The sequence below is a fragment of the Bradyrhizobium sp. Pha-3 genome (assembly GCF_042258615.1).
Lineage (GTDB): Bacteria > Pseudomonadota > Alphaproteobacteria > Rhizobiales > Xanthobacteraceae > Bradyrhizobium.
In genome coordinates, this window is sequence record NZ_CP170152.1 from 8,472,946 (window position 1) to 8,530,616 (window position 57,671).

The window sequence follows — 57,671 nt, forward strand, 5'->3', positions numbered from 1 at the left end:
CGCAACATCCTGGTCAGCCGCGAACCGCTCTATGCGCGCGCATCGGCGGTGGTCGACACCGCTGGACTTTCAGTCGACGCCGCCGCCGCGCGGCTGATCGATTCCGTGCGGCCAGTACTGCAGAACGAGGCGCGCTCGTTCGGCCTGCGCAGCGTGGCGCTGTAAGCGCGCTAGAGCGACGGCTCGCCGTATCGATTGCTTCGCAAGCACCTTTCAGCGAATAATCGCGCATGAAGTTGCTATTCCTCCATGGTTCGCCCGCCACGGGTAAACTCACGATCGCCAAAGCGCTGCTCGGGATGGTGCCGGGACGGCTGATGGACAATCACGCGGCGATCGATTTCGCACGGACGATTTTCGACTTCGATGCGCCCGGATTCTGGGAGCTTGTCCACCACATCAGGTATTCGGCCATCGACGCTGCGGCTGAGCACGGCGTCCCGCTCCTGGTGACAACCTTTTGTTATGCCGAGCCCGAAGATCGTGAGCAATTCCTCAAGTTCGAGGAGATCGTACGACGTCGAGGCGGCGAGTTGCTCCCAATATTCCTGCATTGCTCAAGGGAAGAAGCGCTACGCAGGGTCGGCAATCCCGATCGGATTGAGCGGCGAAAGATGACGTCAGGTGAAAGCCTGAGCAAATTTCTCGACAGCTACGACTTCGCGGCCGTACCGCGACCCGATTGCCTCAAGCTCGACACGGGGAAGGCCCCGGCCGAAGTCACCGCCCAGAGCATCATCAGCCATTTCGCCCTCACAGCAGCATCGATTTGACTGAGGTTGCCGCCTCCCGCAGCAACGGCAGGAAACGATCGATCAATTCCTTGGCCGGCACGCGATCGACATGCGCGCCCATGTTGATGGCGGCGACGATGGTGCCGTCGTAGCGGCGCACCGGCACCGAGATGGAACGGAAATGCGGCTCGGCCTCGCGGTCGACCAGCGAGTAGCCCTGCGCGCGATCGGCAATGATGGTGGCGAGCAGTTTCTTCGGATCGGTCGTGGTCTGCGGCGTCACCGGATCGCGGCGCATCGCCTTGAGGCGTGTCGCAAGCTCGGCATCGCCGAGCCGGCCGAGCATGGCGCGACCCACTGACGTACAGAACGCCGGCAGCCGGTAGCCGATATCGAGACCTGCGGAGAACACCCGCGTCGGACTCGAGCGCGCGACGAACACGACGTCGTCGCCGTCGAGCAGCGCGAGCGAGGCGATCTCCTGCGCTGCGGTCGCGATGCGGTCGAGCACCGGTTGCAACACCGTCACCACCTGGTTGGATTGCAGGAACGAGCCCGCCAGCGTCAGCACATGCGGCGTCAGCGTGAACAGCTTGCCGTCGGTTGCGACGAAGCCGCCATGCGCGAGCGTGAACAGGATGCGGCGCGCGGTGGCGCGCGGCAGATCGGCGGCGCGGGCGAGGTCGCTCAAGGTTGCCGGCCCCGAGACGGTGCCGAACACCTGCAACAGGCGCAGGCCGCGATCGAGGGCCTCGACGAAGTCGGTGGCGCGCGCGTCCTGGTCGGTCCGCTTCAGCTTGGGCATGGGTTGCGGCTTTGAACGGTTCAAAAATTGCGCTTGCTGTCCAAAACAGACATGGCATAATTCGCACATTCGTTCAATAGGCGAACAAATCCAAATTCAGGAGACGCCGCCATGATGAGCCGGGAAGCGAACGATCTGATCACCCGCACCGGGCGCAAAGACCCCTGCGGAAAGCTGATGCGGATGTACTGGCAGCCGGCGGCGCTGGTCGATGAACTGGAAGGGCCGCGCCCGGTTCGGCCGGTGCGGCTGCTCGGTGAAAACCTGGTGCTGTTCCGCGGCGAGGACGGCAGCTACGGCCTGATCGATCGCCACTGCGCGCATCGCGGCGCCGACCTTGCCTTCGGCCGGCTCGAGAATGGCGGGCTGCGCTGTGCCTTCCACGGCTGGCTGTTCGACACCAGTGGCCAGTGCATCGAGACGCCGGCCGAGCCTGCCAACTCGCAGCTCTGCAAGGGCATCAAGCAGCGCTCGTATCCGGTGGTCGAGAAGAGCGGCATCCTGTGGACTTATCTCGGCGAAGGCGCCCCGCCGGCATTCCCGGAGCTCGACTGCTTCGTCGCACCCGGAAGCCACACCTTCGCGTTCAAGGGCCACATGAACTGCAACTGGCTGCAGGCGCTCGAGGTCGGCATCGACCCGGCACACGCCTCCTTCCTGCATCGCTTCTTCGAGGACGAGGACACCTCGGCCGCATACGGCAAGCAATTCCGCGGCGCGTCCGCCGGCAGCGACATGCCGATGACCAAGATCCTGCGCGAATATGACCGCCCGATCATCAATGTCGAGCACACCGAATACGGCCTGCGCCTGATCGCACTGCGCGAGCTCGACGAGGAGCGCACCCATGTGCGCGTCACCAACCAGCTGTTCCCGCACGGCTTCGTCATCCCGATGTCGACCGAGATGACGATCACGCAATGGCACGTGCCGGTCGATGACGAGAACTGCTACTGGTACGCGATCTTCACCAGCTACGCGGCGCCGGTCGACAAGCAGAAGATGCGCGAGCAGCGGCTCGAGCTCTATACGCTGCCCGACTACAAATCGCGCAAGAACCGCAGCAACGATTACGGTTTCGATCCGCACGAGCAGGCCACCGCGACCTATACCGGCATGGGCACCGACATCAACGTCCACGACCAGTGGGCGGTGGAATCGATGGGGCCGATCCAGGATCGCACCAACGAGCATCTCGGCCAGAGCGACAAGGCGATCGTGCAGTACCGCCGCCTGCTGCGGCAGGAGATCGAAAAGGTTTCCGGCGGCGAAAAACCGATGCTGTTCCTCGACGAAGCCTCGGCGCGCAGCATCCAGGGCCCCGCCACGATGGACGGCATCGGACCGACGCTGGGCTGGGAGCTCTACTGGATGGAGGTCGACGTCAAGCGCCGCCGCGGCGCGCCGTGGGCGGCTCCCGTGCCGCGCGAGATCGCCGGCAAGGTGCATCACCTGACGGCGGCGGAGTGACAATGGCCTCGGTCGCGCAGCACAGCATCCTTCACCTCGCCCCGCTTGCGGGGAGAGGCATAGGCCGCCTATGGCGGCCGTCCTCAAGAACGCCGAAGCAGAGCTTCGGCTATGTCGCATCGCAAGATGCGATCCGGGTGAGGGGGTACAGGTCTATCGATACATCTCACTCGCGGATGGAGCCCCTCACCCCAACCCTCTCCCCGCAAGAGCGGGGCGAGGGAGAAGAAGGAGTGACGCGGTGAGCTTCGTCGAGCGTCACGGCCTGTGGTCGGATGAGCAGAAGGAGGCCGCACAACGCCTCCGCCGCATCGTCGAGGAGAAGAACCTCGAAGTCATCCGCCTCTCGTTCCCCGACCAGCACGGCATCCTGCGCGGCAAGACCTTGATCGCAAGCGAAGCGGTGCGCTCGCTGGAAGGCGGCTGTTCCATCACCACGACGATGCTCGCCAAGGACACCTCGCACAAGACGGTGTTTCCGGTGTTCACATCAGGCGGCGGCTTCGGCATGAAGGAGATGGAGGGCGCGGCCGACGTGCTGATGGTCGCCGATCCCACCACGTTCCGCGTGCTGCCTTGGGCTTCGAACACCGGCTGGCTGCTCTGCGACCTCTATTTCAGCGACGGACGGCCGGTGCCGTTCGCAACCCGCAACCTCTATCGCAAGGTGCTCGATCAGCTCGGAAGCCGCGGCTACGATTTCGTCGCCGGCCTCGAGGTCGAATTCCATCTGTTCAAGCTCGACGACGCCCACATGGCGCCGGAGGACGCGGGGCAGCCCGGACGGCCACCGTCGGTCAGCCTGCTGTCGCACGGCTATCAGTATCTCACCGAGCAGCGCTACGATCAGATGGAGCCGGCGCTCGAGATCATCCGCCGCGACATCATCGCGCTCGACCTGCCCTTGCGCACGGTCGAGGTCGAGTTCGGCCCGAGCCAGTGCGAGTTCACTTTCGCGCCGACCGTGGGGCTTGCGCCCGCCGACATCATGGTGCTGTTCCGCTCCGCGGTGAAGCAGATCGCGCGCCGCCACGGCTATCACGCGACCTTCATGTGCCGGCCGAAGCTGCCGAACGCGTTCGCCTCCGGCTGGCACCTGCACCAGTCGCTGGTGTCACGCGCGGGCGGCGAGAACGTCTTCATGGCCAAGGAGACCGGCGAGCCGCTGAGCCCGCTCGGCCGCGCCTGGCTGGCCGGCCTGATCGAGCACGCCCGCGCCTCGACCGTGTTCACGACGCCGACCATCAACGGCTACAAGCGCTACCGCTCCTATTCGCTGGCGCCGGACCGCGCGATCTGGGGTCGCGACAACCGCGGCGTCATGATCCGCGTGCTCGGCGGCCCGAATGATCCGGCAACGCGGCTGGAGAACCGGATCGGCGAGCCGGCGGCGAATCCCTATCTCTACATGGCTTCGCAAATTCTCTCCGGCCTCGACGGCGTCGATCGCAAGCTCAATCCCGGCCCGTCCGCCGACACGCCCTATGAGACCAAGGCCGCGCTCTTGCCGAAATCGCTGCGCGAAGCCGTGTTCGCGCTTCAAGACGATCCGTTCTTCCGCCAGGCGCTCGGGCCCGAGTTCGTCGACTATTACGTCTTCATCAAAAACGCGGAGATCGAGCGCTTCCAGGCCGAGGTCTCGGACTGGGAGCAGCGCGAATATTTCGAGATGTTTTGAACGCGACGCGGCACAACCACCTGGCCCGTCACCCTGAGGAGCGCGAAGCGCGTCTCGAAGGGTCGGCGGCCACAAGCCGGGCCGTGCATCCTTCGAGACGCGCGAAGACGCGCTCCTCAGGATGACGGGACCGGCATTGGTCGAGACGACCCGTTCTTCCGCCAGACGCTGGGGCCGGCGTTCGCCGACTATTACAGTTTCATCAAGAACGCGGAGATCGAGCGCTTCCAGGCCGAGGTGTCGGACTGGGAGCAGCGCGAGTATTTCGAGATGTTTTAACCTCACCGCGGCACAACCACCTGACCCGTCACCCTGAGGAGCGCGAAGCGCGTCTCGAAGGGTCGACGGCCACAAGCCGGGCCGTGCATCCTTCGAGACGCGCGAAGACGCGCTCCTCAGGATGACGGGACCGGCATTGGTCGAGACGACCCGTTCTTCCGCCAGACGCTGGGGCCGGCGTTCGCCGACTATTACAGTTTCATCAAGAACGCGGAGATCGAACGCTTCCAGGCCGAGGTGTCGGACTGGGAGCCGCGCGAGTATTTCGAGATGTTTTAACCTCACCGCGGCACAACCACCTGACCCGTCACCCTGAGGAGCGCGAAGCGCGTCTCGAAGGGTCGACGGCCACAAGCCGGGCCGTGCATCCTTCGAGACGCGCGAAGACGCGCTCCTCAGGATGACGGGACCGGCATTGGTCGAGACGACCCGTTCTTCCGCCAGACGCTGGGGCCGGCGTTCGCCGACTATTACAGTTTCATCAAGAACGCGGAGATCGAGCGCTTCCAGGCCGAGGTGTCGGACTGGGGGCAGCGCGAGTATTTCGAGATATTTTGAACGCGACGCGGCACAACCACCTGGCCCGTCACCCTGAGGAGCGCGAAGCGCGTCTCGAAGGGTCGACGGCCACCAGCCGGGCCGTGCATCCTTCGAGACGCGCGAAGACGCGCTCCTCAGGATGACGGGACCGGCATTGGTCGAGACGACCCGTTCTTCCGCCAGACGCTGGGGCCGGCGTTCGCCGACTATTACAGTTTCATCAAGAACGCGGAGATCGAGCGCTTCCAGGCCGAGGTGTCGGACTGGGAGCGGCGCGAGTATTTCGAGATGTTTGAACCTCACCGCGGCACAACCACCTGACCCGTCACCCTGAGGAGCGCGAAGCGCGTCTCGAAGGGTCGACGGCCACAAGCCGGGCCGTGCATCCTTCGAGACGCGCGAAGACGCGCTCCTCAGGATGACGGGGATGGAGTGAGTGCACCTGCTCCGTCTCAAATCCCCAGATACTTGTGTTGCAGATCCGGCTCCGCAATGAGCTGCTCGCTCGTCCCGCTCCACACCGTCTTGCCGCGCTCGATGATGTAGTGACGGTCGGCGATGCGGGTGAGGTTGCCGACGTTCTTGTCGATCACCAGCACCGACTGCCCGCGTCCCTTCAGCATCGACAGGCAGCTCCAGATCTCATCGCGGATCAAAGGCGCCAGGCCTTCGGTGGCCTCGTCGAGGATCAGGAGCTTCGGGTTGGTCATCAGCGCGCGGCCGATCGCGAGCATCTGCTGCTCGCCGCCGGACAGCGTGACGCCCATATTGCTGGTGCGTTCGGCAAGCCGCGGGAATAGCGCATGGATCTTGCCGATCGTCCAGGGATCGGAGGCGCCGAGCCGATTGCCCGATGCCGCGACGAGATTTTCACGCACCGTCAGGTTCGGAAAGATCTGGCGGCCTTCCGGCACGAGGCCGATGCCGAGCTTGGCGATCTTGTACGACGGCAGGCCGCGCACCGCCTCGCCGGCGAAGCGGATGGCGCCAGCACGCGCCGGCGTCAGTCCCATGATCGAGCGGATGGTCGTGGTCTTGCCCATGCCGTTGCGGCCCATCAGCGCGACCATCTCGCCCGACTTGATCTTGAGCGACAGGCCGAACAGCACCTGGCTCAGCCCGTAGCAGGTCTCGATCCCATCGACTTCGAGCAACGTATCAGCAGTCTTTGTTTCAGCCATGGCGCGTCACCGCATGCTGGTCACCGAGATAGGCGCGTTTGACCTCTTCGTCCTTGCGAATCGCATCCGGCACGTCGCAGGCGATGACGCGGCCATAGACCAGGACGGTGATGCGATCGGCGAGCGCGAACACCGCTTCCATGTCGTGCTCGACCAGCACGATGGTGACTTCCTTGCGCAGCTCTTTCAGCAAAGCGACCATCCGCGCGGATTCGGTGACGCCGAGGCCAGCCATCGGCTCGTCGAGCAGCAGAAGCTGCGGCTTGGTGGCGAGCGCGACCGCGAGCTCGAGCTCGCGCTGCTCGCCATGGCTCAATTGCGAGACCACGATATCGGCGCGCTTGCCGAGGCCGACGCGCTCCAGCGCTGCGCGGGCGGTGTCGCGCAGGTGCCGCTCCTTGCGCGCATTGCCCCAGAAGCGGAACGAGTGGCCGTCATGCGCTTGCGCGGCGAGCGCGACATTGTCGATCGCGGAAAAATCCTTCAGCAGCGAGGTGATCTGAAACGAGCGCGCGAGCCCAAGCCTAGAGCGCTTGTAAGACGGCAGGCTCGTGACGTCGCGGCCGGCAAAACGGATGGTGCCGGAATTCGGCATCACCTGCCCGGTGAGCTGGCTGATCAGCGTGGTCTTGCCGGCGCCGTTGGGGCCGATGATGGCATGCAGTTCGCCCGGCACCACCTCCATCGAGAGGTTGTCGGTCGCGGTGATGCCGCCATAGCGGCGCACCAGATTGTCGACGCGGAGCAAGGGATTTGGCAAGGGATCAACCACGGCTCATCCTCCCGAGCAGGCCCATGATGCCGCCGCGCGCGAACAGCACGATCAACAGCAGCACCGGACCCAGGATCAGTCCCGAATATTCGGTGAACTGCGACAGCAGTTCCTCGAGCAGGAGATAGACGATCGCGCCGACGACAGGGCCGAACAGCGAGCCCATGCCGCCGAGGATCACCATCACCATGAGGTCGCCGGAGCGGGTCCAGTACATCACAGCGGGGCTGACGAAGTCGGTGTTGTTGGCAAGCAGCGCACCGGCGAGGCCGCAGATCGTGCCGGCGATGACGAAACAGACCAGGCGGTAGCGGTTGGCATGGAAGCCGATCGCCTGCATGCGCTGCTCGTTGGAGCGGACGCCCTGCACCACGAGGCCGAAGCGCGAATTGACGATGCGCCAGATCAGATAGAGGCCGCCGAACAGACAGGCGAGGCAGAGGTAGTAGAACTGGTTGCGGTCGGACAGATTGATCAGGCCGGCGAAATCGCTGCGCTTGTAGACGGTGAGCCCGTCATCCCCACCGTAGCGCGACAAAGCGGAGGCGACGTAATAGGCCATCTGCGCAAAGGCCAGCGTGATCATGATGAAATAGACGCCGCGGGTGCGTAGGCTGAGCGCGCCGATCAACAGCGCAAACAGCGCCGAGACCGCGAGCGCCACCGGCCACTGGATGAAGCCGGAACCGATGCCCTCGGCGGCAAGGATGCCGACGGCATAGCCGCCGATGCCGAGATAGGCAGCATGGCCGAAGCTCATCATGCCGCCATAGCCCATGATCAGGTTGAGGCTCGCAGCCGCCAGCGCATAGATCGCGATGCGGGTGAACAGCGTGAGGATGAAGATGTTGCCTGTCACAGCCGAATAGACCGGCAGCAGGACCAAGGCGGCGCACAGCAGCGCTGCGACGGCATTGGAGACGTTGAGCTTGGGCATCATCGTTTGGCCGCCGGGAACAGCCCTTCGGGCCGCAGCACAAGGATGATCGCCATCAGGAGATAGATCAGCATCGAGGACAGCGCCGGTGCCGCGGTCGAGGCCGCCGCCCCGCTCAGCACCTTGCGCAGCAGGTCCGGCAGGAAGGCGCGGCCCATCGTGTCGATGATGCCGACGAAGATCGCGGCCATGAAGGCGCCGCGGATCGAGCCGATGCCGCCGATCACGATGATGACGAAAGCCAAGATCAGGATGTTCTCGCCCATGCCGATCTGCACGGTGAGGATCGGCGCCTGCATCAGCCCGGCGAGACCGGCGAGCGCCGCCCCCAGGCCGAACACCAGCGTGAACAGCAGCTTGATGTTGATGCCGAGCGCCCCGATCATCTCGCGGTTGGAGGCGCCGGCGCGGATCAGCATGCCGACGCGGGTACGCATCACGACGAGATAGAGCATCGCGGCAACCGCCAGCGCGACCACGATGATCATCAGCCGGTAGGCGGGATAGTACACCCCGGGAACGATCTGCACCGGCACGGTGAGCCAGGCCGGCAGCGGCAGCGCAAGGCCGGCCGGGCCCCAGATCAGCCGGACGGCATCGTTGAAGAACAGGATCAGGCCGAACGTCGCCAGCACCTGGTCGAGATGGTCGCGGCCGTAGAGATGCCGGAGCGCGACATACTCCAGCACGATACCGAGCAGGAGCGTCGCCCCCAGCGCCAGCAGCGCGCCGAGCACGAAGCTGCCGGTCCAGGCCACGAAGGTCGCCGCGAAATAGGCGCCCATCATGTAGAGCGAGCCGTGCGCCAGATTGACGAAATCCATGATGCCGAACACCAGCGTCAGTCCGGCCGCCAGCAGGAACAGCAGCAGGCCGAATTGCAGACCGTTCAGCAGTTGTTCGACGACGAGATACATCGTGATGCTACATCATCCCTAAAAAAACAGCGGCAGTGCATGCCCACCGCCGCATTACTCGCTGCGTGTTCTCCCTCGCCCCGCTCTTGCGGGGCCGGGACGAGCAAAGCTCGCCCTGAGAGGGTTGGGGTGAGGGGCTGCCTCCACGAGTCGAACTCGCGGGAAAAGCCCCTCACCCGGCGCTACGCGCCGACCTCTCCCCGCAAGAGCGGGGCGAGGTAAGGCGAAAGCAAGCCGCAGGCCAAGATTGGCCGCTCACTTCATCGAACACTTGTCGTGAAACTTATCCTGGTCGTCCTTGACGATGGTCGCGACCGTCTTCAGCGAGAGCTGGCCGTCGGCGTCCTTGACCACGTCCTGAAGGTAGAAGTTCTGGATCGGGATGTGGTTGTTGCCATACTTGAACGGGCCGCGCAGCGACTTGAAGTTGGCCTTCTCCATCTCCGCCTTCATGGCGTCCTTCTTGGTGAGGTCACCCTTCACCGCGACGACGGCGCTGTTGATCAGCTGGGCGGCGTCATAGGCCTGGGCGCCGTAATAGGTCGGGCGCAGGCCGGGATACTTCTTGCGATAGTCCTCGACGAACTTCTTGTTCTCGGCGTTCGGCAGGTCGTTGACCCATTCCTGCGCGCCGGGAATGCCGATCGCGTTGTCCTTCTGCAGCGGCAGCGACAATTCGTCGACGGTGAAGGCGGTATAGAGCGGGATCTGCGCCTTGATGCCAGCCTGGGCGTACTGGTTCAGGAACTGGACGCCGGCGGCGCCGGGATAGAACACGAAGATCGACTCGGCCTTGGAATTGCGCGCCTTGGTCAATTCGGCGGAGAAGTCGAGCTGGCTCGGCCACACCGTGTATTCCTCGCCGACCACCTCGCCCTTGAAGGTGCTCTTCACGCCCGCCAGCATGTCCTTGCCGGCGGCATAGTTCGGGCCGATCAGGAACACCGACTTGACGCCCTTCTGGTTCATGTAGAGGCCCATCGCGGCGGGCGTCTGGTCGTTCTGCCAGGAGGTCGAGAACACGTAAGGCGAGCACAATTCGCCGGCGAGCTGCGACGGACCGGCATTGGCCGAGATCAGGAAGGTTTTCGAATCGACCGCGGTCTTCAACGACGCCAGCAGCACGTTCGACCAGATGTAGCCGACGATGAAGTCGACCTTGTCGGACTGCACCAGCTTCTCGGTCTTCTGCTTGCCCACATCAGGCTTCTGCTGGTCGTCCTCGTAGATCACCTCGACCGGCTTGCCGTCGATCTTGCGGCCAAGGTGGTCGAGCGCGAGCTCGAACGAATTGCGCATGTCATTGCCGATCACGGCGGTCGGACCGCTGAAGGTCGAGACAAAGCCGATCTTGACGCTGTCAGCCGCCGTCGCGGGCTGCGCGAGCGCCAGAGCCATGGCGCCTGCCAGCCAGAATGCCTTCTTCATATTCACTCCCCTCCTCAACCAAAGATCCCGCCAGGCTTGATCACGAGGGCCCGGGGGTCACGCTTTCCGCGCGTCGTTCTGTGACGTGTTTTGTGCGCGATATCGCAAGTGTGCAGCAAGCACGAACCGACGGCCCACATTAGAACCTTCGGCGCATACCCCAGCACCGTGCATCATAATTCGTCCAAATCGACCATGGCAAGAAATATAATGCCGGTTGCGTAGGCAACGATTGTCGCAGGGCCCTGCGCACGTCCAGCGACCGCGCCCACCCACAGCAGCAGGCTTTAACGATCCGGTAAAGCACCCGGAAACCACGGGCAAGCAAGGCGCAGCCGGCTTCATGGTCCGGAAAGCATCGCCGCGCAACGCTGCCGCCAAAGGGACGCATCACATGTTAGGATTTCTGTTCGGCTTAAACGCCCGCATCGGCCGGCTGCATTATTTCCTCGCCTCGGTTGCCCTTGGCATCGCGGTGACGGTGATGTGCATGGGGATTGCGAGCCAAGCCTATCAACAGGTCCGTTACGGCGCGCCGCTGACAATGGAGCAACTGGGCTGGCCCGTGCTCGCAGTCGCCGGCATCTTCATTGTGGCCTCGTTCACGCTCCACTGCATGCGCATCCGCGACATCGGATGGGATCCGGTCGTGGTGGTCGTGGGCTGGATTGCATTCACGATCGTCGACGGCTTGATCGCCCAGAAGTTTCCGGCATGGGCGATCGGCACCAGGCATCAGGCAACTGCCGTCGGCGCCTTCGTCAATCTCGGGCTGACGCTCGCCCTCCTATTCTGGCCGAGCGGCTATGCCGACGATGAACCGCCGGCGCAACCGCGCGATACCGGCGGCGGATCGGATGGCTTCTGGAGCAGGAGCAGTGCACCGGCCACACCCGCCAACCGCATCGCGCGCGTTGCCAATGGCGAGTTCGGCGGCAAGACGCGGTAGCGTGCCTTCTCTCCGCTGTCGTCCCTGCGAAAGCAGGGACCCATAACCACAGGCTTGAGTTGTCAAGCAGGCTGTGGCCCCAGCATCGCACACGAATTGCTATTCGTGGTTGGGTCCCGGATCGCGCTTCGCTTGTCCGGGACGACACCGAGTGTGTGGCACGGTCGCGGAGCCCAGGCTCAGCCGCGACCACTACCCTAGATCCACCGCCCATTCGGCGCCGTCGATCGCATAGGGTGCGTGGCGGAAATCCCTGATCGTCGCAACCTTGTCGGCCGACCAGTCGAGCAGCATGAACGATCGCGGCGGCCCATCCTGAGCGTTCGGATCGAACACCAGGATCGCGGGACGTCCCTCGACCTGCCCGGTCACCAGGTGCCAGTCGTCGATCTTCGCATAATTGCCGAAGTAGCGTGACACCTCGGCCTTGCCGTTCAGCCGTGTCCGGTTGACGAGCTCGAGCCTGATGTCATCGGCGATCATGGCGCGGATGGCGTCGAAGTCGCGGGCATTGAAGCGGCCGACATAGGCGTTCAGCCTGTTGCGATCGGCCGGCGACAGGCCGGGCCGCGGCGCATCGTCCGGCTCGCGGGCGAACGCGCGCAGTTGCGTACGTCCGCGGTACAGCGCGGCCTTCACCGCGGGCAGGCTGAAATCCATGATGCCGCAGACCTCCTGCAACGAGCAGCCGAGCACGTCCATCAGGATCACGCTGGAGCGCTGCGCCACCGGCAGCCGCATGAAGGTGCGCAGGCTGCTTGCAGCGATCTCGCGGCGGCTGACGTCGTCAAGCTCTCCGGCCATCATGTCCACCTCCTCCGGCGCGTGCAGCGCGTCCTGTCGGTTGCGCCGCCTGAGGAAATCGAGCGCAGTGTTGTGCGCGATCCGGAACAACCAGGCTTCCGGATGCTGGATCGGGGCTGCGGACGCGAAGGCTTCCATCGCCTTGATCAGCGCGTCCTGCAGCACATCCTCGCCGTCGATGACCGATCCGACCATGCGGGCGCAGTAGCGATGCAGCCTTGGCCGCATCGCTGCCAGCAGCGCATCGACTTCGGCCGGCGCCTGGGGTGGTGACGTCATGATGGCTCCGCCAGATCCCTTCAAGGCAAGTCGGTTCACTCGGTTCACGGCGTATCCAGCATACGATAGTTTCCGACAATCACAGCACTGCGAACCAGCGGCGGCTCGGCGCAACGATCGCGGATGCCGTCCTGGAAGGTCTGGAACGCCGCCAGCTTCGGGATCGGGCTCGAACCGTCGTCGGCTGCTGTCTCGACCATATGGATGAAGGTGTCGTCCTCCAGCCGCAGGGTCAAATAGCGCACGCCATCCGGGTTGGCCGCCTTCAGCTCGGCGAACACCGCCGCAACCAGCGCGGCATTCTTCTCCGCCATGTCCGGCTTGGTCTTGTACCTGATCAGGGTCCGTCTCATCGCAACCTCCTTGGCCTGGTTTTACGGCCTGAACCGGCCGCGTCAGCCCTAAGGACGTTTGCGGGCGGCAAAAGGATGCGGTCCGGCAAAAATAATTCAAAAATATTCCTTTGCCGCATCCTTTGCCCATCCCGGTTCGTCCTGGCCTGCGAAGCGCGCCGCAACCCTGCGGCGGGCCAACGGAGAACGACCATGCAAACCTCACAGCAGCGCACCGAGCAGCGCTGGGTGCTCGGCCTCACCGCGCTGGCATCCTTCATGATGGCGCTGGACGCCATGATCATGACCACGGCCTTCGCCACCATCCGCGCCGATTTCGGCAGCGCCGTGGAGACGCTGCAATGGACCGTCAACGCCTTCAACCTGACCTTCGCGGTGCTGCTTCTGACCGGCGCAGCGCTCGGCGATCGCTTTGGGCGGCGCAGGATGTTTGCGGCAGGGATCGGCCTGTTCGTCGTGGCCTCTGCGGCCTGCGCGCTGGCCGGCGATGCCGCGGCATTGATCGCCGCGCGGGCCCTGCAGGGCGCAGGTGCGGCGCTGGTGATGCCGCTGGCGATGGCGATCCTGAGCGGTGCCTTCGGCCGCGAGGAGCGCGCCCGCGCGCTCGGCATTTTCAGCGGCATCACCGGATGCGCGCTGATCATCGGCCCCGCGATCGGCGGCTTCATCACCGAGCATCTCGGCTGGCGCTGGATCTTCTGGATCAACCTGCCGATCGGCCTCGTCGCGATCCCCCTCGTGCTGGCGCGCCTGCGCGAAAGTTTTGGGCCGACGGCGCCGCTCGACATCACCGGTCTGTCGCTGGTCGCGCTCGCGGCGCTGGCACTGGTCTGGGGCCTGTTGCGCGGCAACAGCGCCGGATGGGCCAGCGCGGAAGTGACGGGCGCGCTGATCGCCGGCCTCGCGCTGGCAGCGATGTTCGTGCTGTGGGAGCTGCGTGCGACCAGCCCGATGGTGCCGATGCGGCTGTTCGCGGCCAGACCGTTCGCGGCCGGCATCGCCGCGAGCGTGCTGTTCTATGCCGCGATGTACGGTGTGCTGTTCCTGCTGCCGCAGTTCCTGCAGATCGCGCTCGGCTTCGACGCCTTCGGTGCCGGGCTGCGCCTGTTGCCGTGGACGGCGACACTGTTCGTCACGGCGCCGATCGCCGGCGCCGTGGTCAACCGGTTCGGCGAACGCACGCTCGTGGTCACCGGACTCCTGATGCAGGCGATCGGGCTCGGCTGGATCGGCGAGATCGTCACCCCGTCGATGCCCTACTCCGCGCTGATCGCACCACTGATGCTCGCCGGCGTCGGCGTATCGATGGCGATGCCGGCCGCGCAGAACGCGGTGCTGAGCGCGGTTGCTGTCAGCGAGATGGGCAAGGCGTCGGGCGTCTTCAACATGGGCCGCTTCCTCGGCGGCATGTTCGGCATCGCGTCGCTGGTGGCGAGCTTTACTGCCAATGGTGCCGCCGATTCGTCCGGACATTTCACCAATGGATTCGCATCGGCGATGAGCCTTGCGGCGACGCTGTCGTTCGCCGGCGCGGTCGCGGGACTGTTCCTGCCGATGCGGCGACGGGTGGTCGCCGCGGCCGCGCCGCAGGATGCGTGAGGCGCGCAGTGATTGGGTTTCGCTATCGGGCGATAGGGCATTTCGTGTTGGAATGAGGCTGCGAATGACTACATAATCAAGTGACGAAGCCGTTCGAAACCGAGGGCGACATCAGATGACGCAAGCGCCGGCCAAACCTCATCGCGTGGTGATCGTCGGCGCCGGCTTCGGCGGGCTCGAAGCCGCCTTCGGTCTCGCGGGCGCGCCGGTCGAGATCACCCTGATCGACCGCCGCAACCATCATCTGTTCCAGCCGCTGCTCTACCAGGTCGCGACCGCTTCGCTTGCGACCAGCGAGATCGCCTGGCCGATCCGCTATCTCTTGCGCGACCGGCCCGAGGTGACGACGCTGTTCGCCAATGTCTGCGGCGTCGACGCGGCGGCGAAGCAAGTGCAGCTCGACGACGGCGGCAGCATTCCCTACGACACGCTGATCCTCGCCACCGGCGCGCGCCATGCCTATTTCGGCCATGACGAGTGGGAGCCGTTCGCACCCGGCCTGAAGACGCTGGAGGACGCCACCACGCTGCGGCGGCGCATCCTGGTCGCCTTCGAGCGCGCCGAGCGCGAGAGCGATCCCGACAAGCGCGCGGCGCTGCTCACATTCGTCATCATCGGCGCGGGGCCGACCGGCGTCGAGATGGCCGGCACCATCGCCGATCTCGCCAAGGACACGCTGCCGCAAGACTTCCGCCACATCGACACGCGCAAGGCGCGCGTGGTGCTGATCGAGGCCGGGCCGCGCGTGCTGGCCGGATTTCCCGACGATCTCTCGGCCTACGCGCAGGCGTCGCTGGAAAAGCTCGACGTCGAGGTGATGCTGGGCCAGCCGGTCACCGAATGCTCGGCCGACGGCGTGGTGTTCGGCGGCAAGACGTTGGAGGCGCGCACCATCGTCTGGGCCGCCGGCGTGCGCGCCTCGCGCGCCGCCGAATGGCTGAACGCGCCGGCCGATCGCGCCCATCGGCTGCAGGTCGAACCCGATCTCACCGTGCCGGGCCATCCCGATGTGTTCGCGGTCGGCGACACCGTCACGATCAAGGGTCCCGACGGCAATCCGGTACCCGGCATCGCGCCGGCCGCCAAGCAGGAAGGACGCTACGTCGCCGCACTGATCAAGGCCCGGCTCGACGGCAAGACGTTGCCGCCGTTCCGCTACAAGCATGCCGGCAGCCTCGCCCAGATCGGCAAGAAGAAGGCGGTGATCGATTTCGGCTGGCTCAAGCTGCGCGGCTCGCTGGCATGGTGGATTTGGGGCCTCGCCCACATCTACTTCCTGATCGGCGTGCGCCACCGGATTGCGGTGGCGATGAACTGGCTCTGGATCCACACCCGCGACCAGCGCGCCGCACGGCTGATCACCCAGGGCAGCAGCAAGGTCGCGCAATAGGCACTATTGACCGATACAATCTCGTCACCCCAGCACCTGATGCGGCGAGCGGCCGAACGCGGCCTTGAAGGCGCGGCTGAAATGCGAGACGTCGCTGAAGCCGAAGCTGAGCGCCGCATCGGTGACATGAGTGAAGCGCCGCTCGGCCAGCGCCTGATAGGCTCCCGCGAGGCGCTGCTGCCACAGCCAGCGGATCGGCGTCGTGCCCTCGCGCGCGAACAGGCGATTGAGCGTGCGCGGCGCCATGTTCTGCGCGGTGGCGATTGTACCGAGATCGAGCTCGGGATCGTCGAGATGGGCCAGGATATAGGCCTTGACCCGCGCCAGCCGTTCGTCGCCGCGCTGCGGCACACCGTCCGTCAGCTCGGTCTGGAGCGTCGTCGCGAAAATATCGAGCACTGAAGCGCCAAGCCTTATCGCAGCGGGCCCGGCCTCGTCATCGAGGCGCGTCAGCCGGCGGATCAACGATCCCGCCAGCGCGCCCACTTTCGACGCGTTGCCGACCAGTCGTGCCGTCAGCCGCTGCGCATCCGGCAGGCGCGCGAGCAGCAGCGGCCGCGGGATCGACACCATGATCGAACGCGCGCTCGGGGCAAATTCGAGCGTGAACGGTTGCGCCTGGTCGTGGAGCATGAGATCGCCCCGACGCATGCGCACCTCGCGTCCACTTTGCGCGAAGCTGACCTCGCCGCGCAACGTGAGCCACAGCATGAAATAGTCGCGCGGGTCCCTGCGGACGTCGCTCGCGCTGCGCATCACCCGGATGCGGTCGGCGGCCGGCGTCGACGACCAGATGTCGTTGATGGCGAGCGGACCGAAATGGCGGATCGAGATCGCCGCCTGAAACTGCTCGTCGGCGACGCGGCGGCATTCGGTCAGCGAGAATTCACGGCAGGTGATGTGATGCCAGCGGTCGAAACTGTCACCCGGCGCAACAAGCGTTTGCACGACAACTGTATGATCTGGGGTCTGCATCGGACCTTGCTCCCGCCCAACCCGGCAGGGGGATATTCTGCGTCCAGCCCCCGTTTCTGGCAAGCAGAGTCCAGCAACTGGCCGGCGCAGCCAAGAACGGCTGCCGCGGCGGATGTAGAAGATGTCTCACATCAGGAGAGGAGACACCACATGGGCTACCAATGCGAAATCATCGACCCGGCGCGAACCGTCATGATCGTTGTCGACATGCAGAACGATTTCGTGGCCGAGGGAGCCAAGCTGCGTTCGGCGCAGGCCGCCGCCATGGTGCCGCTTCTGACGCAGACCCTGAAGGCCTGCCGCGACCAGGGCATCCGCGTCATCTACACCGCGCATGTGCATCGCCGCGACGGCAGCGACATGGGGCTCTATGACGATCTCTACTCGCCGATCGCCGACCGCTCGTCGCTGGTCGATGGCACCGCGGGTGTCGAGATCTTCAACGACCTGGCACCGGCACCGGGCGAGCACGTCATCAAGAAGCACCGCTACAGCGCGTTCTTCGCCACCGATCTCGACCTCATCCTGCGCGAATGGGGCATCACGACGGTCATCATTTCGGGAACGACCACCGAGAACTGCTGCCACGCCACCGCGCGCGACGCCATGTTCCACAATTACAAGGTCGTCTTCCTGTCGGATGCGACCGGCACGTTCGACTATCCCGATGTCGGCCAAGGCGCCCTGTCCGCCGGCGAGGTGCACCGGGCGACGCTGACGATCCTCGCGTTCTCAACCGCGCATGTGATGACGGCCGCCGAGATGCTGGGGCGGGTGAAGGCCGATGATGGAGCAGCGAAGGCTGCGTAGTTAGTCGCGAACGGCGCGCGGCACATTCGGTCCGCCTCTCCCCTTGTGGGAGAGGCCGGATTGCATGAAGCGAAGCGCAATGCGATCCGGGTGAGGGGTTGCGGTCTCTCCAGGCGGTACGCCGCATCGAAAGTCCCCTTACCTGTCACCCTCCCCTGGAGGGGCCCTGGAGGGGGAGGGTCGGTTCACAGCGAGCGAAGCGAGGTGTGAGCCGGGGTGGGGTGATCTCTCAACGCGGGTACTGTTCGACTGGAGGGACCTTCACCCCACCTCGGTTCGCATTCCATGCGAACCGATCCCAGAGCGAGCTTCGCTCGTCTCGACCCCTCCAGGGGAGGATGTAGACGTGCGCGACCATCGTCCTCACTTCACCAGCGAGCACCCGCCATCGGCGAGCGGCCGGAACGCCTGCTCGGCCGGGATCGTCGCGATCAGCTTGTAGTAGTCGTAGGGGTACTTCGACTCCTCCGGCTTCTTCACCTCGAACAGGTACATCGGGTGGATGACGCGGCCGTCCTGGCGGATCGTGGTCTCGCCGAACAGTTTGTCCTTGCCCTTGAAGGTCTTCATCTGCGGCACCACGACCTTGGCGTCGTCGCCGCCGGTGGCCGCCACCGCGTTGAGGTAGGCGAGCGTCGAGGCGTAGACGCCGGCCTGATTGCCGCTCGGCATCTTGCCGTTCATGCCGGGCCGCGCGGCGAAGCGCTTGGCGAAGGCGCGGGTGTCGTCATTCATGTCCCAGTAGAAGGCTTCGAGCAGTTGCAGGCCCTGCGCGACCTTCAGGCCCATGCCGTGGACGTCGTTCACGAACAGCAGGAACGCCACCATGGTCTGGCCGCCCTCCTGGATGCCGAACTCGGCCGCCTGCTTCACCGCATTGATGGTGTCGCCGCCGGCATTGGCGAGCCCGATCACCTTTGCTTTCGAATTCTGCGCCTGCAGCAGGAAGGACGCGAAGTCCGACGTCCCGAGCGGATGCTTGCTCGATCCCAGCACCTTGCCGCCGTGCTTCTCGATGTAGTTCGTCGCCTCGGCTTCGATGCCTTTGCCGAGTGCGTAGTCGACGGTCACAAAGTACCAGTCCTTGCCGCCACGCTGCATCATCGCGGCGGCCGTGGTGTTGCCGGTCGCCCAGGCGTCGTTGACCCATTGAATGGTGTTCGGCGAGCAGGCCTTGCCGGTGAGATCGGAGCTTGCGGTCGACGACGCCAGGAACGTCATCCTGGAGTCGCGCAGCACGGTGTTGATCGCAAGGCCGACGGCCGAGTTCGGCACGTCGACGATGGCGTCGACGCCTTCGACATCGAGCCATTTGCGCGCGATCGCAGATCCGACGTCAGCCTTGTTCTGGTGATCGGCATAGACGATCTCGACCTTGATGCCCTTGCCGCCGCCGCCAAAATCCTCCGCCGCCATCCGCGCGGCCTCGACCGAACCCATGCCGTTGGTGTCCTGGAAGATGCCGGAGATGTCGTTGAGCACGCCGACCCGCACGACATTGTCGGAAATCTCCGCGCGTGCGCTGCCCGCGGCGCAGGCCAATGCCAGCGCAAGTCCAATCCCAAATCGCCCAACCCCAAAGCCCCTCATCGTATCCCCTCCCATGTTTCCTCAAACCAACCTTTTGCCGGTATCGAGCGTCTCGTCAGGCCGGCGTGATCTCGACCGGCAGGCTGCTCAGCCCACGCAGCGTGTTGTTGAAAAGGCGCTTCGGCTCACCTGATATTTCGATCCTGGCGACACGACGCGCCAGCGCCGCCATCATCACTTCGCCTTCGAGGCGGGCGACGAGCTGGCCGACACACATATGGATGCCCGAACCGTAGCCGACATGGCCCGACGTGCGACGCGTGATGTCGTAGCTGTCGGGCGCTTCCCAGCGGCGCGGATCACGATTGGCCGCAGCCAGGAACATCAGCACCTTCTCGCCTTCGGGAATGCTGGCCCCGCTGAGCTCGACGTCGCGGGTCGTGGTGCGGAAGAACGTTTGCACCGGGCTTTCGAACCGGACGGCTTCCTCGAACGCGTTGCGCGCCAGCGTCGGATCGCCGCGGAGCTTCTGGAACTGGTCGGGGAAGCGGGCAAGGCAGTAGACGGCGGCGCCGATGCCGTTGACGGTCGTGTCGAGACCGGCCGATAGCAGCGAGCGCACCAGCAGCGGTGCCTCGGTCGCGGTAATGGCACCGCTATCGACATGGGCATGGATGCAGGCGCCGATGCCATCAGGGGTGAGATTGTCGCGCTGACACTGCTCGGCGATATAGGCCTGATGCGGCGCGGAGCGCTCGATCGCCTGCTTGCGCAGTTCGTTCGGCGGCCCGAAGGCGTTGAACACCAGGCTTGCGTAAGGCAGCAGATGCTCGCGGCCCTCCGGCCGCAAGCCCAGCGCATCCGGGAAGATCGACAGCGGATAGGCTTCCGCAAGATCCTCGATCGCGTCGAAATTGCGCTTCTCCAGCAGCGCATCGACGCAGGCCTCCGCCGCGGCGGCAAACCGGCCGCGAAGCTGCTTCATCACCGTCGCCGACAGCACCGAGCTCAGCACGGTGCGGGTGCGGGTGTGCGCCGGCGGGTCGGCCTCCAGGATCAGGCTGGGCGGCCGCCACGGCTTCTCCTTGGAGAAGTCGCTGAGGCCCACGCCTCGGCTCGAGCAGAACGTCGCGGGATCGTTCAGCACCGCATGGACCTCGGCATAGCGCGCCACGCCGTAGACATTCCACTTGTCGAGATAGACCACCGGCCCGGCCTCGCGCAGCCGCTCATGGGTCGGGAACGGGTCGGCGAAGAATTCGAGCGCGAACGGATCGACGTCGAGATGCGGGACGGACGCACCTGCTGTTGCAGTCATTGGGACCTCCCGAGGTTTGAACTTGTCAACACGGGCCGCATGTCTATTGCTCCCGAACAGTTTCGCAGCGATGATTTGAGAGATGAGCAGCCAGCCCCTCCCCCGAAAGCCCCGCCGGCCCAAACCGGCCGATCCCGCAGATGCCACCGATGGCCCGCTGCTGGACCTCAATCGCTATGTGCCGGCGTTCATCACCTTCATCGGCAACAAGCTGTCGAACAGCGCCACTGCGTTTTACCAGAAGAATTTCGGTGTCAACGTCACCGAGTGGCGAATCATCTCGCAGCTGGCGATCGAGCCGGGCATTCCCGCCTCCCGCATCTGCCAGGTGATCGGCTTCGACAAGGGCCCGGTCAGCCGCAACCTCGCGGCGCTGCAGAAGCGCGGCCTGCTGACGATCCGCACCGCGCCGGACGACGGCCGCACCCATTCGATCACCCTGACCGCGCGCGGCCGCGCCATCCACGACAAGGTCATCGTCGCGGCGCTGGAGCGCGAGCGGCGGCTGCTGTCGTGCCTGAAAAAGGACGAGCGCGAGGTGCTGATCGACCTGCTGCGCCGGCTGCACGAGAATCTCGGCGCCGTGACCGGGCAAAGCACGACCTGACGACGCGGCCGGACCGCGGGCTGCGCCCTGCGCCACCGCGGTCTTCGTCAGTCCCTCCATGCGTGCCGTTGGCGCCGTGCTGCGCAACATTGTCCTCCCAAAAGCGTAGCCGTTGACCGGCCCTTTCCCTATGGGTGCGGAAACTCGCACGGCCTAGTTGCCGTGGCAACTAAAAACACGAACGTGTGCGGCGCGGCGAGAGGAAGCAGCGGGGAACCCGGCGGTTTGCAAAGCTAAAACTTGGATGATCCACAAGCCCTGCCACAAACCCGGTGTCGTCCCGGCCTCCGAGCCGGGACCACCAATGCTGATTATTGCGCGCCGGCGGAACGACGACCTTTGTAGACAACTACGGCCGCGGAGTATGGGTCCCTGCTTTCGCAGGGACGACGGCGGTGTGCGTGGCGTCCTCCCAACGCTGCGCCGGCCCAAATCACGTCACGACCCCGCGCAGGCGATCGGCTCGGACGACGCGTCGTCCTCCAGGACCGCCACTGCCGCGGTGCGGCGCGTCAGCACGGCGCGCTGGTTGATGTAGCCCTTGTCGGTGATTTCCCCGCCGTCGACCGAGGCGGGCTCGGCGAGCAGCAGCGCACGGGTCGCATGGCCGGAGGAATGGTCGCCTTGCGCCTTCAGCCGCGCCAGCCCCTGCCCGATCGCGGAACGGACCACCGGATGGCCGATCACCTCCTGCGCGCCGGCGCTCTCGGGCAGTCCCGCCAGCGAACGGCAGGCGGCGAGGTTCGGGAACACCAGGAAGCGCACCTCGTCGCGGCCGTGACCCGCGACGACGATATCCTGCGCGAGCGGCGCCAGCGCCGCGATGCCGGCAACCCGCAAGGTGCCGACGCTGACCCAGGTGCCGGAATTGAGCTTGAAATCCTCCGCCACGCGGCCGTCGAAGAACAGGCCGAGATCGGGCCGGTCGGGATCGGCGAAGGTGACGGCGTCGCCGATCTTGTAGAAGCCCTCGTCATCGAAAGCCTCTCGGGTGAGTTCGGGCGCCTTCCAATAGCCCGGCGTGACATTGGGCCCGCGCACGCGCACCTCGAGCTTGTCGCCCGACGGCACGAGCTTGAGCTCGGTGCCTGATATCGGCACCCCGATATTGCCGGAGCGCTTTGCCAGGAAATGGCAATCGGTCGCGAGCGGCGAAGTCTCGGTCGATCCCCAGGCCGATACCATCGGCAGGCGTCGTCCCACGGTTTGCAGCGACAATTCCTCCAGCGCGTCCCACAAATTCTGCGGCAGCGCCGCGCCGGCATAGAAGGCGAATTTGGTGCCCGCGAAGAACTTGCGGCGTAATTCCTCGTCGGTGCGGAGCGCCGCGATCAGCATGTCGAAGCCGCGCGGCACGTTGAAATAGACCGTCGGCACCACGCTGCGCAGATTGGCGAGCGAGGTCGCGAACAGGCCGGGCGCCGGCTTGCCGCCGTCGATATAGAGCGTGCCGCCGTTGCGCAGCACCAGATTGAAATTGTGGTTGGCGCCGAAGGTGTGGCTCCACGGCAGCCAGTCCAATATGATCAGCTCCTCGCCGGCCTGCTCCAGGAACGTCCAGGTCTGCGCCTTGGCCTGCTGGCTCGAGGTCAGCATGCGCTGGGTGTTGATCACGGCCTTCGGCGTGCCGGTCGAGCCCGAGGTGAACAGGAATTTCGCGATCGTGTCCGGCGTCACCGCGGCAAAGGCGGTGGCGACCTCCGGTGATTCAGACATCGCCGCGACAGTGCAGAACGCCAGCGCCGCGGCATCTTCGGGATTGCCGCTGACGATGGTCGCCCGATGCAGCGGCGCGATCGCGGCAAGCGCGGCCGCAAACGGCTTTGTGCCGGTGACATAGATCGCGCCGGGATCGAGCAGGCTGATCATGCTCTTCAGCTTGTCGAAGTCCCGGGACATCAGCGAATAGGCCGGCGAGATCGCGGCCGAGGGCACGCCGACATGCTGGGCCGCGAGCGCGAACAGCGCGTGATCGATGCCGTTGTCGGCGAGGATGACGAGCGGCCGCTCGGTGCTCAGCCCTTGCGCCAGGATCCACGATGCGGCCCGGCGCACGATTCCGAGCGCCTCGCGATAGCTGACGGTGCTCCAGGGCATTTCGGCGCTGGCGCGCTCGCCGAGGAAGATGCGATCCGGCGCCTGCCGCGCCCAATGCTCCAGCCAGTCGCCGACGCAGCGGGCGCTGTCTTGCAGCGGCGTGGTGGAGCGCACCAGGATGCTGCCGTCCTCGCGGCTGACGGCAACGATCGCAGGCGTGGCAAACAGGCGGTGCGGATCGTCTCCGCTGGCGGCGACCGTCGTCATGATTTCCTCCTCGCCCGTGTCTTGCGGGATCGCGCCGCAACATGGTGCGGCGCCGCGGTCCCGGCCGGGCTCTTTGGTCATAATGTTGCGGACATCAATTGTTGTCGTCAACAACAATCTTTCCCTCCCGCCTCAAGCGCGCTAGCGTTACGGTCATGGCGAGCAAGCAACAGACGTCGCGCAAGGCGGCAGGAACGGCAGCGGCAATCCGCCGCCCCCGGGCGCGCGCGGCGAATGGCCGGGCGCATGACGGTGACACTGGCGACGACATCGGCCTCGACGCGTTGGTCGGCCACGCCGGCTATGCGGTGCGGCGCTTCCAGCTCTGGATCTTCCAGGACTTCATCAAGACGCTGGCAACGGTCGACATCCGCCCGACCCAATATTCGGTCATGACCGTGATCGGGGCCAATCCGGGCCTGAGTCAGATGGCGGTCGCAAAGCGGCTCGGGATCGAGCGCGCGCGGCTGGTGCACCTGCTCGACAGCCTGGAAGAACGCGCCTTCGTTAGCCGCATCCCTTCCGCCACCGACCGCCGCTCGCATGCGCTGCATCTGACCGGGCGCGGCAAGACCGCGCTGGCCCGGTTCAAGCGGCTCGCCGCCGAGCACGAGCGGCATGTCGCCGAGAAGATCGGCAAGGAAAACCGCGAGCGGCTGCTGCAGATCCTCGCCTGCTTCACCTGATCGATCGGCCGGATTTCGGCCGGGTCACGCTTGCCTCAAGATTGAGCAGACGCGTACTCAAGCCAGCTCGCTTCAGCTACCAGCGACCATTTCAAGCAACTGATATTATGCAATAATCCGTCGCGCCGCGGGTGCAGGCGCATTGTACACAATGGCACATTGCTTGCTTCGATCAGGCTGCAATTTCCTCGCGGCGGGCTTCCGATGCCTCACCGCACCAAAGACGAGGCCAACCACGTGACTGAAACTGTCGCCGCGATCGTTGCCGCACACCGCGCCGGGACCATGACGCCGTCGCAAACCGTGGCGCGCAGCTACCAGCGCATCCGCGAGCATAATGATCCCGCCATCTTCATCAGCCTGCGCGACGAGCAGGACGCGCTCGCCGAGGCCGCGCGGCTCGCTGATCCGACGCTGCCGCTTTATGGCGTGCCGGTCGCGGTGAAGGACAATATCGACGTCGCGGGGCTGCCGACCACGGCCGCCTGCCCGGCATTCGCCTACATGCCCGCGCAGGATTCCACGGCGGTGGCAAAACTGCGCGCGGCCGGCGCCATCATCATCGGCAAGACCAATCTCGACCAGTTCGCCACCGGCCTGGTCGGCGTGCGTTCGCCCTACGGCATTCCCAAAAATCCGGTGCGCGGTGATCTGGTGCCGGGCGGATCGAGCTCGGGCTCCGCGGTCGCGGTCTCGGCGGGCCTCGTACCGTTGTCGCTCGGCACCGATACTGCGGGCAGCGGCCGCGTGCCGGCGATGCTCAACAACATCGTCGGGCTCAAGCCGAGCCTCGGGCTGATCTCGAACGCGGGGCTGGTGCCGGCCTGCCGCACGCTCGACTGCATCTCGGTGTTCGCGCTCACCGTCGACGATGCGCTGGCCGCGCTCGCCGTGATGGCCGGGCCGGATGACGCCGATCCGTTCTCGCGCGATCGCCCGCTGGCAGCGCTCACGACGTTTCCGGCGAAGCTGAAGCTCGGCATTCCCAGGAGCGGCCAGCTGATCTTCTTCGGCGATCGGGAGGCGGAGAAAGCCTATGGCGAGGCACTAAAACGCTGGCAGGCGCTCGGCGCCGATCTCGTCGAATTCGATCTCGAGCCGTTCTACGAGACCGCGCGGTTGCTCTATGAAGGCCCGTGGGTCGCCGAGCGCTATCTCGTGATCCGCGACCTCCTGGCGTCGTCGCCGGACGCGATCCATCCCGTGACACGCGAGATCACGATCGGCGGCGCCCGGCCCACCGCGGCCGATACCTTCTCCGCGCTCTATCGCCTGCAGGCGCTGCGCCGCGTTGCCGCGCGCACCTTCGCGCAGTGCGATGCGATCGTGCTGCCGACCGCCCCGACCATCTATTCAACCGCTGACGTGCTGGCCAACCCGATCGAGCTCAACTCGCGGCTCGGCACTTACACCAATTTCGTCAATCTGCTCGATCTGTGCGGCCTGGCGCTGCCGGCGGCGATGCGACCTGACGGCGCGCCATTCGGCATCACGCTGCTCGCCCCCGCGGGCCGCGACGCCGAGCTTGCCGGCATCGGTCGCGTGTTCCATGCCGACACCGGACTGGCGCTCGGCGCCAAGGCGCTGCCGCAGCCGCCGCTCGCCAAAGTGCCGGCGCAAGCAGGCTCTGACGAGATCACGATCGCGGTGGTCGGCGCACATCTCTCCGGCATGGCGCTGAATCATGAACTGAACACGCTCGATGCCCGCCTGCTGGAGGAGACTGCCACCGCAGCGGACTACAAGCTCTACGCGCTCGACACCACGCCACCGAAGCCCGGCATGCTGCGCATCGAGGCGGGTACGGGCCATGCGATCAAGCTCGAACTGTGGGCGATGTCGCCGGCCGCATTCGGAAAATTCGTCGCCGCGATTCCGCCGCCGCTCTCGATCGGCACGATCAGGCTCGCCGATGGACGGCAGGCCAAAGGCTTCATCGTCGAGCCCGCCGCGATCGCGGGCGCGAAGGATATCTCGGCCTATGGCGGCTGGCGGGCGTTCATGGCGGAGAAGGCGAAGGGGTAGCAGCTCCGACAGTGAGCTCCCTCGCCCCGCAAGCGGGGCGAGGTAAGGAAGGCTACACCGACACCGCGTAGGTCTCGTATTCCCCGCGCACCTGCTCGATATGGGCGCGCATCGCGGCGGCGGCACCTGGCTTGTCGCCGCGCATGATGGCGACGACGACGCGGTCGTGCTCGGCATGCGATTTTGCCAGCCGCCCGAGATTGCGGAACTGGGCGCGGCGGAACGGCTGAACGCGCACCCGCGTCGCAAGCGTGATCTCGGCGATGTAGGCGTTCTGCGATCCGGCGTAGATCGCATTGTGGAAGCGCTCATTGACCTCATGGAAGCGCTCGGGATTGCCGGTGTAGCTCAGCATCCGCAGCTCCTCATGGACCGCCTCCAGCGCGTGGCGCTCCGCCGCTGTCATCCGCTCGGCGGCAAGGCCGGCGCACATCGCCTCGAGCTCGGCCATCGCCTCGAACATGCCGGTGAGCCGCTCGAGCGAGGGCCGCGCCACCACCGCGCCACGATGCGCGCGCGCGTCGATCAGGCCGCTGGCGGCCAGCTGCCGCAGCGCCTCGCGCACCGGGGTGCGCGAGACCTTGAAGCGGCGCGCCAGATCGGTTTCGTCGAGCCCGGCGCCCGGCGGCAGCGTGCCGCGCACGATCTCGTCGGCGAGCTGCAGCCGGAGCTCTTCGGCGCGGGTGGTCTTGTCTGCCAACGAAGACGCGCGATCGACACGCCGCACCAGCGGCTCCGGCTCGGTGCCCTGCGGCTGCGGCGCGCGGGTCGGAAGATCGTCCAGGCTCATGGCTGAAACGCCCTCTCAATCACCCTGATCAAGCCTCCTTGGGTTCATCAATGACGCTGACATGGGCGGCGACGATTCTCCAGCCCTCGGCGAAGCGAATCCATGTCTGCATCTGCCGCCCCACCCGCCCGGGTGCGCTGTCCCGATAGAACAGCGTCGAGGCGATCGCGGTGTCGCGGCCATAGGTCGTGATCACGGTGCGGTCGATCCTGCGCATCAGCCCGGCTGCCGGCCGCCCCGCGCGAAACGCCGCGATCTCGGCGTAGCCATAGAGGTTCTCGCCGATGCCATAGCGCAGCGTCCGGCTGTCGTTGCGGAACAGCTCGTCGAGTACGGCGACATCGTTCGAGACCAGCGCCTGCTCGTAACGCTCGAACTGCGCGGTGACCTCGGCGAGCACGTCGGGAAGATCGATCTCCATTTTAGATTCCTCTTGGCGCGGGAGCCGCCACGACGCCCATCTGTTCCAGCGCGTAGGCGACCCGCAGCGCAATGTCCTCGCGCCAGGGCGCGGCAATGATCTGCACCGCGATCGGCATCGGTTCAAGCGGCACCGGCACGGCGGCCACCGGCAGGCCGATGAAGGAGATCGGCTGGGTGTGGATACCGATATTGGGGCGGACCGGAAGCTCGACCCCATCGAGCGTAAAGGTGGCCTGACCGATCTTCGGCGCCGTGCACGGCGTTGCCGGCGCTAGGATCACGTCGACCGACTGGAACAGCTCCAGCACCTTGGCGCGGTACCAGCGGCGGAATTTCTGCGCCTTGTCGACATAGACCGCCGGGATCATCGCGCCCGCGATCAGGCGGTCGCGAACCGGCGGGTCAAAGTCGCGGGGCCGCTTGCGCAGCCGATCGAGGTGCAGCGCGGCGCCCTCGGTCGTTGTCATGATGAAGGCGGCCGCGCGGGCGCGCGCCGCTTCCGGCAGTTCCACGGTCTGCGTGGCGCCGAGCGCCTTGGCCACGCGCGCGACCGCTTCGACGGCCTCCGGCAACAAATTCTGCTGGAAGTAGCCGCCGGCAATCGCGACGCGCAGCCGGCCGACATCATTGGCAAGCAGCGGCACGGTCGGCTCGACCGACTCCACACTGCAGGCGGGATCATCGGCATCGGCCCCCTGCATGACGTCATAGGCGAGCGCGAGATCTGTCACGCTGCGCGCAAACGGGCCGAGATGATCGAGGCTTGCGACGAACGGAAAGGATCGCGCGCGCGATAGCCGGCCATAGGTCGGCTTCAGGCCGAACGTGCCGCAGAATGACGACGGCACCCGGATCGAGCCGTTGGTATCGGAGCCGAGCGCGATCGGCACCAGCGCGCCGCCGACGGCGCTGCCGGAGCCGCCCGAGGAGCCGCCGGCCATCCGCGTCGGATCATGCGGATTGCGCGACGGACCGTCATGCGCGTTCTCGCCGGTGAAGTCGTAGGCGTATTCGCCCATGTTGAGCGCGCCGACCAGCACGGCGCCGGCCGCTTCCATCCGCTCGATCAACGTGGCATCGCGGGGCGACGGCGGCAGGTCGCGATTGATCTTCGATCCGGCGCGGGTCGAGAGGCCCTGCACGTCAAACAGGTTCTTCACCGCGAACGGCACGCCCGCAAGCGGGCCGACCGGTTGGCCGGCCGCGATTGCGGCGTCGACCGCCCTGGCCCTGGCCCGCGCGCGATCGGCGGTGACGTCGGTGAAGGCATTGAGGATCTTGTCGTGCGCCGCGATGCGCGCGAGCGCCGCTTCGGTCGCGGCGAGGGCCGTGATCTTGCGGTTCGATACGGCCTGCGCGATTTCGGCGGCCGACATGAAAGCGGGAGTTTCGGACATCGCGATCTCAGGTCGAGTAGACGGCGGCCGAGGCGACGTCATCGGGCAGCGGGAAGTCGTCGACCAGCCGCGCCAGCCGCAGCGCGACCTCGAGATTGGCGCGCACCGCCGGACGCCAGGTTTCTTCCAGCGGCAACGCCATCGTCCGGGCGACCGCGTTCATGTAGTCGTCGAGATGATCGTCCATTTCGCTCCCAATAAGTTTCTCAAGCCACCGGCAACGGCGGATGCGGGATCGCCGTGAGCAGCTCCCTTGTATAGGCATCCTGCGGATTGCCCAAGACGTGTTCGGATGCACCCTGCTCGACGATGCGACCGGCGCGCATCACGATGACGCGATCACACAGCAGGCGCACCACGTTGAGATCGTGCGACACGAACAGATAGCTCATGCCCATCGACTGCTTGAGGTCCTGCAGCAGATTGAGCACCACCGCCTGCACCGAGACGTCGAGCGCTGCGGTCGGCTCGTCGAGGATGACGAGTTTCGGATGCAGCGCAATCGCGCGCGCGATACCGACACGGGCCTTCTGGCCGCCGGAGAGCTGGTGCGGAAAGCGGTCCAAAAGATTGACCGGCAGGCCGACCAGCCGTGCCAGCTCCTCGCAGCTGTCGCGGAGCGCGTCGCGCCCCCTGATGTCGCCCAGCTGCATGATCGGGTCCGCGATGGCGCGCGCCGCGGTGAAGCGCGGGTTGAGGCTGTCGGTCGGATCCTGGAACACCATCTGGATCTGGCTGCGTCGCGGCAGCCGCGCGAAGGATTGCGGCATGATGCCGCCGATGTCCTCGCCGTCGAACACGATGCGGCCGGAGGTCTGGTCGAGCAGCCGCATCACCATCATCGACGTCGTCGACTTGCCGCAACCGGATTCGCCGACCAGCCCGACGCTCTCGCCATGATCGATCGAAAAGCTGATGCCGTCGACGGCGCGGAACACCTCCTCCTCGACCGGCGGCTTGCGACCGAACAATTTTGTGAGCACCGAGCCCGCGCCCTGGCGGGGGTATTCCTTGACGAGCTTTTCGACCAGCAGGAGCGGTTGCGTCTGCTCCCTCTCCCCGTTCTTTACGGGGAGAGGGTTGGGGTGAGGGGCTGTATCCGCGAGCACAGTATGCGGAGAGTCCCCCTCACCCGCCGCGCTGCGCGCGTCGGCCTCTCCCCGCACGCGGGGCGAGGCGGAAGAAAGTGCCTCCTCCTCCGGCAACAAGTCCCTGAGCGACACCCCGATCCGCGGCGTCGCGCGCATCAGCTTCTTCGTATAGTCGTGCCGGGGTGCGGCGAAGATGTCGGCTGACTTCGCCGTTTCGACCACGCGGCCCTTCTCCATCACCACGACGCGGTCGCAATAGGCGGCGGCGAGGCCAAGGTCATGCGTGATCAGGATCGTCGACATCGACCGGCGCCGGGTCAGCTCGACGATCAGGTCCATCACCGCCTTCTGGGTGGTGACGTCGAGACCCGTGGTCGGCTCGTCCGCGATCAGAAGCTGCGGGTTGCAGGCCAGCGCCAGCGCGATGACGACGCGCTGGCACATGCCGCCGGACAGCTCGAACGGATAGGCGTGATAGCGCTCGCGCGGACGCGCGATCTTGACCTGCTCCAGCGCCTCGATCGCCGTCTCGCCGCGATCGGTGACCTGCGCCTGCTGGACATGCTGGCGCAGCACGTCCTCGATCTGGTGGCCGACCTTGCGGATCGGATTGAGCGCTGCGCGCGGATTCTGGAAGATCATCGAGACCTCGCGGCCGCGCAGATCGCGCATCTGGCTTTCGGTCGCCGCCTTGACGTCGATGCCGGAGAACATCACCGAACCTTCGGCGATCCGGCCTGCGCGATCGAGAATCCGCATCACCGCGTATGACGTCACCGACTTGCCGGAGCCGGACTCGCCGACGATGCCGACAGTCTCGCCCTTGCCGACGGATATGTTGACGTGCTGCACCGCCTTGACGATGCCGCGACGCGTGGTGAACTCGACCGTGAGGTCGCTGACGTCGAGCAGGGGCTGGGCGGTCATGCGCGGCTCCCCTCATGCGAGGCGTCATCCAAAAATCTGCAAAACAACCCCATGCAAAGTAGCGAAACGGTAGCGCGACACCGCAAAGAGACAGTCATCACGTCCTCCGCTGCGGCGGTGTACCCCTTCTCCCCGTTCTTACGGGGAGAAGGTTGGGATGAGGGGCCTCTATCAGCGCACACAGCCAGCTGAGGAGTTCGCGGAGACTCCCCCTCACCCGGATCGCATTGCATGCGATCCGGCCTCTCCCCGCAGGCGGGGCGAGGCGAAGACGGGCGTGGAGCGAATTGAAACCCGTCATCACGTCCTCCGCTGCGGGTCGACGATGTCGCGCAGGCCGTCGCCGAGCAGGTTGAAGCAGAACACTGCGATCATCAGCGCAAGGCCCGGGAATAGCGCGATCCACCATTCGCCGGACACCATGAAGCCGGCGCCCTCGGCGACCATGATGCCCCACTCCGCGGTCGGCGGCCGGACGCCGAGCCCGATGAACGAGAGTCCGGCGGCATTGAGGATCGCATAGCCCATGGTGAGCGACATCTGCACGATCATGATCGGCATGATGTTGGGCAGGATGTGCCCGAGCAGGATACGGTACTCGCCATTGCCGGAGAGCCGCGCCGCCTGCACGAAGCCGGCGTTGCGGCGAACATTTGCTTCGGCGCGAGCGACGCGCGCGTAAAGCGGAAAATTCACGATCGCGGTCGCGATGATGATGTTCTGCACGGTGTTGCCGAGCGCCGCGACGATGCCCATCGCCAGCACGAACAGCGGGAACGCCATGATGGTGTCGGCGATGCGGCCGACGATCCGATCGGTCCAGCCGCCGAAATAGCCGGCGGCAATGCCGGCCAAGCCGCCCATCAGGAACACCAGCACGACGGAGGCCACCGCGATGAAGGTATCGAGCCGCGTTGCAACGATGACGCGGCTGAAGATGTCGCGGCCGAGTTGGTCGGTGCCGAACCAGTGCGCGGCCGACGGCGGCTTCAGTGCCGCCGCGGTGTTCGAGGCAAGCGGATCGTAAGGCACCACATAAGGCCCGAACAGCGCGGCGGACAGGATCAGGACGAGCAGCGCGAAGGCAAAGCCGGTGACCTTGTTCTCGCTCAGCACATAGCGGGTCTGCTCGAAGACTGCGGCGAGCCCGGAGGTGCGCGCGGGACCGACCGGCTCAACAGTGGGGGCAACGCTGCTCATCTGTCCTCCTTACCCTTCCAGCCGCACGCGTGGATCGATCACGCCATAGAGGATGTCGATCAACAGATTCAGCAGCACGTACATGACCGCCATGGTGAGGACAAAACCCTGCACCGGCGCGAAGTCGGATGCGATCAGCGCCTCGACCGCGTAGGAGCCGATGCCGGGCCAGGCGAACACCTTCTCCACCAGCACATTGGCCCCGAGCAGGAACGAGAACACCATGCTGAGCGTGGTGATGACCGGCAGCATCGCGTTACGAAACGCGTAGGTCACGATCACCTTGCCGGGCGACAGGCCGCTGGCGCGCGCGGTGCGGACGAAATCTGACGCCAGCACCGCCAGCATCGAGGCGCGCGTCATCCGCGCGATCGGCGCCAGCGAGAAGATCGCGAGCGTCACCGCCGGCAGGATCAATTGGCTGAACGCCGAGCGGAACGCCTCGAAGTCGCGGGCGATGAGTGTGTCGATGAGATAGAAGCCGGTGACGGTCGGCGGTGTGCTGTAGAAGACGTCGAGCCGGCCGAGCGGCGCCGGCGACCAGCCGAGCCGGAAGTAGAACACGTAAACCAGCACGAGCCCGGTGAAGAACACCGGCAGCGACACGCCGGCCGTCGTGGTGACCCGGCAGAGATGATCGATCCACGAGCCCGGCCGCGTCGCCGCCAGCACGCCGAGCGGGATCGCGATCACGATCGAGGCGACGAGGCCGAGCAGAGTGAGTTCGGCCGACGCCGGCAGGCGGTTGCGCAGCTCGGCCGCGACCGGCTGGCCCGTGGTGAGCGACGTGCCGAGATCGCCATGGGCAAGATCGTTGGTGTAGCGGACGAACTGCTCGATCAGCGGCTTGTCGAAGCCGAGCTTCTTCCTGATCTGGTCGACCGCCTCCTTGGTCGCCGCGGGCCCTGCAAAATACGCCGCAGGATCTCCCGGCAGCGCGCGTGTCAGCAGGAACGTCACGATCACGACCCCGATCAGCGACGGGATCGCAAAGAGCAGCCGCTTGCCGATCAGGGTCAGCATGGCGTGCTCCCGGCGGTATCCAAAGCCACAGCGAGACTGGTAGGGCTCCCTCCCCCCTTGCGGGGGAGGGTTGGGGAGAGGGGTGCCGCTTGCTCCGATGCCAAACGGGATTGGACTCTTCGCGAAGTTGTTTGTGATGATGCGAGAAGGTTTGGCGCTTTCCCGCGAAACGTCGTGCTTACGCGTATGCGGCTTACCCCTCTCCCCACCCTCCCCCGCAAGGGGGGAGGGAGCCTGAGAGGCGTGCTCACCTCACTCACCAGATCGACACACACGAACCCGTTGCGCGCGCTCGCCATGCGCCCTCACCCCTTGGCCATCGCGCGATAGTCGAGGCGGCGGTGGAACCAGTATTGGTAGCCCGAGATGTTCTTCTGCATCGCGACGTTGACGAACGGCTGATACAGCGGGATGCGCGGAATGTCGGCGAAGGCGAGATCGACGAAGCCCTTGACGTCGGAGTCGTAGGCCGCGGTGTCGCCGTTGGCGGCAGCGATGCGCGCGCCGTCGATGAGCTTGTCCATCTCCGGCGACTTGTAGCTCATCGTGTTGAAGATCGAATTGTTGCCGTGATAGCACCAATAGAAGAAGTACTCGGGGTAATCGAGCCAGCCCGAGAACACGTTGGTGAACAGCGGCATTTCCTTCTTGGTGAGCTCGGTGCGCCAGTTGGCGCCGGGCACCTTGTTGATGGTGGTCTTGATGCCGAGCTGCGCGAGGCTCTCCTGCACCAGCACGCAGAGCGGCTCGTTGACGCCGGCGAAATTCAGGTCGAACGAGATCGTCGTCTCGAAGCCGTTGGCGTAACCGGCTTCGGTGAGCAGCGCCTTGGCCTTCTCCATGTCGGTGTAATACTTGGTCGGCTGCGGCCAGGCGACCTCGGTCGGCTTGTCCTTTGCCGCGCCGAACATCGGGTTGGCGAGGCCGAACAGCACCGCATCCATGATCTTCTGATACGGCATCGCGTAGGCCATCGCCTGCCGCACCTTCGGATTGTCGAACGGCGGCTTGGTCACGTTCATGCCGATGTACTGGATGCCGTTGGAGAACGGGAGCGAGACCACGTTGAGCTTGCCGTTCGCCTTCATCTCCTGGAAATCCTTGAACGGCAGCTCATAGGAGATATCGGCATCGCCGCGCTCGAGCAGCGCACGGCGGTTGCCGGCCTGCGGCACCATGCGCCAGATCACGCGCTTGATCTTCGGCATCGGGCCGCAGACCCAGTCGTCGTTGCGCTCCATGATCACTTCGGTGCCCGCGGTCCATTTGGTCACCTTGTAGGCGCCGGAGCCCGCGGTCTGCTGCTTGGTGAATTCGAGACCCCACGGATCCTTCTCGCTGGCGTTCTTCTTCACCAGCTCGGAGTTGACGACGCAGGGCACGATGACAGCGAGGTCGGGGATCGTGAGCTTGTCTTTCTTGAGGAAGTCGACGCGCACGGTGTTGTCGTCGACGACGACGAACTGCTCGGGCTTCGTCAGCGAACCCGCGCTCATCTGGAAGGTCGGGAAGCCGCCGACGCTGACGGCACGGTCGAGCGACCATTTGACGTCCTTCGCCGTCACCGGCGTGCCGTCGTGGAATTTGGCGTTCTTGCGCAGCTTGAAGGTGACCGACATGTCGCCGACGTTGAAGTCCTCGGCGAGCTCGGGCTTGAACTTGTCGCGGTCGTAATAGGGCACGCCGCCCGGACCGCTCTTCATCTCGTGGCTGATGAGCCGGTCGTAGCAATTCCACGACACCTCATAGCCGGGCACGTTGGTGCCGACGCCGTGGATATCGAGATTGTTGGGACCGCCCTCGGAGACGATCAGCAGCGTCTCGGAGCGCGCGTCGGCCTTGGCCGGCGACCAGATCGCAGGCGCGGTTGGCGCAAGCGCCCCAGCTGCCAGCCCCGACACCGATTTGAGAAAATCGCGACGCTTCATGTGATGCTCCAACGCCCTTGAGAACGGCCTTGGAACTCAGATCGCAAGGATTGTGCCAACCCTTAACGAAACCTTATGAGGCGCTAATGCTTTGTAATGTAACATAAAATAGGCACAGTTATTTTGATCTGGCACAAGGCCACGCGCTCATCATTGCATACAAAGCGCGGCTTCTTGCTCAAGAAATGATCACACTATGGGCTCTGCTCGCTTTCTGGCCGACGCTCGGAACAGCCAAAGCAGGGAGGAGTTTGGATTCAATCGGGTCCGTAGACTGGGTTCACCTCTCCCCATTGGGGAGAGGTCGATTTGCGCAGCAAATCGGGTGAGGGGCCGCGGCTCCAACGAGAGACCGTAATCCCTCACCCGGCGCTGCGCGCCGACCTCTCCCAAGGGAGAGGTGAACGTCCGCCGCGGCGCCAGACCGACCTCGTCCAACGCGCGTTAGTCTGGCCAGACCAACTCCTGCAACTGCACGAGATCATCGACCCGATCCGGCCAGCCCGCGATGCAGATGTGCCGCAGCGGATCGCTGGCCGAGTGCAGCATCATCAGCGCCATCAAGCGCCGCTTCAGTGCGAACGTCACCTCGCTGCGCGGGATGCCAAAACCGTCGAATAGGCTGCGCACCCGGCGGGGATGCCCGGCGGCCATGAAGGCGCTGGGACCGAGCAGGTCGTACTCGCCCCATCCGGTCCGGACGTCGCCGAAGTCGAACAGGCCGGCGACGTGCCAGCCGTCGGCACGGCGGCCCAGCAGGAAATTCTCCGGGATGTACTCGCCGGTCAGGATCACCGGCGGCGCGTGCATCGGGATCAGCTCAGTGGCGTCACGCAGGAGATCATCGAGCCCGGCAAGCAATTTCGCCGGCAGGCCGAGCCGCTCGTGCCGCGCCCGGCACTGCGCGATCTGCCCGTGCATGAAGGCCTCCCAGCGCGGCTCGATCGCAAGCAGGCCGCCGGGCGGCACGCGCTGCACCTCGGCAATCACGGCGCCGATCTCGGCGAGCACGCGCTCCCGTTCGGCTTCCGACAGCAACGGCCACACCTCCGAGCCGACGGTGCCCGCGAGGTGCGTGATGACGAGATAGGGCCAGCCGTCGCACTCGCCATCGGCGATGAGATCGGGAATCGGAATGCCGAGCCGTCCGCGCAGCTGTGCGAGCGCGCCGCGTTCGGACACGAATTGCGGGCGCAGAAACGGCGGGAACAACTTCAGGATCAGCTCACCATCGAGCCCGACGACGAGGTTGGTGCCGGTCGAGAACACATGCGGCGTGCCGCAGGACAGCCCGTGGCGATCGGCAATATCGCGCGCGACCGGCAGCCAGCGCGACGTGTCGCTGCGCCAGGCGCGGTAGGTGTCGTAGGTATTGAGGGGCGGCAAGAGCGCGGTCATATTTCAATCGTCATTGCGAGCAAGCTTTGTAGCCCGGATGGAGCGCAGCGTAATCCGGGATTGTGTCCCCGCGTAAAGGCCGGCCCCAGATTTCGCTTCGCTGCATCCGCGCTACGATTGTTGTTCGACCATTTATCCCCGTCATCCTGAGGAGCGCGTAGCGCGTCTCGAAGGATGAATCGGCCCAGCTGGTGGCCGTCGATCCTTCGAGACGCCGCTTCGCGGCTCCTCAGGATGACGGAGAAACAGTCGAGCAGCCTGGACGTCCCTCACCGGTCCGGATTGGCGCGCTCGAACTGGCGCAGCAGGCGGTTGCCGCGCTCGACGGCGTTGTCCATCGCGGCCTGCGCCGAACGCTTGCCGGCGAACACCTGCTCGAGTTCCTCCTCGATCACGTCGCGGATCAGGACGAACGAGCCGAGCCGGATGCCCTTGGAATTATCGGTCGGCGGCTTCAACGTGACCTCCTCGATCGAGATCGAGGCGCCGGGATTGCGCTCGTAGAACCCCTGCGTGCGACTGAGATCGAACGCGGCGCGGGTGATCGGCAGGTAGCCCGTGTTCTGGTGCCAGGCGGCCTGCACCTCGGGTCGCGACAGGTAGGCGAAGAACTTTGCCACCCCGGCATATTCGGCGCGCGGCCGGTCGCGCAGCACCCACAGCGTCGCACCGCCGATGATCGAATTCTGCGGCGCGCCCTGCACGTCGGAATCATACGGCATCATGCCGTAGCCGACCTCGAATTTCGAATTGGCCTTGATGTCGGCGCGCGTGCCCGACGAGCCGATGAAGATGCCGCACTCACCCTTCTGAAAGCGCGGCTCGGCGGTCTGGCCGCGGCCGCTATAGTCGAAGGTCTTGTCGACCTGCCACTTCGCGAGCTGCGCGATGTGGCGCACCACCAGCGGGTTGTTGAAGATCAGCTGCGCGTCGAGCCCGGAGAAGCCGTTGGCCTTGGTCGCGATAGGCAGATTGTGAAACGCGGAGAAGTTCTCGACGTTGATCCAGGACGGCCATGACGTGGTCACGCCGCACATCGCACCGGCCGCACGCAGCCGCTTGGCCACGACGCCGAGCTCCGGCCAGGTCTTCGGAGGCACGCTCGGATCGAGCCCGGCCGAACGGAACATGTCCTTGTTGTAGTACAGGATCGGCGTCGAGGCGTTGAACGGGAACGACAGCATGTTGCCGTCGACATCGGCATAGTAGCCGGCCACCGCGGGCAGATAGGCCGACGGCGCGAACGCCTCCGACTGATCGCGCATCAGCTCGAACACCGGATAGATCGCACCGCGCGCCGCCATCATGGTTGCGGTGGCAATTTCGTTGACCTGAACGATCGCCGGCTGGCTGCGCGAGCGGAACGCGAAGATCGCCGCGGTGACGGTCTCGGTGTAGTTGCCCTTGTAGGCGGGCACGATCCGGTAGTCGGATTGCGAGGCGTTGAAGTCGGCGGCGAGCTTCTCGAGCTGCTTGCCGAGCTCGCCCGACATCGCGTGCCACCACATGATCTCGGTCTCCGCTTGCGCTGGTGCAACAAGCAGAAGGACCGCGACGACGAAATGGAGAAGCTTCAAGGCGAACTTCACGACGAGCCGTTCCCGGATGCCAACACGCGGTCATACGGCGCTACAACCGCAAATTCAATCGACACCGCTGGTTGCAGCGCGGTTTTAACGTTTTGGCCGATGGGCGAACCACCGCCCTTCTGCTAAAAGCGTTGAACCTTTTGCTCCCGCCCCAGACACAAATCACAAGGGGAATTGTTGCCTGTGTACCGCCGCGCCGGCCTTTCGCGGACAATAACGCTTGCCGTCGCGCTGCTATGGACAGCGGTCTCGGCGAGTGCTTTCGCGCGCGAATTCCGCACCGCCGATACCCAGAATGAAGACTATCCGACGGTCCAGGCGCTGAATTACATGGACCGCCTGATCGCCGAGCGCACCGGCGGCCGGCACCGCATCGTGGTCTTCCATTCCCGCCAGCTCGGCGAGGAGAAGGAGACGCTGGAGCAGACCCGGGCCGGCGCCATCGATCTGAACCGGACCAATGTGGCGCTGATCGGAACCATGGTGCCTTCGGTGAATGTGCTGGCGATGCCGTTCCTGTTTCGATCCCTTGAGCACCTGCAACATGTGCTGGATGGACCGATCGGCAACGAGATCCTGAACAGCCTCGAGGCCCACGGCTTCGTCGGGCTGACCTTCTACGATTCCGGCGCCCGCTCGATCTATAACAGCGTCCGCCCGGTGCGTTCGCTCGACGATCTGAACGGGCTGCGGCTGCGGGTGCAGCAATCCGCACAGATGTCGGACATGATCCGCGCGCTCGGTGCCCAACCGGTCGAGATGGCCTACGGCCAGGTGCTGACCGGGCTCGCCAACCGGCTGGTCGACGGCGCGGAGAACAACTGGCCGTCCTTCGTCACCACCGGCCACTACAAATACGCCGGCTACTACACCTTGACCCGACACACCGTGAGCCCCGAAGTGCTGGTGATGTCGCGCAAGGCCTGGGCCAGCCTTACGCCGGATGAGCAGACCATCTTCCGCGAAGCCGCGCAGCGCTCCAGCCTCTACATGCGCGAGAAGTGGCGGGAGCTCGAGGAGCACTCGCGCAAGCAGGCGGAGCTGGCCGGCGTCAAGGTCGTGACCGACTTCGACCGCAAGCCGTTCGAGGCGGCAATGGCCGGCATCTATGCCAAGGCGGAGCGCGATCCGGCGATAGCAGCGCTGATCGAACGCATCCGCAACGTGGAGTGACCGGATCTTGGACGCGCCCAAACAGGACGGGAAGATGCGACGGCGGGCGGCCTTTGGGCCGCAGGGCCGCTTCCGCATCGTCCAGTTGCTGCGCGCGGTGCCGATCCGCTGGCGCATCCTCTCGATCGCTCTGCTCAACTCCGCCGTCGTGATCGTGCTCGCGGTGCTGATCTGGAACGGCTCGAAGGTGCTCGGCTCGGCCTGGGACGATGTCCGCCAGGTCCGGGAATCCGACAAGATCCTGGCCAAGCTCGAAAGCGAGACCAGCCGCCTGCAGAACCTGATCCACCGCTACATCAACCAGCCGAGCCCGGACCTGTTCGCGGAAATCCTGCTGCTGCGCGAAGCCGTGCTCGGCACGCTGACCAACCGGGCCTCGACCGACCCGATGCTGTCGGGCTCGGTCGAGCAGCTGGAGCGCGTCACCAGTCGTTTCCTCGACGGCTTCGGTGAATTGCGCACCGTGCAGACCACGATCGCCAAGACCTATGACGAAGAGGTGCTGACGCCGACCAAGGACATGGCCGGGCTCTATTCGATCATCGAGGGCGCCACCGGGCATCGCGACGCGCTGATCTGGCCCGCGCTCGGCAAGTCGCGCGAAGCCTTCACCTCGCTCTTGGTCGCCGCCAACGCCTACTATCTCTCGCTTGCTTCCTCGTCGGCCGAGGAAGCCGGCCGCAACATCGATACGATCGAGAAGACGATTCCCGTCATGACCGATCTGGCCGAGAACGATCTGCAGCGCATGGCGCTGGCACGGCTCAAGGTCAAGACCGCCGAGCTGCGCGACGGGCTCGCCAAGCTCAGCGAACAGCTCACCAACCGCACCGATCTGTTGCGCAACTCGATCGACGCCAGCCAGGCCGACGCGATCGGTGCGATCGACGATCTCTCGGTGAAGATGCGCCAGCGCGAGCAGAAGGCGCAGGAGACGTTCGACAAGACGCTGGCGTCGATCTCGCGCCGGGTGCTGTCGATCGCCGTGATCTTCCTCGGTGTCATCATGTCGGCCGGCGTCATGATCGCATTGTCGATCCGGCTGCCGCTGGCGCAGATCATGGCCGCGATGCGCAACATCACCTCGGGCGACCTCGACCGGCCGGTGCAGGGCACCTCGGCCAAGGACGAGGTCGGCGCCATGGCGCGTGCGGTCGAGGTGTTCCGCGAAAACGCGATCGCCAAGCGCAAGACTGAGGACGAGCTGCGCAGCGCCAAGGAGAAGGCCGAGAGCGCACTGCTCGAGCTCAACGCCGCCCAGCAGAACCTGATCGATGCCGAGCGCCTCGCCGCGCTCGGCGGCCTCGTTGCGGGCGTCGCCCACGAGGTCAACAATCCGATCGGCATCAGCCTGACGGTCGCCTCGAGCTTTGCCCGCCGCAGCGAGATGTTCGAGAACGACCTGAAGACCGAGCCGCTGCGCCGCTCCAAGCTCGACGAATTCGTGCGCGCCTCGCGTGACGCATCGCAGCAACTGGTCTCGAACCTGCAGCGCGCGGGCGAGCTGATCCAGTCGTTCAAGCAGGTCGCCGTCGATCGCTCGCATGCCGAACGCCGCCAGTTTGCCTTGAGCGAAGCGACCGACCAGATCGTCGCGAGCCTGCGGCCGGTGCTGAAGAAGGCCGCGATCGCGCTGTCCGTCGATGTGCCCGACGGGCTCCTGATTGACGGCTATCCCGGCGCCTATGGGCAGATCTTAACCAATCTTTTCCTCAACGCCGTCAATCATGCCTTCGCCGGCGGCCGCTCCGGCAGCATCACGATCTCGGCGCGCGGCCGTGGCGCTGATGATGTCGAGATCATCTTCGCCGACGACGGGGCCGGCATGACGCCGGACGTGCAGCGACAGGCGTTCGACCCGTTCTTTACGACGCGCCGCAACGAAGGTGGTACGGGCCTCGGCCTCCATATCGTCTATAACCTCGTCACCCAGCAGCTCGGCGGACGCATGATGCTGGAGTCAAGGGTAGGACAAGGCACCACTTTTCGCATTATCATGCCCAGGATCGCCAAGGGGGCCGTCACGGGCCAGCCCACGATCACTGACGCAGCAGCCGACGGAACCAGTCAATGGCCGAACAGGACGATGTCCTCCAACTGATCGACGACACCGAGAGCCCCCCGGAGGACTCGCCGGTACGGAAATGGAAGATCGCCGTGATCGACGACGATCACGCCGTCCACGAAGGCACCCGTTTTGCGCTCAGCGACTACAACCTGAACGGCGCGACGCTGGAGATCCTGTCGGCCTACTCTGCGGCCGAAGGCCGCACGCTGATGCGGGACAACCCCGATATCGCAGCCGTGCTGCTCGACGTCATCATGGAGACCGACGTCGCCGGCCTCGAGCTCGTCGAATACATCCGCAACGAGATCAGGAACGAGACCGTCCGCATCATCCTGCGCACCGGCCAGCCCGGCCAGGCGCCGGAGCGGCGCGTCATCGTGCAGTACGACATCAACGACTACAAGGCGAAGACCGAGCTCACCGCCGACAAGCTGTTCACCTCGCTGACCGCCGCGCTGCGCAGCTACCAGCAGCTCGAGCGCATGGTGCAGACCAGGCGCGGCCTCGAGATCATCATCGACGCGGCCTCGACGCTGTACGACTTCAAGTCGATGCAGCGGCTGGCCGAGGGCGTGCTGACGCAGCTCGCCTCGCTGCTCAACGTCGATTGCGCGGGCATCCTGGTGCTGCGCGACGACGGCAATTCGGCCGCCGCCGATTTCTCGGTGCTGGCCTGCTCGGGCTGCTACAGCCGCTTCATCGGCACGACGTCGTCGAAGGCGCTCGATGCGGACCTGCGGCACATGGTGGAGGAAGCCTTCCAGCGCCGCAAGAACGAGTTCGCCGACCACCGCAGCGTGCTCTATTCGCGCACCGGCAGCGGCCGCGAGGTCGTGGTGCTGCTGCAGGCCGAGCGCCAGCTCTCCGACACCGACCGTGCGCTGGTCGAGATATTCTCCAGCCGGCTGTCGATCGCGTTCGACAACGTGATCCTCTACCAGCAGCTTCAAGAGGCCAACGCCCAGCTCGAGGACCGCGTCACGCAGCGCACCCGCGCGCTGATGCAGGCCAACCGGCGGCTGTCGGCGCAATGGCTGCGGCTGCAGCGCGCCAACGGCTTCAAGAACGAGATCCTCGGCACCGTCGCGCACGACCTGAAGAATCCGCTCGGCGTGATCCTCGGCCGCACCGAGATGCTGACCGAATTGATCGGCGCCGGCTCGCCGAAGGAAAGCGTCACCGCCCAGGTCGAGCACATCAGGGACGCCACCAAGCGGCTGACCTCGATGGTCGACCATTTGATTTCGGACGCGATGGCCGACGCCTTCGACATCACCATCCGCCGCGAGCCGGTCGACGTCGCGGCCCTTGTCAACGAGGTCACCGAGGCCAATCTGCCCTCGGCCGTCAACAAGCAGCAGAGCATCGCGGTCTCGGGGCCGCAGCACTTCGTCACGATGTGCGACTCGGACCGGATCCGCGAGGCGATCGACAACCTCGTCAGCAACGCCATCAAGTACTCGCCGATCGGCGGCAAGATCACGGTCGCGGTCAGCCACGAGGGTGACGACACGGTGATCCGGATCGCCGACCAGGGCCCCGGCCTCAGCCCCGAGGATCTCGGCCGGCTGTTCGGCCGGTTCCAGCGGCTGTCGGCCAAGCCGACCGCGGGCGAAAGCTCGACCGGCCTCGGCCTTTCCATCGTCAAGCGCATCATCGACATGCATGGCGGCCATGTGACCGCGCAGAGCCCGGGCCCCGGACAGGGGTCGACCTTTACGGTTAAACTGCCGGCGACAGAGACATCATGAACCAGAACCCGCATATCTTCATCGTCGACGATGAGGCGCCGGCCCGCGAGATGGTCGGCGATTACCTCAAGATGCACGGCTTCGGCGTGACGCTGTGCGATGGCGGCAAGAGCCTGCGCAAGGAGATCGAGAGCAGCACGCCCGATCTCGTGGTGCTGGACCTCAACATGCCCGAGGAGGATGGTCTGTCGATCATTCGCGACCTCAAGAGCAAGATCAACGTCCCCGTCATCATGCTGACAGCTACTGCCAGCCCGATCGACCGCGTGGTCGGGCTCGAGCTCGGCGCCGACGATTACGTGGCTAAGCCCTGCGAACTGCGCGAGCTGATGGCGCGCATCCGCTCGGTGCTGCGGCGGAGCGGGCCTGCGAAGGCGGCCGCGCCGGAACCGGCGAACGCCAAGGCCGAAAAGGAGCAGCTGGTGCGGTTCGGCACCAAATGGCTCGATCTCGAGGCCCAGGCGCTGCGCGACGACGAGGGCAATGAGCATCCGCTGACGGCTTCCGAATTCGGCCTGCTCAAGGTGTTCGCGGCCAATCCGAAGCGCGTGCTGTCGCGCGAGCGGCTGCTGGAACTGGCCAATGCACGCGACGCGGAAGCCTTCGACCGCGCCGTCGACCTGCGCATCATGCGCATCCGCCGCAAGATCGAATTCGACCCGACCAAGCCGTCGGTGATCCGGACCATCCGCGGCGGCGGCTATCTGTTCTCGCCGACCGGCGACAAGGCGTAGCTTCTCGGCGTCGTCCTGGCGCTGTTCCCGTCATCCTGAGGAGCCGCGCAGCGGCGTCTCGAAGGATGCACGGCCCGGCTGATGGCCGTCGACCCTTCGAGACGCGCTACGCGCTCCTCAGGGTGACGGGACTACACCTGCACATCGCCCTCGAATTGATCGAATTCGCTGTGCGGCACACCCGGAATCCACACATGTAAGGCTGTCAATCCGCGCAAAAATCCCTAAGTTTCGGCCATGCCGAAAACAGCCTCCCAAGACCCCGCCAAGCCCGCCCCGAAGACCGCAGCCAAGCCCGTCGCCGCCAAAGCCGCGGCGAAGGGCGACCACGTCTTCCTGGTCGATGGTTCGTCCTACATCTTCCGCGCCTATCACGCGCTGCCGCCGCTGAACCGCAAGTCCGACGGGCTGCAGGTCAACGCCGTGCTCGGCTTCTGCAACATGCTGTGGAAGCTGCTGCGCGACATGCCGGACGATCACCGGCCGACCCATCTGGCGATCATCTTCGACAAGTCCGAGATCACGTTCCGCAACAAGCTCTATCCCGACTACAAGGCACACCGGCCGCCGGCGCCCGACGATCTGATCCCGCAATTCGCCCTGATCCGCGAGGCGGTGCGCGCCTTCGAGCTGCCCTGCCTCGAGCAAGCCGGCTTCGAGGCCGACGATCTGATCGCGACCTATGCGCGGCTCGCCACCGAGCGCGGCGCGACCACGACGATCGTGTCGTCGGACAAGGATCTGATGCAGCTCGTCAACGACAAGGTCGTGATGTACGACACGATGAAGGATCGCCGCATCGGCCGCGACGAGGTGATCGAGAAATTCGGCGTCCCGCCGGAGAAGGTGGTCGAGGTGCAGGCGCTGGCCGGCGATTCCACCGACAACGTGCCGGGCGTACCCGGCATCGGCATCAAGACCGCCGCCCAGCTGATCATCGAGTATGGCGATCTCGATCAGCTGCTGTTTCGCGCCAGCGAGATCAAGCAGCCGAAGCGGCGCGAGGCGCTGCTCGACAACGCCGAGAAGGCGCGCATCTCGCGCCAGCTCGTGCTGCTCGACGACAAGGTCGATCTCGAGGTGCCGCTCGACGACCTCGCCGTGCACGAGCCCGACTCGCGCCGGCTGGTCGCCTTCCTCAAGGCGATGGAGTTTTCCACCCTCACCCGCCGCGTCGCCGACTATGCGCAGATCGACCCCGCCAATGTCGATGCCGATCCCGGCAACAAGAGCGGCGCCAGCGTGTTCTCGCCGTTGCCGCCGTCGGACGTGACGCCCGCGCCGGGAGACGCTCCAACATCGGCCGCGGCACCACCTGCGAAGGCCAAGCCGACCGGCGCACGCGACGACAAGAATTCCAGCCTGAAGGGCACGCCGGCAATCTTGGCCGAGGCTCGCGGCGAAGCGATCCGCAAGACCGGCTTCGATCGCAAGGCCTACCAGGCGATCGGCAGTCTCGATCAGCTCAACGCCTTTGTCGCGCGTGCGCACGACACCGGCTACATCGCGATCGAGGCGATGTCGGAATCGATCGACCCGATGCAGGCCGAGTTGTCGGGACTGGCACTCGCCGTTGCGCCGAACGATGCCTGCTACATGCCGCTCAGCCACCGGCAGGCCGGTGGCGGCGCCGGGCTGTTCGATGCCGGCCTCGCGCCCGGCCAGATCAAGACCGCCGATGCACTGAAGGCCTTGAAGCCGCTGCTGGAGTCCGCCGGAATCCAGAAGGTCGGCTTCAACGTCAAGTTCACCTCGGTGACCTTGGCGCAGCACGGCGTCACACTGCGCAACATCGATGACGCCCAGCTGATGTCCTACGCGCTCGATGCCGGCCGCGGCTCGCACGCGCTGGAGGCGCTCGCCGAGCGCTGGTTCGGCCATGCCGTCGTCAGCTATGGCGGCCTCGTCGGCAGCGGTAAGGGCAAGTTGACCTTCGATCAGGTCACGATCGACAAGGCCACCGAATATGCGGCGGAAAGCGCCGACCTGATCCTGCGGCTGTGGCGGGTGCTGAAGCCGCGCCTCGTCGCCGAGCGGATGACGACGGTCTACGAGACGCTGGAGCGACCGCTGGTCTCGGTGCTGGCGCGGATGGAGCGTCGCGGCATCTCGATCGACCGCCAGGTGCTGTCGCGGCTGTCGGGTGATTTCGCCCAGACCGCGGCGCGGGTCGAGGCCGAGATCCAGGAGATCGCCGGCGAGCCGGTCAATGTCGGCAGCCCGAAGCAGATCGGCGACATCATCTTCGGCAAGATGGGATTGCCCGGCGGCGCCAAGACCAAGACCGGCGCGTGGTCGACCACCGCGCAGGTGCTCGACGAGCTCGCCGAGCAGGGCCACGAATTCCCGAAGAAGATTCTGGAGTGGCGCCAGGTCTCGAAGCTGAAATCGACCTACACCGACGCGCTGCCGACCTATGTCAATCCGCAGACCCATCGCGTGCACACCACCTACGCGCTGGCCGCGACCACGACGGGCCGGCTGTCGTCGAACGAGCCGAACCTGCAGAACATCCCCGTTCGTACCGAGGACGGCCGCAAGATTCGCCGCGCCTTCATCGCGACACCCGGCCACAAGCTGGTGTCGGCCGACTACTCCCAGATCGAATTGCGGCTGCTCGCCGAGATCGCCGACGTGCCGGTGCTGCGCCAGGCGTTCCGCGACGGGCTCGACATTCACGCCATGACCGCCTCCGAAATGTTCGGCGTGCCGATCAAGGACATGCCGAGCGAGGTGCGGCGCCGCGCCAAGGCGATCAACTTCGGCATCATCTACGGCATCTCGGCGTTCGGCCTCGCCAACCAGCTCGGCATCGCCCGCGAGGAAGCTTCCGCCTACATCAAGAAGTACTTTGAGCGCTTCCCGGGCATCCGCGCCTATATGGACGAGACCAAGGACTTCTGCCGCCGCAACGGCTATGTGACGACGCTGTTCGGCCGCAAGTGCTACTACCCCGACATCAAGGCGTCCAACGCCTCGGTGCGCGCCTTCAACGAACGCGCCTCGATCAACGCACGCCTGCAGGGCACCGCGGCCGACATCATCCGCCGCGCCATGATCCGGGTCGAGGACGCACTCGCCGAGAAGAAGCTCTCGGCGCAGATGCTGCTGCAGGTGCATGACGAACTGATCTTCGAGGTGCCCGACAACGAGGTCGCGGCGACGCTGCCGGTGGTGCAGAAGGTGATGCAGGACGCGCCGTTCCCCGCGGTGATCCTGTCGCTGCCGCTGCAGGTCGACGCCCGCGCCGCGAACAACTGGGACGAGGCGCATTGAGCCAAGTCGAAAGCTTCAGCTGCTCGCGGGGTCGGAGGGAGGGCGTTGGCTGACCTCCATCCCTTGCTTGCCTTCGCGCTGACCGCTCTCGTCATCGAGATCACGCCCGGCCCCAACATGACCTACCTCGCCGCACTGTCGCTCTCGAACGGCATGCGGACCGGGTTCGCCGCAGTCGCCGGCATCGCACTTGGCCTGATGACTTACGGCGTGATCGCGTCCTTCGGCCTCGCTGCCGTGATAGACAATTCGCCGCTGCTCTATGGCGTCTTGCGTTGGGGCGGTGTGCTCTATCTGCTGTGGTTGGCGTGGGAGGCCTGGTCGGGCCAAGGCGGCTCTGAAGCGGCCGACCTCAACGAGCGGCCGTGGCCGGCCTTCCGGCGCGGCCTGATCACCAATCTGCTCAATCCCAAGGCCGCAGTTTTCTATGTTGCCATATTGCCCGAGTTCGTTCGTCCGGCGGCCGGATCCGTCACATCGCAAACGCTTTTGCTGAGCCTCATCTATGTCGCGATCGCAACGCTGATCCATACCGTGATCGTCACCCTGGCCGGTTCGATGCAGTCGATGATCGACGTCGCCAGCAACCGCCGGATCATCCGCGGCGGATTCGCGCTCGCGCTTGTCGGCATCGCGATCTGGTTCGCGGTTGCGACCGGCTAGTGTCCTTATCGAATCCGAAGTTCGCTCCGAAGGTGCGGCGAATGATACGAACTTCGGATTCGGGACACTAGCCGCTGGATTGCTCCGAGAGCAATTCCAACATGGCCGCGCGGCGGATGACACGCTAGAAGTGCGTGTATCCCCTTGCGAGACCCGTCATGCCCCACACATCCGCTCTGCTCGGCTTTGCGCTCGTCTGCCTCGGCATGGTGCTGACACCCGGGCCGAACATGATGTATCTGATCTCGCGCTCGATCACGCAGGGTCCGGCGGCCGGCATCGTCTCGCTCGGCGGCGTGGCGCTCGGCTTCGTGTTCTACATGCTGTGCGCGGCGTTCGGCATCACCGCGCTGCTGTTTGCAATTCCCTATGCTTACGACGCGCTGCGTTTCGCCGGTGCGGCCTATCTGCTCTGGCTGGCGTGGCAGGCCGTGAGGCCCGGCGGCCGCTCGCCGTTCCAGGTCAAGGCGCTGAAGGTCGACGGCCCGCGCAAACTGTTCGCGATGGGCTTCGTTACCAACCTGCTCAACCCGAAGATCGCGATGCTTTATCTCGCGCTGCTGCCGCAGTTCATCGATCCCGCCGGCGGCAGCGTGCTGACGCAGTCGCTCGCGCTCGGCTCGATCCAGATCGTGATCAGCGTCAGCGTCAATGCGATGATCGCGCTCGCGGCCGGCTCGATCGCAGTGTTCCTCGGCACCCGCCCGACCTGGCTCTTGGTGCAACGCTGGCTGATGGGCACGGTGCTCACAGGGCTCGCGATGAAGATGGCGCTCGAGGCGCGGCGGACGTGAGCTCCACTCGTCATGCGCGGGCTTGCCGCCCTTCGCTAAAGCTTCGGCGCGCCTCAGACCATTAGCCTCGTCGAAGCCTTGGCGTAGACGGGACCCGCGCATCCATCGCCCGCCCAAGCGGGCGGCAACTAAAGCGTTTTTGCGAAGAGGATGGATTGCCGGGTCAAGCCCGGCAATGACACACCCGATCAATCCAGCTTCGCCTCCATCCCCCGCTTCGTCGCCGGACGGGCCATCAGTGTCTCGTACCAGCGCTTGACGTTGGGGAAGTCGGCCAGGTCGACCTTGTGGCGCGGATGGCGCCAGGCCCAGCCGAGGATGGCGAAATCGGCGACCGACAGATCGCCGGCGACGAATTCGCGGCCATCCAGCCGGCGGTCCAGCACGCCGTAGAGCCGCCGCGTCTCGGCCATGTAGCGCTTCAGGCCGTAGGCGCGATCCTGCTCGTTCTCCAGCGCGATGAAATGGTGCACCTGGCCCGGCATCGGGCCGAAACCGCCCATCTGCCACATCAGCCACTCATAGACCGGGATCCGCTCGGCCAGCGGCTTCGGCAGGAACTTGCCGGTCTTCTCGCCGAGATAGAGCAGGATCGCGCCGGACTCGAAGATGCTGACCGGCTTGCCGCCGGGACCATCCGGATCGACGATCGCCGGGATCTTGTTGTTCGGGCTGATCGCGAGGAACGCGGGCGCCATCTGCTCGCCCTTGCCGATATTCACCGGGATCACCTTGTAGGGCAGCCCCATCTCCTCCAGCGCGACGGAGATCTTGCGGCCGTTGGGCGTGTTCCAGGTGTGCAGCTCGATGGTCATTTCCGCTTCCTGTGCAAGTGTTTGGCCGAGTGTTTTGCGCCTGCTTACGGGGAATGGAACGGCCGCACAACCGCGCTTTCCGCAAGCTCGCCCGCCGAAATCGCGGCGTGGGCACTGTTGACGGCCGCATATCCACGCTGGAATGTGCCCGAGACCGCCGATAGATTGCCGGCCGCCTCAAACCCACAAGAACCCCTCAAGGGAAAAAGCCTTGTCCAAATCAGCCTCCCGCGCCCGCCTCGCCGAGATCATCCGCAAGCGCTCGTTCGGCCGCGGCGAGATCACGTTGGCGTCGGGCCGCAAGAGCGATTTCTATTTCAACCTGAAGCCGACGATGCTCGACCCCGAGGGCGCAGCGCTGCTCGCCGAACTCACCTATGAGGCGTTGAAGGACGACAGGCTCGATTTCGTCGGTGGGCTCGAGATGGGCGCGGTGCCGCTCGCCGGCGCCATCGCGCAGCTGTCTTGGCTGAAGGGTCATCCGATCGCCGCCTTCTTCGTGCGCAAAAAGCCGAAGGAGCATGGCGCGCGGCTCGCCGTCGAAGGGCTCGCCAAGGGCGAGACACTGGCGGGCAAGCGCATCGTGATCGTCGAGGACGTCACCACGACAGGCGGCTCGGCGCTGAAGGCTGTGGAAGCCGTGCGTGAAGCCGGCGGCGAGATCGCGCTGGTCTTCACCATGGTCGACCGCGAGGAAGGCGCGACCGAGACGTTTGCCGAAGCCGGCTTGCCGTTCCGCGCGCTGTACAAGGCCGGCGAGTTTTTGAAGGATTGAGGGTCTTTCCCTCCCTCCCCCGTTCTTTACGGGGTCGAGACGAGCGAAGCTCGCTCTTAGAGGGCTGGGGTGAGGGGCTGCTTCCACGAGCTGTGAACGCGGTGAGACCTGTACCCCCTCACCCGGATCGCATCTCGCGATGCGATCCGACCTCTCCCCGCAAGCGGGGCGAGGTGAAGAAGGGTTCGCGCAACCTCGCCTTCCTGTGACGCCGTCACCCCTGATCAATCGCTCGTTTACCATCCCGTCTTAAGGTCAATCCGCCGGGGCACCTTGTCGCCGCGGCGAGGCGCGTCGGGTGGAGTTGGCGTTGCGTACAGAGTTGAGTGATCGGCGCATGCGGCGCCGCGTGATGCTTGCCGCCGCTGCGTTTGCGGGTTCCGTCTTCGTCGTGCCCGCTCCCGTCTTGGCCGAAGGGCTGTTCGACTTCTTCTTCGGCGGTTCCCAGAAGCAGCAGGGCCGGCAGGCCCCGCCGCAAGCCAATTTCTTCGCCGATCCGTTCGGCCTCAACCAGCCGGAACGGCAGCAGTCCGCGCCGGTCTCGGCGCCGCGCGTGGCTGGTTCCGGGCCCGCGTATTGCGTGCGCAGCTGCGACGGCAAGTATTTCCCGCTGACGATGCGCGGCAACGCGACGCCGGCGCAGCTCTGCCAGGCGTTCTGCCCGGCGAGCGCGACCAAGGTCTATTACGGCAGCCATATCGACAGTTCCGCATCGACCACGGGTGAGCGCTACGCCGACAGCGAGAACGCCTTCGCCTATCGCAAGGCGCTGCGTGCCGACTGCACCTGCAACGGCCGCGACCCGGCCGGGCTCGCGCCGGTCGACCTCGCGCTCGACGCCTCGCTGCGTGCCGGCGACGTGATCGCGACCACCGACGGCCTCGTCGCCTATACCGGCGTCCGCGTCGGCAACGAGCAGTCCTTCGACTTCACGCCGATCGCCTCGTATCCCGGATTGACCGCGGCGGTCCGCGCCCGGCTTGGCGAGATGAAGGTTGCGCCTGTCAGCGCCGAGATCGCCAGCGACGCACCGCTGCCGGAAACCAGCCGCGATGTCGCGCCGGCGACACCATCTTCCGTGGTCCCGAAGGGCCATGCCGCAAAGCCCGCCAAGCGGGCCGAGGCGAACTGACGGCTTTGAGCTGGCGCGCCGTCAGCGCGCCACGATCACGCCGATCACGTTCGGCGCGGCCAGGTATTTCTCCTCGATCGCGGCCCGCGCGGCGGCGCGGTTCTCCGGGTTGAGGAGGCCGCGCTTCTCGGCGAGGATCATCCAGCAATAGCCCCACCAGTCGGTCAGCATGCCGTGATCGTCGACGAGGTCGTAACCCTGCTCACCGGCGAAGATCCGCGCATGCGCCTCATCGAGCGAATCGAGCCAGGCGTGATCCTCGTTCGAGAACAGCTCGTCGCTGAAATCATCCGTGGTGTAGCCCCAGATCGACATGCAGACCGCATTGAACTCGCGATCGAGCTGGTCGTCGTCGATCGGCTGGCGCCGCGAGGCCTGATGCAGCCGCGACAGCGACCGCGCGAAATCGGCAATCCGGGTCAGGGCGAATTGATCAAAGGCGATGGTGGACATGTAGTCCTCGCGGAGACTGAGAGACCATAGATATTGTGTCGGCGCAGGCGTCGAATCACAATGATATATCAAAGACTTGCTAAAGTGTTCTTAATTCGTTCTGATTGGTTTATAGATCGCCCACAGACGTCGTCCTGGCGAAAGCCAGGACCCATTACCCCGGCTGGTCGACACATTGCGAGCTTGGGCCAAACCATGAGCGCTGCAAGCAGCTACTACGTCTACGTCCTCGCGAGCCGCCATCACGGAACGCTTTACATCGGCGTCACAAACGACATTCGCAGCCGGCTCGAACTGCATCGTTCGGGCCGAGGCTCCAAGTTCGTCTACAAATATCAGGTCTTCCGTCTCGTTCATCTCGAGGAATTCGCCACACCGCAGGAAGCCATCGCCCGCGAGAAGCAGCTGAAGTTCTGGAAGCGCGATTGGAAGATCAAGCTGATTGAAGCGGAAAACCCGGATTGGAACGACCTGTCGGGCCTCATCTGACGATTGGGGTAATGGGTCCTGGCTTTCGCCAGGACGACGAAGGAGGCATCGTCGCCCCGTCACGCGCCTATGCCTGCCCGCAAAGCAATTCGGGCCGCTGACTAAGTCAGCGGCCCGTTGAAAATTGCTTCGGAATGAAATGCGTCGGAGCTGGAAAATGTGCCCGCCCCACGAGCGACAGGTGTGTTTGTAAAGAACTCGTTAAGCCTTGGAAATCCGTATCACTCCGGTGTTCGCGATCGCGCGCGCAGGCCCGCCGCGCGGCCGCCTAATTCGCGGCGGACAGCAGCTTGTCGCCGCAGGCATTCGCGTAGAACTTGCCGCCGCATTGCCGCTTGATAGCGGCGCAGCGCGCGGCCGGCGATGCGTTCTGCGTCACGCTGAAGCTGCAGCTCAGGCCATCGGCGCTGCGGCCCGGTTTGCCTGCCGCATAGGCTGCGCTGGTCGCCGTGATGCACACCATGAGCAACGCCGCGGCCGCGATCTCGATCAAGAGTCTCATCACGCATCCTCCGCCAGATTGCCGCAAGATCCCGGCTTTCACGGCCGATCGTAGCACCGGCAATGACGGTTCCGAAGGCCCCCGAATCGGCCCGGTCCTTGCATAAAATATCGGCAGCGCCATGCACGGCAACGTTCCGGGCGGTTTCGGTTGCCATGCAACGCGCGTATCATCGACTTGGGGCATGATCCGGACAATATGATCGCATCATGATCCGGAAGTCTGAACGGCAGGGATTGAGCGCTTTGCACGAACAAACAAACTACCCGGCATTGAACCAGCCGATCGACGAGCTGGCGCTGACCGAGATCAAGGGCGCGATCCTCGCCAAGCTGCGGCTTGCGATCGGCAAGGACGCCGGCATGGCGACCAGGCGCGACTGGTACAAGGCGGCGGCGCTGGCGCTGCGCGACCGCATCGTGCACCACTGGCTGACGGCCGAGAAGCAGACCTACGACGCCGGCGCCAAGCGCGTCTATTATCTCTCGCTCGAATTCCTGATCGGCCGCCTGTTCACCGACGCGCTGAACAATATGGGACTGTTGCCGCTGTTCGAGGCCGCGCTCGGCGACCTCGGCGTCGATCTCTCGGACCTGCGCAAATGCGAGCCGGACGCGGCGCTCGGCAATGGCGGTCTCGGACGGCTCGCGGCCTGCTTCATGGAGAGCATGGCGACGCTGGCGATCCCCGCCACCGGCTACGGCATCCGCTACGATTTCGGCCTGTTCCGCCAGATCATGAACCAGGGCTGGCAGCAGGAATACCCCGACGAGTGGCTCGCCTTCGGCAACCCCTGGGAATTCCAGCGCCCGGAGGTGGTCTACAACGTCCACTTCGGCGGCCATGTCGAGCATGTCGACGAGCGCGGCCGCGACCGCGCCACCTGGCATCCGGCGGAAACCGTCGAGGCGATGGCCTACGACACGCCGATCGTCGGCTGGCGCGGCCAGCACGTCAACGCGCTTCGCCTGTGGTCGGCGCACGCGCCCGATCCGCTCAAGCTCGACGTCTTCAACACCGGCGACTACGTCTCGGCCAGCGCCGAGCAGGCGCGCGCGGAAGCGATCTGCAAATTCCTCTATCCGAACGACGAGAGCGCGGCGGGCCGCGAGCTCCGGCTGCGCCAGGAATATTTCTTCGTCTCGGCCTCGCTGCAGGATCTCGTGAACCGGCATCTCGCTTCCGATGGCGGCCTGCGCAACCTCGCGCACAAGGCGGCCGTGCAGCTCAACGACACCCATCCGAGCCTTGCGGTCACCGAGCTGATGCGCATCCTGGTCGACCTGCACAGTTTCCGCTGGGACGAGGCCTGGAAGATCACCGTCGCGACGCTGTCCTACACCAATCACACGCTGCTGCCGGAAGCGCTCGAGACCTGGCCGGTCGAATTGTTCGAGCGGCTGCTGCCGCGGCATCTCGAGATCATCTACCGCATCAATGTGGCCCATCTCGCGCTCGCCGAGGAGCGCTTCCCCGGCGACATCGAATACCGCGCCTCGGTCTCGCTGATCGACGAGCGCAGCGGCCGCCGCGTGCGGATGGGCCAGCTCGCCTTCGTCGGCTCGCATCGCATCAACGGCGTCTCCGCGATGCATTCCGACCTGATGAAGGAGACCGTGTTCCACGACCTTCATCATCTGTATCCATCGCGCATCACCAACAAGACCAACGGCATCACCTTCCGCCGCTGGCTGATGCTGGCCAATCCGCGGCTGACCGCGCTGCTGCGCGAGACCTGCGGCGAGGCCGTGCTCGACGACTTCTCGCTGCTCGAGCGGCTCGAGACCCACTCCAGCGATCTGGAATTCCAGAAGCGCTTCCGCGACGTCAAGCATCACAACAAGCTGGCGCTGGCGCGGCTGATCGGCGAGCGCAACCACATCAAGGTCGACCCGTCGGCGCTGTTCGACGTGCAGATCAAGCGCATCCACGAATACAAGCGGCAGTTGCTCAACATCCTGGAGACGATCGCGCTCTACCACGCGATGAAGGACGATCCGGCCGCGAACTGGGTGCCGCGGGTAAAGATCTTCGCGGGCAAGGCGGCGGCGAGCTACCGCTACGCCAAGCTGATCATCAAGCTGATCAGCGACGTCGCCGAGGTCGTCAACAACGACGCTTCGCTCGGCGGCAGACTGAAGGTCGCCTTCCTCGCCGACTACAATGTCAGCCTCGCCGAGGTGATCATCCCCGCCGCCGATCTCTCCGAGCAGATATCCACCGCCGGCATGGAGGCCTCGGGCACCGGCAACATGAAGCTCGCGCTGAACGGCGCGCTGACGATCGGCACGCTCGACGGCGCCAATATCGAAATCCGCGACAATGTCGGCGAGGAGAACATCGCGATCTTCGGCCTCGAGGCCGGCGACGTCATGGTCCGCCGCAAGCAGGGACTCGATGCCAGCGACATCATCCGCAAATCGCCGCGGCTCGAGCGCGCGATCCGCGCCATCGAGAGTGGCGAGTTCTCGCCGGGCGATGCCGCACGCTTCGCCTCGATCGGGCACGCGCTGCGCTACCTCGATCACTACATGGTCTCGGCCGATTTCGATTCCTACTACGACGCGCAGCGCGGCATCGACGCGCGCTGGCGGGTGCCTCCGGCCTGGACCCGCGCCTCGATCCTCAACGTGGCGCGCATGGCGTGGTTCTCCTCCGACCGCACCATCCGCGAATATGCCGAGGACATCTGGCACGTGCCGGTGCATCCGAGCGCCTCGCCGCAGCTCGGCAACCAGCGCGAGGCGAAGGGGTAATCCCGGGACGCGGAAATCGATTACGTCCGACATCATTGAATTCCGCGCGCCAGCCCGCGATATTGCATGACGAGTGTCATTGCTCCCAGCGATGGCGGAATCGCTAGTCAATATTGAAAGATCTGCATGCTCACCAAGGCTCCGCACCTTTTCGATGAAGCCACCGCTGTGACGGCCGGCGACAGCCGCTGGCAGGGACGGACCAGCCCGGATTACTGGGCGTTCGTCGGCCCGTTCGGCGGCTGCACCGCCGCGACGATCCTGCGCGCCCTGATGCAGCACCCGCAGCGCGCGGGCGATCCGCTGGCGCTGACGGTCAATTACTGCGCACCGGTCGCCGAGGGCACGTTCGATCTCGATGTCCGCCTGGTCCGTGCCAACCGCTCGAGCCAGCACTGGTCGGTCGAGATGACGCAAGGCGGCGGCGAGGTCACGACCTTGGCGACTGCGGTGTTCGCCGAGCGCCGCCCGTCCTGGTCGCACCAGCCTGCCGAGTTTCCCGGCGCTGTGCCGTTCGAAGAGCTGCGGCCCTATCCGAAGCTCGCGATGACCTGGGCCAACCAGTATGATTTTCGCTTTGCCGAGGGCGAACCGAAGCTCGGCGGCAGTGCTGCGAAGCAGCCATCGAGCCCCTATTCAAAACTCTGGATCGCCGATCGCGTGCCGCGCAAGCTCGATGCAATGTCGCTGATGTCGATGTCGGACGCGTTCTTCGGCCGTGTGTTCCACGCGCGGCACGAACTGGTGCCGTTCGGCACGGTGTCGCTGACGACCTATTTCCACGTCGACGCCGCCGACATGGATGCGGAGGATACCACCCGCGTGCTCGCCACCGCCGACGCCAAGACGTTCCACAAGAGCTATGGCGACCAGCACGGCGAATTGTGGTCGCCGTCCGGGCGCCTGCTCGCCACCACGACGCAGATCGCCTATTTTAAGGCTTGAACTGGCGATGCGAACGCAGTGCCCCCCTCTCCCGCTTGCGGGGGAGGGCTGGGGTGGGGGCTCTTACCGCGAATCTCATCGCGGTGAGAGCCCCCACCCGCCGCGCTACGCGCGTCGGCCTCCCCCGCAAGCGGGAGAGGCGAAGCGAGTCTGCGGCCCGACTTATTCAAGCAAAAATCATCCTCGGCACAACTCAGCTATCCACATGGCCGGATTGGACCGGGTTGCCTATTTCAAGGGTTGAGGGAACAGTGGCGCGTCGCTTCTGTTCCACGCCCTTGGGAGCCCTGCCGCATGTCCGAAGCCGACAATTCCAAGCCCTCGCGCATCGCCTTGCTTGGCGTTCCCATCGAGATCGGCGCGTCGCAGCCCGGCCCGCTGATGGGCCCGGACGCGCTGCGCACCGCGGGCATCGCGCGCCTGCTCGAGCAGCTCGACTTCCGGGTTGACGACCACGGCAACCTTGCGATCCCGGCTGTGGTCGCCGACGGCCCGGCGCCGGCAAACACCAGATTCTACGACGAGGTGAAGACCTGGACCCGCGCCCTCTCCGAGCGCGCCTACTGGCTGGCGCATTCCGGCGCGATCCCGATCTTCATGGGCGGCGATCACTCATTGTCGATGGGGTCGATCAACGGCGTCGCACGCTACTGGCAGGAGAAGGGCCGGCCGCTGTTCGCGCTGTGGGTCGACGCGCATGCCGACTACAACACGCCGGCCACCACCATCACCGGCAACATGCACGGCATGTCGGCGGCCTTCCTGTGCGGCGAGCCTGGCCTCGACGATTTGCTCGGCGGGCTGCCGCGCGCCTCGATCCCGCCGGATCAGCTCGACCTGATCGGCACGCGCTCGGTCGATCCGCTGGAGCGCAAGCTGCTGCGGCAGCGCAACGTCTCGATCGCGGACATGCGCCAGATCGACGAGTTCGGCGTCGCCGTGCTGACCCGCCGCGTCATCGAGCGCGTCAGGGCGAAGAACGGCGTGCTGCATGTCTCGTTCGATGTCGACTTCCTCGATCCGGAAGTCGCGCCCGGGGTCGGCACCACCGTGCCGGGCGGCGCGACCTACCGGGAAGCCCATCTCATCATGGAGCTGCTGCACGATTCCGGACTGGTGCGCTCGCTCGATATTGTCGAGCTCAATCCGTTCCTCGACGAACGCGGCCGCACCGCGCGCGTCGCGGTCGAATTGATCGGCAGCCTGTTC

At 65.4% G+C, this 57,671-nt stretch carries 49 protein-coding genes (2 of these 49 only partly in view); 24 read left to right on the plus strand and 25 right to left on the minus strand.

Going from position 1 to position 57,671, the window contains the following annotated elements; genetic code table 11:
- On the plus strand, positions 1-165 hold the 3' portion of the coding sequence (locus ACE10Z_RS39635; protein ID WP_375785527.1) for a helix-turn-helix transcriptional regulator. Its footprint begins 744 nt before the window's first position; only the last 165 of its 909 coding nucleotides appear in the window; its start codon lies beyond the left edge, outside the window; its stop codon occupies positions 163-165.
- A 65-nt stretch (positions 166-230) separates the two neighbouring features.
- On the plus strand, positions 231-773 hold the full coding sequence (locus ACE10Z_RS39640) for a hypothetical protein (RefSeq protein ID WP_375785528.1): 543 nt from the start codon (positions 231-233) through the stop codon (positions 771-773).
- On the opposite strand, the gene ACE10Z_RS39645 is transcribed toward ACE10Z_RS39640, so the two are convergent.
- Positions 754-1,539, minus strand: coding sequence for an IclR family transcriptional regulator C-terminal domain-containing protein (locus ACE10Z_RS39645; RefSeq protein WP_375785529.1), 786 nt, complete (start codon positions 1,537-1,539; stop codon positions 754-756). The two genes, ACE10Z_RS39640 and ACE10Z_RS39645, sit on opposite strands and share 20 nt — an antisense overlap.
- Before the next feature lie 111 nt (positions 1,540-1,650).
- On the opposite strand from ACE10Z_RS39645, the gene ACE10Z_RS39650 reads away from it, so the two are divergent.
- Together ACE10Z_RS39650 and ACE10Z_RS39655 are read left to right on the plus strand one after the other, a co-directional pair.
- Positions 1,651-3,009, plus strand: coding sequence for a Rieske 2Fe-2S domain-containing protein (locus tag ACE10Z_RS39650; RefSeq protein ID WP_375785530.1), 1,359 nt, complete (start codon positions 1,651-1,653; stop codon positions 3,007-3,009).
- Between the two features lie 241 nt (positions 3,010-3,250).
- On the plus strand, positions 3,251-4,687 hold the full coding sequence (locus tag ACE10Z_RS39655; RefSeq protein WP_375785531.1) for a glutamine synthetase family protein: 1,437 nt from the start codon (positions 3,251-3,253) through the stop codon (positions 4,685-4,687).
- A gap of 1,271 nt (positions 4,688-5,958) precedes the next feature.
- Here ACE10Z_RS39655 and ACE10Z_RS39660 read toward each other — a convergent pair.
- From ACE10Z_RS39660 to ACE10Z_RS39680, 5 genes are all read right to left on the minus strand, one after another.
- On the minus strand, positions 5,959-6,687 hold the full coding sequence (locus tag ACE10Z_RS39660; RefSeq protein ID WP_375785532.1) for an ABC transporter ATP-binding protein: 729 nt from the start codon (positions 6,685-6,687) through the stop codon (positions 5,959-5,961).
- Positions 6,680-7,447, minus strand: coding sequence for an ABC transporter ATP-binding protein (locus ACE10Z_RS39665; protein ID WP_375790037.1), 768 nt, complete (start codon positions 7,445-7,447; stop codon positions 6,680-6,682). The genes ACE10Z_RS39660 and ACE10Z_RS39665 overlap by 8 nt, the downstream gene beginning before the upstream one ends.
- A 4-nt stretch (positions 7,448-7,451) precedes the next feature.
- Complete coding sequence (locus tag ACE10Z_RS39670) at positions 7,452-8,399, minus strand: branched-chain amino acid ABC transporter permease (RefSeq protein ID WP_229168595.1); 948 nt, start codon at positions 8,397-8,399, stop codon at positions 7,452-7,454.
- Complete coding sequence (locus ACE10Z_RS39675; protein WP_375785533.1) at positions 8,396-9,313, minus strand: branched-chain amino acid ABC transporter permease; 918 nt, start codon at positions 9,311-9,313, stop codon at positions 8,396-8,398. The genes ACE10Z_RS39670 and ACE10Z_RS39675 overlap by 4 nt, the downstream gene beginning before the upstream one ends.
- A 255-nt stretch (positions 9,314-9,568) precedes the next feature.
- The gene (locus ACE10Z_RS39680) at positions 9,569-10,741 is read right to left on the minus strand and encodes an ABC transporter substrate-binding protein (protein ID WP_050426229.1); all 1,173 of its coding nucleotides are present in this window, start codon (positions 10,739-10,741) and stop codon (positions 9,569-9,571) included.
- A 394-nt stretch (positions 10,742-11,135) separates the two neighbouring features.
- On the opposite strand from ACE10Z_RS39680, the gene ACE10Z_RS39685 reads away from it, so the two are divergent.
- On the plus strand, positions 11,136-11,690 hold the full coding sequence (locus tag ACE10Z_RS39685; RefSeq protein ID WP_375785534.1) for a hypothetical protein: 555 nt from the start codon (positions 11,136-11,138) through the stop codon (positions 11,688-11,690).
- A 192-nt stretch (positions 11,691-11,882) separates the two neighbouring features.
- Here ACE10Z_RS39685 and ACE10Z_RS39690 read toward each other — a convergent pair whose 3' ends face one another.
- Together ACE10Z_RS39690 and ACE10Z_RS39695 are read right to left on the minus strand one after the other, a co-directional pair.
- Positions 11,883-12,773 carry a sigma-70 family RNA polymerase sigma factor gene (locus tag ACE10Z_RS39690; RefSeq protein WP_375785535.1) on the minus strand — a complete coding sequence of 297 codons (891 nt, stop codon included), beginning with the start codon at positions 12,771-12,773 and terminating at the stop codon, positions 11,883-11,885.
- Positions 12,774-12,817: 44 nt separating this feature from the next.
- Positions 12,818-13,126, minus strand: coding sequence for a hypothetical protein (locus tag ACE10Z_RS39695; RefSeq protein WP_375785536.1), 309 nt, complete (start codon positions 13,124-13,126; stop codon positions 12,818-12,820).
- A 192-nt stretch (positions 13,127-13,318) separates the two neighbouring features.
- On the opposite strand from ACE10Z_RS39695, the gene ACE10Z_RS39700 reads away from it, so the two are divergent.
- Both ACE10Z_RS39700 and ACE10Z_RS39705 read left to right on the plus strand, forming a co-directional pair.
- Positions 13,319-14,725, plus strand: coding sequence for an MFS transporter (locus ACE10Z_RS39700; protein WP_375785537.1), 1,407 nt, complete (start codon positions 13,319-13,321; stop codon positions 14,723-14,725).
- Between the two features lie 115 nt (positions 14,726-14,840).
- Positions 14,841-16,115 (plus strand): NAD(P)/FAD-dependent oxidoreductase, encoded by a 1,275-nt coding sequence (locus tag ACE10Z_RS39705; RefSeq protein ID WP_375785538.1) that lies wholly within the window; start codon positions 14,841-14,843, stop codon positions 16,113-16,115.
- A 24-nt stretch (positions 16,116-16,139) separates the two neighbouring features.
- On the opposite strand, the gene ACE10Z_RS39710 is transcribed toward ACE10Z_RS39705, so the two are convergent.
- Complete coding sequence (locus tag ACE10Z_RS39710) at positions 16,140-17,090, minus strand: helix-turn-helix domain-containing protein (protein WP_375785539.1); 951 nt, start codon at positions 17,088-17,090, stop codon at positions 16,140-16,142.
- A gap of 150 nt (positions 17,091-17,240) precedes the next feature.
- Between ACE10Z_RS39710 and ACE10Z_RS39715 the strand changes: the two genes are divergently transcribed.
- Positions 17,241-17,900 (plus strand): cysteine hydrolase family protein, encoded by a 660-nt coding sequence (locus ACE10Z_RS39715; protein ID WP_375785540.1) that lies wholly within the window; start codon positions 17,241-17,243, stop codon positions 17,898-17,900.
- Between the two features lie 363 nt (positions 17,901-18,263).
- Here the strand turns inward: ACE10Z_RS39715 and ACE10Z_RS39720 are convergent, their stop codons facing one another.
- Positions 18,264-19,490: an ABC transporter substrate-binding protein gene (locus tag ACE10Z_RS39720; protein WP_375785541.1), complete on the minus strand. Its 1,227-nt coding sequence runs from the start codon at positions 19,488-19,490 to the stop codon at positions 18,264-18,266.
- A gap of 55 nt (positions 19,491-19,545) precedes the next feature.
- Positions 19,546-20,748, minus strand: a complete 1,203-nt coding sequence (locus tag ACE10Z_RS39725; protein WP_375785542.1) for a cytochrome P450 — start codon at positions 20,746-20,748, stop codon at positions 19,546-19,548.
- 82 nt (positions 20,749-20,830) lie between these two features.
- On the opposite strand from ACE10Z_RS39725, the gene ACE10Z_RS39730 reads away from it, so the two are divergent.
- Positions 20,831-21,355 (plus strand): MarR family winged helix-turn-helix transcriptional regulator, encoded by a 525-nt coding sequence (locus ACE10Z_RS39730; RefSeq protein WP_223974993.1) that lies wholly within the window; start codon positions 20,831-20,833, stop codon positions 21,353-21,355.
- A 438-nt stretch (positions 21,356-21,793) separates the two neighbouring features.
- Here ACE10Z_RS39730 and ACE10Z_RS39735 read toward each other — a convergent pair whose 3' ends face one another.
- A complete protein-coding gene (locus tag ACE10Z_RS39735; protein WP_375785543.1) occupies positions 21,794-23,659 on the minus strand; it encodes a feruloyl-CoA synthase in 1,866 nt (621 codons plus the stop codon).
- 155 nt (positions 23,660-23,814) lie between these two features.
- Between ACE10Z_RS39735 and ACE10Z_RS39740 the strand changes: the two genes are divergently transcribed.
- On the plus strand, positions 23,815-24,345 hold the full coding sequence (locus ACE10Z_RS39740; RefSeq protein ID WP_375785544.1) for a MarR family winged helix-turn-helix transcriptional regulator: 531 nt from the start codon (positions 23,815-23,817) through the stop codon (positions 24,343-24,345).
- 204 nt (positions 24,346-24,549) lie between these two features.
- Positions 24,550-26,370, plus strand: a complete 1,821-nt coding sequence (atzF, locus tag ACE10Z_RS39745; protein WP_375785545.1) for an allophanate hydrolase — start codon at positions 24,550-24,552, stop codon at positions 26,368-26,370.
- Between the two features lie 52 nt (positions 26,371-26,422).
- Here atzF and ACE10Z_RS39750 read toward each other — a convergent pair whose 3' ends face one another.
- From ACE10Z_RS39750 to ugpB, 10 genes are all read right to left on the minus strand, one after another.
- Entirely contained in the window at positions 26,423-27,160 is a 738-nt protein-coding gene (locus ACE10Z_RS39750; protein ID WP_375785546.1) for a GntR family transcriptional regulator, read from the minus strand.
- A gap of 28 nt (positions 27,161-27,188) precedes the next feature.
- Positions 27,189-27,581: an oxalurate catabolism protein HpxZ gene (hpxZ, locus tag ACE10Z_RS39755; RefSeq protein ID WP_375785547.1), complete on the minus strand. Its 393-nt coding sequence runs from the start codon at positions 27,579-27,581 to the stop codon at positions 27,189-27,191.
- A gap of 1 nt (position 27,582) precedes the next feature.
- A complete protein-coding gene (locus ACE10Z_RS39760) occupies positions 27,583-28,980 on the minus strand; it encodes an AtzE family amidohydrolase (RefSeq protein WP_375785548.1) in 1,398 nt (465 codons plus the stop codon).
- A 7-nt stretch (positions 28,981-28,987) separates the two neighbouring features.
- Positions 28,988-29,167 carry a DUF4089 domain-containing protein gene (locus ACE10Z_RS39765; protein WP_298368483.1) on the minus strand — a complete coding sequence of 60 codons (180 nt, stop codon included), beginning with the start codon at positions 29,165-29,167 and terminating at the stop codon, positions 28,988-28,990.
- 19 nt (positions 29,168-29,186) lie between these two features.
- Positions 29,187-30,998, minus strand: coding sequence for a dipeptide ABC transporter ATP-binding protein (locus ACE10Z_RS39770; RefSeq protein WP_375785549.1), 1,812 nt, complete (start codon positions 30,996-30,998; stop codon positions 29,187-29,189).
- A 300-nt stretch (positions 30,999-31,298) separates the two neighbouring features.
- A complete protein-coding gene (locus tag ACE10Z_RS39775; RefSeq protein ID WP_375785550.1) occupies positions 31,299-32,198 on the minus strand; it encodes an ABC transporter permease in 900 nt (299 codons plus the stop codon).
- 9 nt (positions 32,199-32,207) lie between these two features.
- A complete protein-coding gene (locus tag ACE10Z_RS39780; RefSeq protein WP_375785551.1) occupies positions 32,208-33,221 on the minus strand; it encodes an ABC transporter permease in 1,014 nt (337 codons plus the stop codon).
- 305 nt (positions 33,222-33,526) lie between these two features.
- The gene (locus ACE10Z_RS39785; RefSeq protein ID WP_375785552.1) at positions 33,527-35,149 is read right to left on the minus strand and encodes an ABC transporter substrate-binding protein; all 1,623 of its coding nucleotides are present in this window, start codon (positions 35,147-35,149) and stop codon (positions 33,527-33,529) included.
- 444 nt (positions 35,150-35,593) lie between these two features.
- Positions 35,594-36,547 carry an aminoglycoside phosphotransferase family protein gene (locus ACE10Z_RS39790; protein WP_375785553.1) on the minus strand — a complete coding sequence of 318 codons (954 nt, stop codon included), beginning with the start codon at positions 36,545-36,547 and terminating at the stop codon, positions 35,594-35,596.
- Between the two features lie 269 nt (positions 36,548-36,816).
- Positions 36,817-38,055 carry a sn-glycerol-3-phosphate ABC transporter substrate-binding protein UgpB gene (gene ugpB, locus ACE10Z_RS39795; protein ID WP_375790038.1) on the minus strand — a complete coding sequence of 413 codons (1,239 nt, stop codon included), beginning with the start codon at positions 38,053-38,055 and terminating at the stop codon, positions 36,817-36,819.
- Positions 38,056-38,313: 258 nt separating this feature from the next.
- Here ugpB and ACE10Z_RS39800 point away from each other — a divergent pair, with 258 nt between their 5' ends.
- The 7 genes from ACE10Z_RS39800 (at position 38,314) to ACE10Z_RS39830 (ending at position 48,595) form a co-directional block, all read left to right on the plus strand.
- A complete protein-coding gene (locus ACE10Z_RS39800) occupies positions 38,314-39,309 on the plus strand; it encodes a TRAP transporter substrate-binding protein (protein WP_375785554.1) in 996 nt (331 codons plus the stop codon).
- A gap of 34 nt (positions 39,310-39,343) precedes the next feature.
- The gene (locus ACE10Z_RS39805; protein WP_375785555.1) at positions 39,344-41,410 is read left to right on the plus strand and encodes an ATP-binding protein; all 2,067 of its coding nucleotides are present in this window, start codon (positions 39,344-39,346) and stop codon (positions 41,408-41,410) included.
- A complete protein-coding gene (locus tag ACE10Z_RS39810; protein ID WP_375785556.1) occupies positions 41,380-43,128 on the plus strand; it encodes a DUF3369 domain-containing protein in 1,749 nt (582 codons plus the stop codon). Before ACE10Z_RS39805 ends, ACE10Z_RS39810 begins: the two co-directional genes overlap by 31 nt.
- Complete coding sequence (locus ACE10Z_RS39815) at positions 43,125-43,862, plus strand: response regulator (protein ID WP_375785557.1); 738 nt, start codon at positions 43,125-43,127, stop codon at positions 43,860-43,862. The genes ACE10Z_RS39810 and ACE10Z_RS39815 overlap by 4 nt, the downstream gene beginning before the upstream one ends.
- A 237-nt stretch (positions 43,863-44,099) precedes the next feature.
- Entirely contained in the window at positions 44,100-47,138 is a 3,039-nt protein-coding gene (gene polA / locus ACE10Z_RS39820) for a DNA polymerase I (protein WP_375785558.1), read from the plus strand.
- Between the two features lie 45 nt (positions 47,139-47,183).
- Positions 47,184-47,801, plus strand: a complete 618-nt coding sequence (locus tag ACE10Z_RS39825; RefSeq protein ID WP_375785559.1) for a LysE family translocator — start codon at positions 47,184-47,186, stop codon at positions 47,799-47,801.
- 158 nt (positions 47,802-47,959) lie between these two features.
- Positions 47,960-48,595, plus strand: a complete 636-nt coding sequence (locus ACE10Z_RS39830; RefSeq protein WP_375785560.1) for a LysE family translocator — start codon at positions 47,960-47,962, stop codon at positions 48,593-48,595.
- Positions 48,596-48,783: 188 nt separating this feature from the next.
- On the opposite strand, the gene ACE10Z_RS39835 is transcribed toward ACE10Z_RS39830, so the two are convergent.
- Complete coding sequence (locus tag ACE10Z_RS39835; RefSeq protein ID WP_092122897.1) at positions 48,784-49,410, minus strand: glutathione S-transferase family protein; 627 nt, start codon at positions 49,408-49,410, stop codon at positions 48,784-48,786.
- Between the two features lie 211 nt (positions 49,411-49,621).
- On the opposite strand from ACE10Z_RS39835, the gene pyrE reads away from it, so the two are divergent.
- Both pyrE and ACE10Z_RS39845 read left to right on the plus strand, forming a co-directional pair.
- On the plus strand, positions 49,622-50,185 hold the full coding sequence (pyrE, locus tag ACE10Z_RS39840; protein WP_173639249.1) for an orotate phosphoribosyltransferase: 564 nt from the start codon (positions 49,622-49,624) through the stop codon (positions 50,183-50,185).
- A 337-nt stretch (positions 50,186-50,522) separates the two neighbouring features.
- Positions 50,523-51,317, plus strand: a complete 795-nt coding sequence (locus ACE10Z_RS39845; RefSeq protein ID WP_375785561.1) for a DUF2865 domain-containing protein — start codon at positions 50,523-50,525, stop codon at positions 51,315-51,317.
- 21 nt (positions 51,318-51,338) lie between these two features.
- Here the strand turns inward: ACE10Z_RS39845 and ACE10Z_RS39850 are convergent, their stop codons facing one another.
- The gene (locus ACE10Z_RS39850) at positions 51,339-51,770 is read right to left on the minus strand and encodes a hypothetical protein (protein ID WP_375785562.1); all 432 of its coding nucleotides are present in this window, start codon (positions 51,768-51,770) and stop codon (positions 51,339-51,341) included.
- A 195-nt stretch (positions 51,771-51,965) separates the two neighbouring features.
- On the opposite strand from ACE10Z_RS39850, the gene ACE10Z_RS39855 reads away from it, so the two are divergent.
- A complete protein-coding gene (locus ACE10Z_RS39855) occupies positions 51,966-52,259 on the plus strand; it encodes a GIY-YIG nuclease family protein (RefSeq protein WP_375785563.1) in 294 nt (97 codons plus the stop codon).
- Positions 52,260-52,527: 268 nt separating this feature from the next.
- Here the strand turns inward: ACE10Z_RS39855 and ACE10Z_RS39860 are convergent, their stop codons facing one another.
- Positions 52,528-52,761: a hypothetical protein gene (locus ACE10Z_RS39860; protein ID WP_173640662.1), complete on the minus strand. Its 234-nt coding sequence runs from the start codon at positions 52,759-52,761 to the stop codon at positions 52,528-52,530.
- A 245-nt stretch (positions 52,762-53,006) separates the two neighbouring features.
- Between ACE10Z_RS39860 and ACE10Z_RS39865 the strand changes: the two genes are divergently transcribed.
- The 3 genes from ACE10Z_RS39865 to rocF form a co-directional block, all read left to right on the plus strand.
- On the plus strand, positions 53,007-55,517 hold the full coding sequence (locus ACE10Z_RS39865; protein ID WP_375785564.1) for a glycogen/starch/alpha-glucan phosphorylase: 2,511 nt from the start codon (positions 53,007-53,009) through the stop codon (positions 55,515-55,517).
- A gap of 126 nt (positions 55,518-55,643) precedes the next feature.
- Positions 55,644-56,462: an acyl-CoA thioesterase gene (locus ACE10Z_RS39870; protein ID WP_375785565.1), complete on the plus strand. Its 819-nt coding sequence runs from the start codon at positions 55,644-55,646 to the stop codon at positions 56,460-56,462.
- Positions 56,463-56,756: 294 nt separating this feature from the next.
- Positions 56,757-57,671: the 5' portion of an arginase gene (gene rocF / locus ACE10Z_RS39875; protein WP_375785566.1), read on the plus strand. It continues 63 nt past the right edge of the window; only the first 915 of its 978 coding nucleotides appear in the window; its start codon is at positions 56,757-56,759; the stop codon falls past the right edge of the window.

Excerpts from the sequence above, each read along its gene's own strand:
- ACE10Z_RS39700 (WP_375785537.1), top strand. The coding sequence starts at position 13,319 with ATGCAAACCTCACAGCAGCGCACCGAGCAGCGCTGGGTGCTCGGCCTC.
- ACE10Z_RS39750 (WP_375785546.1), bottom strand. The coding sequence starts at position 27,160 with ATGAGCCTGGACGATCTTCCGACCCGCGCGCCGCAGCCGCAGGGCACC.
- ACE10Z_RS39775 (WP_375785550.1), bottom strand. The coding sequence starts at position 32,198 with ATGAGCAGCGTTGCCCCCACTGTTGAGCCGGTCGGTCCCGCGCGCACC.
- ACE10Z_RS39685 (WP_375785534.1), top strand. The coding sequence starts at position 11,136 with ATGTTAGGATTTCTGTTCGGCTTAAACGCCCGCATCGGCCGGCTGCAT.
- ACE10Z_RS39725 (WP_375785542.1), bottom strand. The coding sequence starts at position 20,748 with ATGACTGCAACAGCAGGTGCGTCCGTCCCGCATCTCGACGTCGATCCG.
- ACE10Z_RS39815 (WP_375785557.1), top strand. The coding sequence starts at position 43,125 with ATGAACCAGAACCCGCATATCTTCATCGTCGACGATGAGGCGCCGGCC.
- ACE10Z_RS39835 (WP_092122897.1), bottom strand. The coding sequence starts at position 49,410 with ATGACCATCGAGCTGCACACCTGGAACACGCCCAACGGCCGCAAGATC.
- ACE10Z_RS39860 (WP_173640662.1), bottom strand. The coding sequence starts at position 52,761 with ATGAGACTCTTGATCGAGATCGCGGCCGCGGCGTTGCTCATGGTGTGC.
- ACE10Z_RS39805 (WP_375785555.1), top strand. The coding sequence starts at position 39,344 with ATGCGACGGCGGGCGGCCTTTGGGCCGCAGGGCCGCTTCCGCATCGTC.
- ACE10Z_RS39715 (WP_375785540.1), top strand. The coding sequence starts at position 17,241 with ATGGGCTACCAATGCGAAATCATCGACCCGGCGCGAACCGTCATGATC.
- ACE10Z_RS39710 (WP_375785539.1), bottom strand. The coding sequence starts at position 17,090 with ATGCAGACCCCAGATCATACAGTTGTCGTGCAAACGCTTGTTGCGCCG.
- ACE10Z_RS39790 (WP_375785553.1), bottom strand. The coding sequence starts at position 36,547 with ATGACCGCGCTCTTGCCGCCCCTCAATACCTACGACACCTACCGCGCC.
- ACE10Z_RS39850 (WP_375785562.1), bottom strand. The coding sequence starts at position 51,770 with ATGTCCACCATCGCCTTTGATCAATTCGCCCTGACCCGGATTGCCGAT.
- ACE10Z_RS39720 (WP_375785541.1), bottom strand. The coding sequence starts at position 19,490 with ATGAGGGGCTTTGGGGTTGGGCGATTTGGGATTGGACTTGCGCTGGCA.
- ACE10Z_RS39780 (WP_375785551.1), bottom strand. The coding sequence starts at position 33,221 with ATGCTGACCCTGATCGGCAAGCGGCTGCTCTTTGCGATCCCGTCGCTG.
- ACE10Z_RS39675 (WP_375785533.1), bottom strand. The coding sequence starts at position 9,313 with ATGTATCTCGTCGTCGAACAACTGCTGAACGGTCTGCAATTCGGCCTG.
- ACE10Z_RS39785 (WP_375785552.1), bottom strand. The coding sequence starts at position 35,149 with ATGAAGCGTCGCGATTTTCTCAAATCGGTGTCGGGGCTGGCAGCTGGG.
- ugpB (WP_375790038.1), bottom strand. The coding sequence starts at position 38,055 with ATGTGGTGGCACGCGATGTCGGGCGAGCTCGGCAAGCAGCTCGAGAAG.
- ACE10Z_RS39845 (WP_375785561.1), top strand. The coding sequence starts at position 50,523 with ATGCGGCGCCGCGTGATGCTTGCCGCCGCTGCGTTTGCGGGTTCCGTC.
- ACE10Z_RS39695 (WP_375785536.1), bottom strand. The coding sequence starts at position 13,126 with ATGAGACGGACCCTGATCAGGTACAAGACCAAGCCGGACATGGCGGAG.
- ACE10Z_RS39650 (WP_375785530.1), top strand. The coding sequence starts at position 1,651 with ATGATGAGCCGGGAAGCGAACGATCTGATCACCCGCACCGGGCGCAAA.
- ACE10Z_RS39830 (WP_375785560.1), top strand. The coding sequence starts at position 47,960 with ATGCCCCACACATCCGCTCTGCTCGGCTTTGCGCTCGTCTGCCTCGGC.
- ACE10Z_RS39740 (WP_375785544.1), top strand. The coding sequence starts at position 23,815 with ATGGCGAGCAAGCAACAGACGTCGCGCAAGGCGGCAGGAACGGCAGCG.
- ACE10Z_RS39870 (WP_375785565.1), top strand. The coding sequence starts at position 55,644 with ATGCTCACCAAGGCTCCGCACCTTTTCGATGAAGCCACCGCTGTGACG.
- ACE10Z_RS39855 (WP_375785563.1), top strand. The coding sequence starts at position 51,966 with ATGAGCGCTGCAAGCAGCTACTACGTCTACGTCCTCGCGAGCCGCCAT.
- ACE10Z_RS39640 (WP_375785528.1), top strand. The coding sequence starts at position 231 with ATGAAGTTGCTATTCCTCCATGGTTCGCCCGCCACGGGTAAACTCACG.
- ACE10Z_RS39760 (WP_375785548.1), bottom strand. The coding sequence starts at position 28,980 with ATGTCCGAAACTCCCGCTTTCATGTCGGCCGCCGAAATCGCGCAGGCC.
- ACE10Z_RS39735 (WP_375785543.1), bottom strand. The coding sequence starts at position 23,659 with ATGACGACGGTCGCCGCCAGCGGAGACGATCCGCACCGCCTGTTTGCC.
- ACE10Z_RS39690 (WP_375785535.1), bottom strand. The coding sequence starts at position 12,773 with ATGACGTCACCACCCCAGGCGCCGGCCGAAGTCGATGCGCTGCTGGCA.
- ACE10Z_RS39765 (WP_298368483.1), bottom strand. The coding sequence starts at position 29,167 with ATGGACGATCATCTCGACGACTACATGAACGCGGTCGCCCGGACGATG.
- ACE10Z_RS39680 (WP_050426229.1), bottom strand. The coding sequence starts at position 10,741 with ATGAAGAAGGCATTCTGGCTGGCAGGCGCCATGGCTCTGGCGCTCGCG.
- ACE10Z_RS39645 (WP_375785529.1), bottom strand. The coding sequence starts at position 1,539 with ATGCCCAAGCTGAAGCGGACCGACCAGGACGCGCGCGCCACCGACTTC.
- ACE10Z_RS39705 (WP_375785538.1), top strand. The coding sequence starts at position 14,841 with ATGACGCAAGCGCCGGCCAAACCTCATCGCGTGGTGATCGTCGGCGCC.
- polA (WP_375785558.1), top strand. The coding sequence starts at position 44,100 with ATGCCGAAAACAGCCTCCCAAGACCCCGCCAAGCCCGCCCCGAAGACC.
- ACE10Z_RS39810 (WP_375785556.1), top strand. The coding sequence starts at position 41,380 with ATGGCCGAACAGGACGATGTCCTCCAACTGATCGACGACACCGAGAGC.
- atzF (WP_375785545.1), top strand. The coding sequence starts at position 24,550 with ATGCCTCACCGCACCAAAGACGAGGCCAACCACGTGACTGAAACTGTC.
- ACE10Z_RS39770 (WP_375785549.1), bottom strand. The coding sequence starts at position 30,998 with ATGACCGCCCAGCCCCTGCTCGACGTCAGCGACCTCACGGTCGAGTTC.
- ACE10Z_RS39660 (WP_375785532.1), bottom strand. The coding sequence starts at position 6,687 with ATGGCTGAAACAAAGACTGCTGATACGTTGCTCGAAGTCGATGGGATC.
- ACE10Z_RS39730 (WP_223974993.1), top strand. The coding sequence starts at position 20,831 with ATGAGCAGCCAGCCCCTCCCCCGAAAGCCCCGCCGGCCCAAACCGGCC.
- hpxZ (WP_375785547.1), bottom strand. The coding sequence starts at position 27,581 with ATGGAGATCGATCTTCCCGACGTGCTCGCCGAGGTCACCGCGCAGTTC.
- ACE10Z_RS39670 (WP_229168595.1), bottom strand. The coding sequence starts at position 8,399 with ATGATGCCCAAGCTCAACGTCTCCAATGCCGTCGCAGCGCTGCTGTGC.